Source organism: Mycobacterium sp. NPDC003323, assembly GCF_053589535.1.
Genome location: NZ_JBSFSB010000007.1, coordinates 110,449 through 168,119 on the forward strand (window position 1 = coordinate 110,449; position 57,671 = coordinate 168,119).

The following is a 57,671-nucleotide window of genomic DNA, read 5'->3' on the forward strand; positions in this document are numbered from 1 at the left end:
GCTCGCGGTCCAGGGTCCCGGTGTCGAACCAGGCGAAGGTCACGTCCACCGTCGCGTCGTCACGGGAGAGCACGTACTGACACACCGCGCCGCTGTAGGGGCGCACCACCTCGTCGGCGTCGAGCACGTCCTGCACGGAACCGTCGGTCAGCAACCCGCACCGGTTGTCGACGTAGCCGTAGCTGCGGTCATCGGCGGCGGTGACGGTGCGGGCCGGTTGCGCGGTGCCCGCGACCTGGTGCGCGCAGCCGGCAACCGCCACCGCGGCGATCGTCGACATCACCGCGCGCCCGAGCATGGACGTCCACGCTACCGACGACCGGCGGCGCAGGCGACCGGAACGGCTGCGGCGAAACCCCCGTACCCGGGGTCATCGCGGCCGTGGCAACCCCGGGTACGCGGGTTTCGCCGACCGGACGGGCCCGGCACCGTACGCTGTTGACCCATGGCGAGCCTCAGTGTCCTCAGCCGGTCCGCGACGGCGGGTGCCCTCGCCGCAGCCATGCTGCTGGCCGGAACCGCTCCCGCGCAGGCCAAGAACGGTGACACCCACGTCACCGGTCAGGGCATCGTGCAGACCATCGACTGCAACAACGCCACGCTGCTGGTCAACGGCACCGGCAACACCATCAACGCCAAGGGCACGTGCTGGGCGGTGACACTGCAGGGCTCGTCGAACATCGTCATCGCCGACAACGTCATCAACGACATCACCGTCTACGGCTACGACCAGACGGTGATCTATCACAACGGCGCCCCGGCCCTGATCGACCGCGGCCGGGAACTGGGCATGACCAACCGGATCAACTGGGCCCCCGCCTGACCTGTGCGCCGGCTAGTCACCCTGATCGCGCTTGTCTGCGGAATGAGCGGTGTCGCAATGACTCCCGGGGCCGGCGGTGAACCGGTAATCGCTCCGGTGTCGGCGGCGGCCCGGGCGGTCGGCTTCATCGACGTGCACGCCGCGGTGCCCGATGCGCTGATCGATCTGCGCTACGCCACCGCCGACAACTTCGTGGGCGTGCCGCTGTACCCGCCCGGCGCCCGCTGCCTGGTCCATCAATCGCTGGCCGAGGGCCTGGCGGTGGCCGCGGCCCGGCTACGCGCCCAGGGCCTGCGACTGGTGTTCTGGGACTGCTACCGACCCCATGACGTGCAGGTCCGGATGTTCGAGGTGGTGTCGAATCCGGCATGGGTGGCCCGCCCGGGCGACTACTCCAAGAGCCACGAGTCGGGCCGGTCGGTCGATGTCACCACCTACGGCGCGACAGGGATGACGGACATGGGCACCGATTTCGACTCGTTCACCGCCGATGCACTCGCCTATGCCACCGAGGGCGTCAGTCCGGCCGCCCAACGCAACCGCGCCGTGCTGCGCGAGGCGATGGCCGCCGGCGGGCTGTCGGTGTACGACGGCGAATGGTGGCATTTCGACGGGCCGGGGGCCGGTGAGCCGCGACCCATCATCAACGTGCCGCTCACCTAACCTGGAACGTCCAGCCAACGAAGCGAGGAAGCATGCGCACTCAGATCGTCGGAACAGCCGCCGCGGCACTGCTCGCACTCGGCCTGGCCGGCTGCGGCGCCGGCGGCGACGGTGACGCCCCGACCGTGACCGCGGGAACATCGGGCGCACAGGTCCAGATCGGCAACACCATCAACTACGGCTCGGTCGGCACCACCGCCGATATCGACTGCGCGCAGGGCAAGGCACTCAACATCGGCGGCTCGAACAACACGCTGACGGTCACGGGTTCGTGCTCGAGCGTGAACGTCGGCGGCGCGGACAACAAGATCACCCTGGACAACGTCGAGACCGAGATCAGCGTCGTCGGCCTGGACAACACCGTGGTCTACAAGGGCGGTGACCCGAAGGTCGAGGACCTCGGCAGCGGGAACCGGATCAGCAAGGGCTGACGTCGGTCGTTCAGGCCTGCGCGCCGTGCCTGCCGGCTCCGTCGGCGAATCGCTTCGCGCCGGCCGCCAGTTCGGCCGACGACTTCTGCAGGCTTCCGAATTCGAAGGCGATTGCTGCGTCTTCGGTTTCGCCCCACTGACGCAGCGCCGACATCCGGTCGGCACGCAGGCACCCCTGCGGTGACGCGGCCAACTGGGCGGCCAATTCCTCGGCGGCCGCGCGCGACCGGCCGGTCGGCACCACCCGGTTGGCCAGCCCGATGTGCAGCGCCTCCTGCGCATCGACCGCGCGCCCGGTCAGGATCAGGTCCATCGCCCGGCTGTGCCCGATCAGGCGCGGCAACCGCACCGTGCCGCCGTCGATCAGGGGCACACCCCAGCGGCGGCAGAACACCCCGAACACGGCGTCCTCCTCGACCACCCGCATGTCGCACCACACCGCCAACTCCAGCCCGCCGGCGACGGCATATCCGCTGACCGCGGCGATCACCGGCTTGGACAGCACCATCCGCGTCGGGCCCATCGGACCCGGCCCGTCGGGGCGCACCTGATTGCTCATCGCCTTGAGATCGGCCCCCGCGCAAAAGGTTCCGTTGTCGCCGTAGAGCACCGCGACCGCGGCACCGTCGTCCTTGTCGAACTCGTCGAAGGCCGCGTACAGCGCCTCAGCGGTCGGCCCGTCGACGGCATTGCGTGCCTGCGGCCGGTCCATGATCACCGTGGTGACGGGGCCGTTGCGTTCTACTCGGACACCATTCATATCGCCTCCACATGCTCGTCGCGCCGCGCCACCAGTTCAGCGGCGAATTCTCGATAGGCCGCACGCAGCGACTCCCCCGGCCAGCGCCGGGGAAGCAACTCGGCGGGTAGCACCGGATCGGTCAGCAGATGCCGCACGATCGCCGCGGCCACCACGAACCGCGCGGGAACATCGGCGGCCTCGGTCATTTCGCCCAGCAGCCGTTCCCCGTCGCGTGCCCAGACCGGCAGGTCCCACAGCTGCGCCGCCAGCCCGGCGGGATCGGCGTCGCGGCTGTGCAGTACCCGCATCCGGGACAGCACCTCATCGGCCAGCGCCACGTCCAGATTGTCCGGCCGTAGCCACACCCCGTCGCGAAGTTCGCCGAACCGGTTCTGCAGCAAGGTGTTCCGCAGGTCGGCTCGGGTGCGGGCGTCGGCGCCGACGCTGGTGATCAGCAAGGTCACCCACGAACCGTCCCAGCGGTGTTCCTGCGGTTCGATCGCGGCGTCCTGACGACGCTGCCGGGCCAGCAGCCGGTCCGAGAGCCGGTACCCGTCGGCCGAACGCACCAGGTCCCCGGCACTGACCATCCGGGTCAGCGCCACCCGCAGCGTCGACTCACGGATACCGAAATCGGCTGTCAGCGTGATTAATTCAGAGGCCGACGCCCAGGCCGGGTGCGCTCCCAGCAGCACGCTGAGCACCACCGAGCGCGCAGTCAGCCGCACCGCTACACCCCGGACGCGCGTCGGCCGTGGTCGCCGCGCGGCTCGTCGCGGTGCCGGACCGCCTCGCGGAAGCCGTGCTCGACGGCGTCGGCGACGAACGCGTGGCCTTCCGGGGTGTGCCGCGCGATACCGTCGAAGACGGTGCTGACCATGCGACTGGTCGCCACGCCCTGCTGCAACAGCGCGGTGTTGCAGGCCAGTTTGGCCATGATGAGCTGGTTGACCGGCATGGCCGCGATGCGCGCGACCAGACGTTCGGTGCGCTCGTCGAGATCCTGCGGTTCGGGCGCTTCCACGGCCAAACCCCATTCGGCGGCCTGTGCGCCGGTGATGCAATCACCGGTGAACAGCAGCCTTTTCGCGCGCTGATCACCGAGTCGGTGCGCCCACAGCCCGGCGGCCGGCACACCCCACACCCGCATCGGCGGATAGCCGATCTTGGCATCCGCGGCGGCGATCACCTGGTCGGCGTGCAGCGCGATATCGGTGCCGCCTGCCACGCAGTAGCCGTGGATCTTGACCACCGTCGGCTTGTCGCAGTGCATCAGGCTGGCGAAGCCACGGACGAACCGGCTCATCATCTGGTAGTCGATCATCGGGTCCCACGGCTGGTCGGGCCGGTGATTGCTGGCCTGGGTGCGGCCGTCGAGCACGGTGCCGCGCCGATCCGAGCCGGCCGATGAGGATCCGTCGGCGTAGGCGCCGAGATCGAACCCGGCGCAGAAACCTTCTCCGGCACCGGAAACCAGGATCACGTGCACGTTCGGATCGAGGTCGGCGCGCTCGACGCAGGCGGCCAACTCGACGGGCGTGTCGGCGATGATGGCGTTGCCCTTATCGGGCCGGTTGAAGGTGATCCGCGCGATGCGGTCGGTCACCTCATAGGTCATCGTCTTCATCTTCATCCCCGCGAACAGACGTAAAACTGACCTTTGGAGGGCGTTTTGAGGCAGGTTTGTGTCTGCTCGCCCGGGGAAGCCGTCACCCTTTCACCAGATTGCGCTCGATGATCGGCGCCAGGTCCAGGCCGGTCGGCAGGGTCCCGAACGCGCCACCCCACAGCCCGCCGAGTCGGCTGGCCAGGAAGGCCTCGGCGACGGCGGGGTGGCCGTGGCGCACCAGCAGCGCGCCCTGCAGTGCCAGCGCGATGTCCTCGGTGATCTTGCGGGCCCGGTACTGGATGTCGGCGATATCGCCCAGCGACGTCTTCAACTGCGCCACATGCGCGTTCAGCCGCGGCTCCGAGGCCAGCGCCAGCTCCTCGAACAGCACGTCGACGCACTCGGGCCGGGTGGCCATGGCGCGCAGCGTGTCCAGGGCGCTGACGTTGCCGGAGCCCTCCCAGATGCCCATCAGCGGCGCTTCACGGTAGAGCCGCGGCATCCCGGAATCCTCGACGTACCCGTTGCCGCCCAGGCATTCCATCGCCTCGGCGGCGTGCGGGGTGGCCCGCTTGCACACCCAGTACTTGGCGGCGGCCAGACCGATGCGGCGCAGCAGCGCCTCCCGTTCGTCGCCACGCGCCGCGGCGTCGGTGGCACCGGCCATCCGCATGGCCAGCATGGTGGCGGCCTCGGCCTCCACCGCCAGGTCGGCGAGCACGTTGCGCATCTGTGGCTGATCGATCAGATACGCGCCGAATGCCTTTCGGTACTGGGCATGGTGGACGGCGCGGGCCAGGCCGGCGCGCATGCTGGTGGCGCTGCCCAGCGTGCAGTCCAGCCGGGTCAGGTTGACCATCTCGATGATGGTCTTGACCCCGCGACCCTCCTCGCCGACCAACCAGGCCGTCGCGCCGTCGTACTCGACCTCACTGGAGGCGTTCGCGTGATTGCCCAGCTTGTCCTTGAGGCGTTGCAGGAACATCCGGTTGCGGCTGCCGTCGGGCAGCACGCGCGGCAGGAAGAAGCAGCTGACGCCATTCGACGTCTGGGCGAGGACGAGGAACACATCACTCATCGGCGCCGAGGTGAACCACTTGTGCCCGGTCAGGGTGTAGCTACCGTCGGCGTTGGGCACCGCCTGGGTGGTGCCGGCCCGCACATCGGAGCCGCCCTGCTTCTCGGTCATCGACATGCCCGCGGTGATACCGGCTTTGGTGGCGGGCACCTTGAGCTCGGGGTCATAGGCGCGGCTGGCCAGCAGCGGCTCGTAGACCGCCGCGAGTTCCGGGTTGAACCGCAGGGCCGGCACCACGGCGTAGGTCATCGAGATGGGACAGATGTGGCCGGGTTCGGGCGTCCACACCGAGGTCTTGGCCGCGCGCACCACGTGCGAGCCGGGACGGTCGTCGACCCACGGTGCCGCGTGCAGGCCGTGGCCGACCGCCACGGTCATCAGCTCGTGGTAGGCCGGGTCGTACTCCACCTCGTCGACGCGGTGCCCGTAGCGGTCGTGGGTGTGCAGTTCGGGACGGTGCCGGTCGGCGAGTTCGCCCCAGCGCTGCGCCCGGTCCGAGCCGCTGAGCGCGCCGAGTTCGGTGACCTCATCGACGCCCCAGCCGCCGCCCTCGCGGACCAACGCTTCCATCAGCACCGGGGAGGACGCGGGATTGTGGTCGCGCAGCGGCGGGACCTGGTTGGTGACGACATGTGTGGCCATGCACCCACTGTTACATTATCTCGACAACCGCACAAGATGTGTAACACGGTGCATACTCGTGCGGTGCAACCCAATACCGTCATCCGCGCCACCGACCTGGCCCTCGACCACGAACCGGTTCCGGCCGAGCAGTCCATCGCCGGGGATCCGAGCACCGCGGCTGCCACGCTGACCGAACTGGGTGGGCTGGAGATCGGGGTGTGGGAAATGTCGGTCGGCACCATGACCGATACCGAGGCCGATGAGGTATTCGTGGTGCTGTTCGGCGCGGCCACCGTCGAATTTGCCGATGGCACGCCCACTCTGGAGCTGCGGGCCGGCGATGTCGGGCGGCTCGCCGCGGGTGCGCAGACCACCTGGACCGTCACCGAGACGCTGCGCAAGATCTATCTGACCTGACGCGGTCCCGGTTCAGGCGGCACTGCGGCGCGCCTCGTGCACCCGCAGGCCGTAGAGCACCACCGCCGCCAGCGCCCAGCCGAGCAGGATGTCGACGACATAGTGCTCGGCGGTGTAGACCAGGGTGAACGCCATCACCAGCGGATAGGCCACCAGAGCCGGACGCCACCCGCGGTTGAGCCGGTTCCACAGGAACACCGCCAGCGCGGCGGACATGCCGGCATGCAGGGACGGAATGGCCGCGACCAGGTTGACGCTGGCCTGCCCCTGATCCAGCAAGGCGGTCGCGGTGTGCAGATCCAACGCCCGCCAACCGCGCCCGACGATCCGCTCGATCCAGTCGTTGGCACCCTCGATGCTGGTCTGCATGGCCCCGAGCACCCCACCGTCGGGCACGCCGCGCGCCGAGCGGAACATGCACGCCGGTCCCGATGGTCCGTCGGCGACATCGGCCGCGGTGCAGCGGGCCGCGGCCCACGGCGGGGCGGCCGGCACCAACGCGTAGATCACCAGACCGACGAAGTTCAGCCCGACGAACAGTTTGACGAAGCTCTTCCACTCCTCGCGGTTGCGCAGCCACAGCACACCGGCGATGACGTACGGGAGGATGAAGAACGACATGTAGACCGAGCTGATCACCACCTCCCACAGCGGCGGCTCGGGCAGTTTCAGCCGTTCCTGCAGCCACACCGTCGGCATGGTCCCGGCGAACAGCCAGCGGTCGGCGTCGGCCTGCCAATGCCACAGGGTGGGTCTGCCGACCAGGTCGGCCGCGCCGCGGCTCAGGTCGTAGGCGATGAGCAGCAACGCGAACGGCAACCAGTCGCGGATGACGTAGAGCATCCGACGGCCCTGACCGATGCTGGCCGCCATGAGCCCGGTGCTGATGTAGACCAGCAGCAGCTCGCGGTTGAACGCGAACCCGTCGGTGACCGTGCGATAGATGATGACGGCGGCCCAGACGGCGATGGCGGCGTAGCGCAGATAACGCAGGCGCTGGGCTCGCCGGTCCGGGGCGGCGGTCCGGGTGGCAACGACGATCGACTGTTCCTCGTCAATCGTGGCCACGATACGGCAGCCTAGTTCACCCGCCGGCCACCCGTCGTTTGCCCAAGGTTGCGGTGTGGTGTCAGATGTTGTCGCGCAGGAACGCGATGTCGTCCTTGCGGCCGTCCTCGGAGGTCTCGCAGATCACCGGAGCATCGGCGGCCTTGACGACAGCGACCAGCAGATCGGGGTCGATCTGGCCGGTGCCGAAGTTGGCGTGCCGGTCGGCGCCGGAGCCGGCCGCGTCGCGGGAGTCGTTGCAGTGCACCAGGTCGATGCGCCCGGTGATGGCCTTGATGCGGTCCACCGCGTCGATCAGCGCCTCGCCGGCCGCCCACGCGTGGCAGGTGTCCAGGCAGAAGCCGATCCCCTTGTCGCCGATGCGTTCCCACAGCCGACCGATGGTGTCGAAGTGACGCGCCATCGCATGGTCACCGCCCGCGGTGTTCTCCAAGTAGACCGGCACATCGGTCTCCAGGTAGTCCAGGGCCTTGGCCCAGCGCTCGAACCCGGCCTCCATGTCGTTGTCGTCGGCGTGCCCGCCGTGCACGATGACGGCGGTGGCGTTGATCTCGGCGGCGGCGTCGCAGGTGTCCTGCAGAATCTTGCGCGACGGGATGCGCACCCGGTTGTTCGCCGAGGCCACGTTGATCAGGTATGGGGCGTGCACATAGAGCGGGACGCTCGCCGCTTTGAGGGTGTCGGCGTCCTCGCGGGGTTTGGGCTTCTTCCAGCTCTGCGGGTTGCCGAGAAAGAACTGCACCACATCCGCGTTCTCCGCGGCGGCCGCGGCCAGCGGGTCGTCGGGGTTCACATGCGATCCGATGAGCACGCGGCCAGTCTAGGCGCGTGGGCTGACAGCTCAGCTCTGGGTGACGAGCGCGAACACCAGATAGCCGACGTACACCGCGACCATCGCCCCACCCTCGATGCGGCTGACCCGTCGCCCGGTGAGGAAGATGGGCACGCAGGCGAGCGCGACCGCCACCATGACCGGGATGTCGATGCGTACCAGGCCGGCCGGTACCGTCAGGCCGCCGGCGGCCACCACGCTCGTCACGCCGAGGATCAGCAGGACGTTGTAGATGCTGCTGCCCAGCAGGTTGCCGATGGCGATATCGCGGTCCCCGCGCAGGGTGGACACCACCGTCGTCACCAACTCCGGAGCCGAGGTGCCGATGGCGACCACCGTCAGCCCGATCAGGGCATCCGAGACCCCGAACCCGCGGGCCATGCCGACGGCCCCGTCGACCAGCCAATCGGCGCCGATCACCACGACGGCGATACCGCCGAGCATCAACGCCACGTACAGCGGCGTCGGCCGCGGTCCGGCGGGCTCGGGTTCGTAGGCCTGCGCGTACTCCCCCACCACCGCACGCGATTCGCGTCGCGTCATCCGGATCACTGCGACGGTGTAGACGACGGCGCAGGCCACCAGGATCACGCCATCGGTACGGGACAGCGTGCCGTCGAGCGTCAGCACCAGCATCAGCACGGCCGCGCCGGCCATCACCGGAAGTTCGAAGCGCAGCGTCCGGGTTGCCATCGCCAGCGGCACGATCAGCGCGCTGAGACCGAGGATGAGCAACAGGTTGACGACGTTGGTGCCGGTGATGTTGCCGACGGCCAGCGCGCCGCTGCCCTCCTGGGCCGCGACCACGCCGACGGCAAGTTCCGGCAGACTCGTGCCGATCGAGACGACGGTCAGGCCGATGACGATCGGGCTGATGCCCAGCCGGGCGGCGACCTCGGCGCCACCGCGGACCATCACCTCGGCCCCGAGGACCAGTGCCGCCAGGCCGAGGACGAACCAGCCCGCGTCGGTCCACATCGCGCAAAGCCTAATGGAGCTGCGTGGTTTCAGTCTGGTGTCGGAGGTGCGCACCACACTGCATTCCGGTAGGCCACGCGGGTGCGAATCCGTACGTGGTGTCAGCCTGGTCGGCCGCCGCCCCACCAGGCTGAAACTACGCAGGCGATGACATTGCAGACCGCTGCCGGTCTATCCGGCATGAACACCGTATGGCCGTTGGTCCACGCCGAGCGGCAGGCACTCATCGCCGACCTCCAGACGCTGCGGCCCGAACAGTGGAACACCGCATCGCTGTGCGACGGGTGGACGGTGCACGACGTAGTCGCCCACCTGATCGACGTCGCCGAGTCGACGCGCACCGGATTCGCCGTCGACATGGTGCGCGCCGGCTTCGACTTCGACCGGCAGAACGAGCGCGGTATCGCCCGCGCAAAGGCCGCCTGCACTGAAGACACCCTGGACAGACTCCGCCGGGCCGCCGGTCGGACCACGACCCCGATCGCACCGCTGGACACCCGCATCGTCGAGGAGGTGGTGCACGGTGAGGACATCCGGCGCGTTCTCGGCATCACCCGCGTCTACCCGCCCGAAGCCCTGGCCAGGTCGATCAGCCAGCAGGTCCGCACGTCGACGAGGTTCGGCGGGGCCAAGGAGCTGGTCGCCGGCACGCGTCTGCGCGCCACCGATATCGACTTCACCATCGGTGACGGCCGCGAGATCCGCGGCACCGCAATCGAACTGTTGATGGCCGTGTCCGGCCGTAACGACCTGCTCGGCTGACCCCGAGATTGACGAATCGGCGAGATCCACTCGCACTTTCCCGCCCGTTTGTTCGTTTGGGCGATAAGCACGAAGAAGCCCCCAGGGCGAACCTGGGGGCTTCTCCGTGACTGGTTACCGGTAGTCGCTGTATCCGTAATCGTCCAGCGGCACCGCGGCACCGGTGCTCTGACCGAAGTCCGGGCTGTAGTACTGATCCTCGTAGGACGGGATCGTGTACGCCGCAGCGCGGGCTTCCTCGGTCGGGTTCACCTGGATGTTGCGGTAGCGGTTGATACCGGTACCGGCCGGGATCAACTTACCGATGATCACGTTCTCCTTCAGACCCTGCAGCTTATCGCTGCGGCAGTTGATCGCCGCATCGGTCAGCACACGCGTGGTCTCCTGGAACGACGCCGCCGACAGCCACGAATCCGTGGCCAGCGACGCCTTGGTGATACCCATCAGCACCGGACGTCCGGCCGCGGGCTCGCCGCCCTCGGCCACGACGCGACGGTTCTCCGACTCGAACTCGGCACGCTCGGTCAGCGAGCCGGGCAGGAACTCCGTCGAGCCCGAATCGATGATCGTGACGCGACGCAGCATCTGCCGGACGATGACCTCGATGTGCTTGTCGTGGATCGACACGCCCTGCGCCCGATAGACCTCCTGGACCTCCTTGACCAGGTGGATCTGCACCTCGCGCGGACCCTGCACACGCAGCACCTCGTGCGGATCGGCAGCACCTTCCATGAGCTGCTGGCCGACCTCGACGTGGTCACCGTCAGACAGCAGACGCTCGGAGCCGTCGTCGTGCTTGAACACCTTCAGGCGCTGGCGACGGGTCAGCTTGTCGTAGACGACTTCCTCGCCACCATCGTCCGGGACGATGGTGATCTTGTAGAACTTGTCGGTCTCCTCCAGCTGCACCCGGCCGGTGACATCGGCGATCGGGGCCTTGTTCCGCGGAACGCGGGCCTCGAACAGCTCCTGCACACGCGGCAGACCACCGACGATGTCGGCGCCACCGGTGACACCACCCTGGTGGAAGGTACGCATGGTCAGCTGCGTGCCGGGCTCACCGATCGACTGCGCGGCGACGATACCGACGGCCTCGCCGATGTCGACGAGCTTGCCGGTGGCCATCGAGCGGCCGTAGCACATGGCGCAGACGCCGGTGCCGGTGGTGCAGGTCAGCACGGAGCGGACCTTCACCTCGGTGATGCCGGCGGCCAGCAGCGCGTCGATGGCCGGGTCGCCCAGGTCATGTCCACGCTCGATGACGACGTTGCCGTTCGCGTCCACCGCGTCGGTGGCCAACGTGCGGGCGTACGCCGACGTCTCGATGTGCTGATCGCGGACCAGCGTGCCGTCGTCCTGCTTCTCGGCGAGGGTGACGTTGATACCGCGCTCGGTCTGGCAATCGGTCTCGCGCACGATGACGTCCTGCGAGACGTCCACCAGACGACGGGTCAGGTAACCCGAGTCGGCGGTACGCAGCGCGGTGTCGGCCAGACCCTTACGGGCACCGTGGGTGTTGATGAAGTACTCCAGCACGGTCAGGCCCTCACGGAACGAGGACTTGATCGGACGCGGGATGTACTCACCCTTCGGGTTGGTCACCAGACCCTTCATGCCCGCGAGCGTGCGGGTCTGGGTGATGTTGCCCGTGGCGCCGGACTTCACGATCGTGATGATCGGGTTGTCCGCCGGGTAGTACTCCTCCAGCGCCTTACCCACCTCTTCGGTGGCCTGCTGCCAGATCTTCACCAGCTCGCCGTTGCGCTCGTCGTGGTTGAGCTTGCCGCGCTGGTACTGCTTCTCGATCGCGTCGGCTTCGCCCTCGTAGCGCTCCAGGATCTCCTGCTTCTGCGGCGGCACCAGCACGTCGGCCATCGACACGGTGACACCCGAGCGGGTGGCCCAGTAGAAGCCGGCGTCCTTGAGCTTGTCCACGGTCTGCGCGACGACGATCATCGGGTACCGCTCGGCGAGATCGTTGATGATCGACGCCTGCGCCTTCTTGAACATCTGCGCGTTGACGAAGGGGTAGCCCTTCGGCAGCAGCTCGTTGAACATGACCCGGCCCAGCGTGGTCGACGCGGTCCAGGCGTCCCCGGCCTTCCAGCCCTCCGGGAACAGCTCGGCCTCGATATCGGCCGGCGGACGCAGGTTGGTCAGCCGCACCTTGATCTTGGCGCGCACACTCAGCGCACCGCGGTCCATGGCCATGATGGCCTCGGCCGGGCTGCTGTACACACCGGTCTCCGGGGTGTCGGTGCCGGCCGCGGTGTATTCGCCCTTGTCACCGTCGATCTCGGTGGTCAGGTAGAACAGGCCGGTCACCATGTCCAGACGCGGCATGGCCAGCGGGCGGCCCGACGCGGGAGACAGGATGTTGTTGGACGACAGCATCAGGATGCGGGCCTCGGCCTGCGCCTCCGCGCTCAGCGGAAGGTGCACGGCCATCTGGTCACCGTCGAAGTCGGCGTTGAAGGCCTCACACACCAGCGGGTGCAGCTGGATGGCCTTGCCCTCGACCAGCTGCGGCTCGAAGGCCTGGATACCCAGACGGTGCAGCGTGGGTGCGCGGTTCAGCAGCACCGGATGCTCGCCGATGACCTCTTCGAGGACGTCCCACACCTGCGGACGCTGACGCTCGACCATGCGCTTGGCGCTCTTGATGTTCTGCGCGTGGTTCAGGTCGACCAGACGCTTCATCACGAACGGCTTGAACAGCTCCAGGGCCATCAGCTTGGGCAGACCGCACTGGTGCAGCTTGAGCTGCGGGCCGACCACGATGACCGAACGGCCCGAGTAGTCGACGCGCTTACCCAGCAGGTTCTGCCGGAAGCGGCCCTGCTTGCCCTTGAGCAGATCGGACAGCGACTTGAGCGGACGGTTGCCCGGCCCGGTGACGGGCCGGCCACGGCGGCCGTTGTCGAACAGCGCGTCCACCGACTCCTGAAGCATGCGCTTCTCGTTGTTGACGATGATCTCGGGCGCACCCAGATCGATCAGTCGCTTGAGCCGGTTGTTGCGGTTGATGACGCGGCGGTACAGGTCGTTCAGGTCGGAGGTGGCGAAGCGGCCACCGTCGAGCTGAACCATCGGGCGCAGCTCCGGCGGGATCACCGGAACGGCGTCGAGCACCATGCCCATCGGCGAGTTGCCGGACTGCTGGAACGCGGCGACGACCTTCAGTCGCTTCAGCGCACGCAGCTTCTTCTGGCCCTTGCCGTTCTTGATGGTGTCGCGCAGCGACTCGGCCTCGGCGTCGATGTCGAAGGTCTCGATGAGCTTCTTGATCGACTCGGCACCCATGGCACCGGTGAAGTACTCGCCGTAGCGGTCGACGAGCTCGCGGTAGAGCACCTCGTCGACGATGAGCTGCTTGACGGCCAGCTTGGTGAAGGTGGTCCAGATCTCGTCGAGCCGGTCCAGCTCACGCTGGGCCCGGTCGCGCAGCTGGCGCATCTCGCGCTCGCCACCGTCGCGCACCTTGCGGCGCACGTCGCTCTTGGCGCCTTCCTTCTCCAGCTCGGCCATGTCGGCTTCGAGCTTCTGGGCCCGGGCCTCCAGGTCGGCGTCGCGCTGATCCTCGACGGCCTTCTTCTCGACGACCATCTCGGCTTCGAGCGTGGACAGCTCGTTGTGCCGCATCTCGGTGTCGACGGCGACGATCACGTAGGCCGCGAAGTAGATGATCTTTTCCAGATCCTTCGGGGCCAGGTCCAGCAGGTAGCCCAGGCGCGACGGGACGCCCTTGAAGTACCAGATGTGGGTGACGGGTGCGGCCAGCTCGATGTGGCCCATCCGCTCACGGCGCACCTTGGCACGGGTCACCTCGACGCCGCAGCGCTCACAGATGATGCCCTTGAAGCGCACGCGCTTGTACTTGCCGCAGTAGCACTCCCAGTCGCGAGTCGGTCCGAAGATCTTCTCGCAGAACAGGCCGTCCTTTTCCGGCTTGAGCGTGCGGTAGTTGATGGTCTCCGGCTTCTTGACCTCGCCGTAGGACCAGTTGCGGATGTCGTCCGCGGTCGCCAGACCGATGCGGAGTTCATCGAAGAAGTTGACGTCTAGCACGTAACTCCCTTTCCCCTTGCGGGTTTAGTAACTATTAGGCCAAGTCCTCAACGGACGCAGATTCGTTGCGCGACAGGTTGATACCGAGGTTGGCAGCGGCACGCTCCAGGTCCTCGTCGTCACCGTCACGCATCTCGATCGCCGCGCCGTCAGAAGACAGCACCTCGACGTTCAGGCAGAGCGACTGCAGCTCCTTGAGAAGCACCTTGAACGACTCCGGGATACCCGGCTCGGGGATGTTCTCGCCCTTGACGATCGCCTCGTACACCTTGACGCGACCCACCGTGTCGTCGGACTTGATGGTGAGCAGCTCCTGCAGCGTGTACGCCGCGCCGTAGGCCTGCATGGCCCAACATTCCATCTCGCCGAAACGCTGACCACCGAACTGCGCCTTACCACCGAGCGGCTGCTGGGTGATCATCGAGTACGGACCGGTCGAACGGGCGTGGATCTTGTCGTCGACCAGGTGGTGCAGCTTCAGGATGTACATGTAGCCGACCGTCACCGGGTACGGGAACGGCTCACCGGACCGACCGTCGAACAGCTCGGCCTTACCGTCGGCGTTGACCATGACCTCGCCGTCGCGGTTGGGCAGCGTGGCGCCCAGCAGACCCTGCAGCTCGCCCTCCTGCGCACCGTCGAACACCGGGGTGGCCACGATGGAGTCGGCCGGGGCCGACTTCATGCCCTCGGGCAGGTTGGCCGCCCACTCCGGGTTGCCCTCGATGTTCCAGCCGGCCTTGGCCACCCACCCGAGGTGGGTTTCCAGGATCTGGCCGATGTTCATACGACGCGGCACACCGTGGGTGTTCAGGATGATGTCGACCGGGGTGCCGTCCGGCATGAACGGCATGTCCTCGACCGGCAGGATCTTGCCGATGACGCCCTTGTTGCCGTGGCGTCCGGCGAGCTTGTCGCCGTCGGAGATCTTGCGCTTCTGGGCCACGTAGACGCGGACCAGCTCGTTGACGCCGGCGGGCAGCTCGTCATCATCCTCGCGGGAGAACACGCGGATGCCGATGACCTTGCCGGACTCACCGTGGGGCACCTTCAGCGACGTGTCGCGGACCTCGCGGGCCTTCTCACCGAAGATGGCACGCAGCAGGCGCTCCTCGGGGGTCAGCTCGGTCTCACCCTTCGGGGTGACCTTGCCGACCAGGATGTCGCCGTCGCGGACCTCGGCGCCGATGCGGATGATGCCGCGCTCGTCGAGATCGGCCAGCACCTCATCGGAGACGTTCGGGATGTCCCGGGTGATCTCCTCGGCGCCCAGCTTGGTGTCGCGGGCATCGATCTCGTGCTCTTCGATGTGAATCGAGGTGAGCACGTCCTCTTCCACCAGACGGTTGGAGAGGATGATCGCGTCCTCGTAGTTGTGACCCTCCCACGGCATGACCGCGACCAGCAGGTTCTTGCCCAGGGCCATCTCACCGTTCTCGGTGCAGGGGCCGTCGGCGAGGACCTGGCCGGCCTCCACACGCTGTCCGGTGTCCACGATCGGGCGCTGGTTGGCGCAGGTGCCGTGGTTGGACCGGGCGAACTTGCGCATCCGGTAGGTCTGACGCGAGCCGTCGTCGGCCATCACGGTGATGTAGTCGGCCGAGACCTCTTCGATGACACCGGTCTTGTCGGCGACGACCACGTCACCGGCGTCGATCGCGGCGCGCAGCTCCATACCGGTGCCGACCAGCGGGGCCTCGCTGCGCACCAGCGGAACGGCCTGGCGCTGCATGTTGGCACCCATCAGGGCACGGTTGGCGTCGTCGTGCTCCAGGAACGGGATCATCGCGGTCGCGACCGACACCATCTGGCGCGGCGAGACGTCCATGTAATCCACGTCGTTGGCGGAGACGAACTCGACCTCGCCGCCCTTACGGCGGACCAGGATGCGGTCCTCGACGAAATGGCCGGAGCCGTCGACCGGCGAGTTGGCCTGCGCCACGATGTGGCGGTCCTCCTCGTCGGCGGTCAGGTAGTCGATCTGGTCGGTGACGACACCGTCGACGACCTTGCGGTACGGGGTCTCGATGAAGCCGAACGGGTTGACCCGGGCGTACACCGACAGCGAACCGATCAGACCGATGTTCGGACCCTCAGGGGTCTCGATCGGGCACATCCGGCCGTAGTGGCTGGCGTGCACGTCGCGGACCTCGAGGCCGGCGCGCTCACGGGACAGACCGCCGGGGCCCAGCGCCGACAGACGACGCTTGTGGGTCAGGCCCGACAGCGGGTTGTTCTGATCCATGAACTGCGACAGCTGGCTGGTGCCGAAGAACTCCTTGATCGCCGCCACGACGGGACGGATGTTGATCAGGGTCTGCGGGGTGATCGCCTCGACGTCCTGGGTGGTCATGCGCTCGCGCACGACACGCTCCATGCGGGACAGACCGACCCGGATCTGGTTCTGGATCAGCTCACCCACGGTGCGCAGACGACGGTTGCCGAAGTGGTCGATGTCGTCGACCTCGACGGGCACCTCGACGCCACCGGGCGCGGTCATCACCTTGTCGCCCTGGTGCAGACGCACCAGGTACTCGATGGTGGCGACGACGTCCTCTTCGGTCAGCGTCGAGTTGGTGATCGGCTCGCCGGCGTTGAGGCCGAGCTTCTTGTTCACCTTGTAGCGACCGACGCGGGCCAGGTCGTAGCGCTTGTCCTTGAAGAACAGGTTCTCCAGCAGGGTCTGCGCCGACTCCTTGGTCGGCGGCTCGCCCGGGCGCAGCTTGCGGTAGATGTCCAGCAGCGCCTCGTCGGTACCTGCGGTGTTGTCCTTCTCCAGCGTGCTCATCATGATCTCGGAGAAGCCGAAGCGCTCGGTGATCTGCTCGTTGGTCCAGCCGAGGGCCTTCAGCAGCACGGTGACCGGCTGACGGCGCTTGCGGTCGATGCGCACACCGACGGTGTCGCGCTTGTCGACGTCGAACTCCAGCCACGCACCGCGGCCCGGGATGACCTTGACGCTGTGCAGGTCCTTCTCGGTGGTCTTGTCGATCGACGAGTCGAAGTACACGCCCGGCGAGCGCACCAGCTGGCTCACCACGACACGCTCGGTGCCGTTGATGATGAAGGTGCCCTTCTCGGTCATCATCGGGAAGTCACCCATGAAGACCGTCTGGCTCTTGATCTCGCCGGTGTTGTTGTTGATGAACTCGGCCGTGACGAACAGCGGGGCCGCGTACGTCATGTCCTTGTCTTTGCACTCGTCGACCGGCGCCTTGACCTCGTCGAAGCGCGGGTCCGAGAAGCTCAGCGACATCGAGCCGGAGAAGTCCTCGATCGGGGACAGTTCGGCAAGAACCTCTTCCAGGCCGCCGACCGGGTTCACATCGCCGCGATCGACTGCCTTGCTGCGCCACTTGTCCGAACCGACCAGCCACTCGAACGAGTCGGTCTGAACGTCGAGCAGCCCCGGAACCTCGAGAGGCTCGCGGAGCTTGGCGAAGGAAATACGATTGGGCGCTCCCGGAACGGAGCTATTAGTGGAATCTGACTTGCTCTGGCTCGAGACTGCCAAGATGCACCCTTCCAGCTATATCTGCATCGGTACGGCTGGCTCTCAAGCCCGGATCCTCTCCGAGCCATGGCACGCGTCTAGATCGCTGAGCAGGGCTCAGGCTAGGTCACGAACTCAGGTGCAGTGAAGGGTGGGCAGGATGCAGCCAGCGCAACGTCCAACGATAGCGCAAGACGGCACATTCCTCAACCACCGTGTGTGGAGGGTCGATCGAGCGCTGGCTGGCGACCCGTCAGTTCTCAACCCATCACACATTGCTGCCCAACAGACTGGCCCGTTTGCCTCCCTTCGTCAAGAGATAAGGCCGTGTCGGCTGTGGAGTTTCTGATCTGCGGCGGTTCGGTGGCGCAGTTGCCGGTGAACTCGCCGAGGATCAGGGTCACCCGCATCAACCGCTGCATCAACCGGTCGAAAGTCCACGGACAATAGCTGTCCTCGATTGACGGCACACTCGCACCATGTCCGACACCACCGCCCGTGCTCTGGCTCTGCTCGACCTACTCCAGTCACACCGGCACTGGCCGGCATCCGAATTGGCAGATCGGTTGCACGTGACGGTGCGCACGGTCCGCCGCGACATCGAACGGTTGCGCGATCTCGGGTATCGCATCGAGTCGGCACCCGGAGTGCTCGGTGGATACCGGCTCGCGGCCGGAGGAACGCTGCCTCCCCTGGTACTCACGGACGACGACGCGATCGCGATGGCGGTGGGCCTTCGGCTCATCGCTACCGGTCAACCGACGCGCGCCTCCGAGACAGCCTTGTCCGCGCTTGCCAAACTCGAACAAGTTCTTCCTCCGGCCGTGGGTCAGCGTGTCAATGCCGTGGGCTCCTCCGTTCGGCACAGCGGTCTGCAGCGACGGGAGACGTCGATGGGGGTGCTCACGACCTGGCCCTGGCAAGCCGGGACCACGAGCGGGTGCGGTTCCGGTACCAGCCCGATTCCGGTTCGTCGGCAGCCCGTCATGCAGAACCGCACATCCTCGTGCCCGCCGGCAGCGCGTGGTACCTCATCTGCTGGGACATCCAGCGCGATGACTGGCGGACCTTCCGCGTCGACCGCCTCAGCGATGTGCAGCACACCAGCGTGCGCTTCACACCCCGGACGCTGACTGCGGAGCAGGTCGACGAGATGATCACCGTCGGACGTGCCTACAGCCCGGGAGCCGAGCAAGCCGAGGCGGTCATCGACCTGCCGGTCGATTCGTTTCGCGCCCGATTCGGTGCGTGGTCGCAGGGCGCACGCCCCGACGGGCATGGCCGCACCCGCTGGCCGGTCGGCGGCGCCGGCCTGCAGGACACGATCTACGGATTGTCCTGGCTACCTTCCGATGTCGCCTACACCGTGGACGTCGGCGACGACGATCGCGAGGCACTTGTCGGGCTGTTGCGCGCCATGCTCAACGCGCTTGAGCCCGTGCACTCAGCATGTCCATCGCCTGCATGAGTGTGCGGTGGATGTAGTCGAGTTCAGGCGTGCTGAACGCGTGCCAGTCGGCGTCCGCACCCCATGCCTCATCGGAGGCGGCGACGGGCTCAGAATCTGCGGGGATGTGCTCGTAGATCCACCAGAGGTTCCCGGCCGGATCGACGAACCGGGCCAAAACGTCGCCGAAGAATTCTGTGGGCCGGGTGACGATCACGCCCCCGTGCGCCTCTGCGCGTCGAATGGTCGCTTCCGCATCTGACACGTAGGCCCGGACGAAGGCCGGCGTGAACGGCCACCCGGGTTTGCGATCGGCGATGGTCACCAGCGAGTCACCGACGCGGAGCTCAGCGTGCAGAATGAGGCCGTCGTCGTCGAGGGTGCGAGCTTCCGGAACGTCGCGCGCGTCCAGCACCGCGATCAGGAAGTCGATCAGATCGATCGCCGACTCCGCAAAGATGAAGGGATTGACGGTGTTCGAGCCCGCAGGGACTGCGGCGCCACCGCGGGTGTCGGTCGAGTCAGACATCGGCCCGGCCTCCGATCCGCGGGTACGCACGATCGTCCAGCGGTTGCTCGGGCTCGTGGTTGGGAACGGGATCTTGGTACGGCATCTCGGGGTCGGGCCGATAGCGGGACGCCGCGTCGACGTAGACCGTCGCCAGCGACAGCCGCACATGATCGGTGAGGTTTGGTCCCGCGCCGTGCACCAGCCAGCAATGGTGGAATGTGCAATCGCCGGCTCGCAACGGAACGCTGACGCGGGGACGCCACCGCAGTTCAGGCCGCGCGTCCAGCAGATCGCCGTCGATCGGCGCACCATGTTCCTCGTGTGACGCGGTCAGGAATTGCAGGCATCCTTGCTCAGCCGGCACATCGGTGAGTGCGACCCATGCCGTCAGGGTCACCGGCGCGCCGTCCAGGGGGAAGGCGGCTGGTCGACGTCCAGCGGTGTTGCCGGGCCGCCGGCGATCTTGCGCAGCAGTTCCGTCTGAACATGCGCATGGGACGGCCGGCCAGCTGCTCGGCGATCGCGGTGACAGCGGGATGTAGGGCAAGTCGCCTCATGGCCGGATTCGATCGGTCGGCACCCGGCACCCAGTCCATCACCGCACCGGCGTCGCCCCACCAGGGGATGGTTTCGTGGTCATCGAGCATGCTTTCGGAGACCGCGCGGAACTCGTCGACTTCCGTTGCGGACAGCACACCTGGGACAGCGATGAAGCCATCCCGCCGGTAGCGCCGAACATCCGGTTCCGAAAGCAAGGGCGTGTGTGATCGGTTGGTCATGACGGCCAAGTTAGGAGCGAATGCGGTCGTTTGGTGTCCGCAATGTCGGGCTGTCAGCGCCGTTGTCGCCATATATGACACAGCGGCGCTGTCAGGCCGACATTGCGATCGAGCCACCCGTAGAAACAACAACGCGCGAGACCCGTATCGGGTCTCGCGCGTCGCCGGAGTTGTTCTGATTACTGGTTGGACACCGGGATCGACTGCGTGGGTGCGTCGTCCTCGTGGTGCTGGCGGGGCACATGGCCGGGCTCGTGCACGGCGTACTTGTGGGTGCCGTCGAGGTCGTCGCGGATGGCTTCCTGCGCGGCCGGGGGCAGCGTGTGCAGGATCTCGCGCACCCGCGCCTGCCGACGCGCCACACCCTGACGCTCGGGCATACCCGGAGTCGCCGTCAACTGCGGCGGCACACCCTCGATCTCCTCCACACCACCGTCATGCTGACCGGCATCCAACATCGCCTGCTCCGCCGCCGCGGTCGCCTCGTCCTTCTCCTCCGACATACCGATCGGACCGATACGACGACCGTTGAGGAACTGCTTGACCACCGGCTCCTCCGAGGTCAACAACACCTCACGCGGACCGAACATCACCAACTGCTTGCGGAACAGCATGCCGATGTTGTCCGGCACCGTCCGGGCGATGTTGATGTTGTGCGTCACGATCAGCACCGTCGCATCGATCTGGGCGTTGATGTCGATCAGCAACTGGCTGAGGTACGCGGTACGCACCGGGTCCAGACCGGAGTCCGGCTCGTCGCACAGGATGATCTGCGGGTCCAACACCAGCGCCCGCGCCAGGCCGGCACGCTTGCGCATACCGCCGGAGATCTCACCGGGGAACTTGTGCCCGTCATTGGGCATACCGACGAGCTCGAGCTTTTCCATCACGATGTTGCGGATCTCGGACTCGCTCTTCTTCGTGTGCTCACGCAACGGAAAGGCGGTGTTGTCATAGATGTTCATCGAGCCGAACAGCGCGCCGTCCTGGAACAGCACCCCGAACAGCGTGCGGATCTCGTAGAGCTCCTTGGCCGAGCACTCCAGGATGTTGGTGCCGTCGATCACGATCGAGCCACGCTCGGGGCGCAGCAACCCGATCAGCGACTTCAGGAACACCGACTTACCCGTACCCGAGGGGCCCAGCAGCACGCTGACCTCACCCGCGGGAATCGACATCGTGACGTCTTCCCAGATCTTCGACGACCCGAACGACTTACTCAGGTTGGACACGTCGATTTGGACGCCCATATGTGTTCCTTCCGCTTGCAGCCCCGCCCGTGCCACCTGCCAGGAGCGCCTGTGGCTTGAGTCACTGTAACCTACCGGGTTTTTCAGCAACGACGAACGGCAGCACTGCCGAACCCGGAAACGACTGCGGGCCGGGTCGAAGATCGACCCGGCCCGCAATGCGAGTGAACTACTTGACGGTGACCGTCGCGCCGGCGGCCTCGAGCTTGGCCTTGGCGTCGTCGGCGGCCTCCTTGTTGACCTTCTCCAGCAGCGGCTTGGGAGCGCCGTCGACCAGGTCCTTGGCTTCCTTCAGGCCCAGGCCGGAGACGATCTCGCGGACGACCTTGATGACGCCGATCTTCTTGTCGCCGGCACCCTCGAGGATGACGTCGAACTCGGACTGCTCTTCGGCAGCCTCGGCCGGCGCGCCACCGGCGGCCGGGCCCGCGGCCACGGCGACCGGGGCAGCGGCGGTGACGTCGAAGGTCTCCTCGAACTGCTTCACGAACTCAGAGAGCTCCAGCAGGGTCATTTCCTTGAACGCGTCGAGCAGTTCGTCGGTGGACAGCTTTGCCATGGTGATTCCTTATCTACTTCGGTGTGGTGGTGGTTTGTCAGGCGGCGGGTTCTTCGCCGGCCTTCTTCTCTTGCAGAGCTGCGGCCAGGCGGGCGACCTGGGACGCGGGCGCCACGAACAGCGCCGCGGCCTGGGACTGCTTCGCCTTCAGGGCACCGGCCAGCTTGGACAGCAGAACCTCGCGCGATTCCAGATCGGCGATGCGGTTGACCTCATCGACGGAAAGAGCCTTCCCGTCCATGTAGCCGCCCTTGACGACCAGGGCCTTGTTGTCCTTGGCGAATTTCTTGATCGCCTTTGCGGCGTCCACGGGCTCGCCGTTGATGAACGCGATGGCGGTCGGGCCGGCGAAGAGGTCGTCGAGACCCTCGATGCCGGCTTCGGTCGCCGCACGCTTCACCAGGGTGTTCTTGGCGACGGTGTAGGTCGTGCCCTCACCCAGTGACCTGCGCAGCTCGGCAAGGTTGGACACCGTCAGGCCGCGGTACTCGGTGACGACGGTGGCCGTCGCCTCCTTGAACTTCTCGGCGATGTCGGCGACCGCGGTGGCCTTGTCAGCTTTGGCCATGCTTGCCTCCTCGTAATGGTTGGGATGTCCACCAACATGAGGGGCCGGAAATGACGAGCGCCCCGACGCAGACAGGTCGGGGCGCGCAAGAATGCTTCTACCTCGTCCTCCTGCGTGGGCCGCCGGGACAATCCCGGACCTTCAACCGATTGCTCGGTGACCGACGGTCTTCGGTGGAACCCGGCAAGAATAGCCTGCCGACCACCGATCAGCCAAAACGAAGGCTGCGGCCGGCGGCCAGCACCCCCGCGCCGACCAACCCGGCATCCGACCCCAGCTCGGCCGGCAGCACCCGCAGGTCGCGGATGAAGGTCAGCCCGGCGAACTCGGCCAGCGCCGCCCGCAGCGGGTCGAACAGCACGGCACCGGCACGGGACACCCCGCCGCCGATCACCGCCAGGTCCAGGTCGCACACCGCGGCCGTCGACGCGATCATCGCGGCCACCGCCGTCGCGGCCCGCCGGAACGCCTCGACCGCCACCGGGTCGCCTACGGCTGCCGCCGCCGCGAGCTGTTTGGCATCGGTCCCGGTCCAGCCCTGGCCTTGCGCCCACCGCGTCATCGACGGGCCGGAGGCCACCGTCTCCACACAACCGCGGCCCCCGCACGGGCACTTCTGGCCGTCGAGTTCGACCACGGTGTGCCCGACGTGCCCGGCGTTGCCGGTGCGTCCGTCATAGGGGGCACCGTCGAGCACCAGTCCCCCACCGATACCGGTGGACACCACCATGCCGAGCACGAACTGCGCGCCGCGGCCGGCGCCGAACCGGTGTTCACCCAGGGCCATGCACAACCCGTCGCCGCCGAGGCGGACCGGCAGGCCGGTCAGCTCCGCGACCCGCTCGACGATCGGGAAGCCACGCCACACCGCGATGTTGACCGGACTGATGGCGCCGGCGGCCAGGTCCACCGGACCGGCCGAGGAGATGCCGACCGCCTCGACCTCGCCGCCGGACAGGGTGTCGGTGATCAGGCGCGCGGTCGCGGCCCAGGCGTCCTCGGCCGACGTCCGCGGTGTGGGTACCTCGGTGCGGTGCGTCAGCACCCCGTCGTCGACCAGCGCTGCGGCGATCTTGGTGCCGCCGATATCGACTGCCAGGACACTCATCAGTGCCTATGGGTGTTGTCGGGTTGGCGGGGGTCGCCGGGATGCTCGTAGCCGGGGGCCAGTTCGACGAGTTCGGCGCACCGGGCATCCAACCATTGCCGAAACACCCGCCGCTGCGCCGCCGACCGCAGATGCTCGGCGATCAACAGATACGCCTCGTCCAAAGGCAACACCATCGACCGGCGCGATGCGAACCGCCCCGGGTTGCGGCGGTGGTAGTCGGCGATCTCGATATCGGTGACGTCCACCCCAGCGGTGACGGCGGCGTAGGCCGCCCGGCCCGCGACGGTACCCAGCACGGCCGCGGCGATGCTGCCGATCTCCAGGCGTGCCGTCATATCAGGTAGCACCTCCTCGACGGCCGGGATATGTTGACCGTCAGCACTTTCCAGCGCGACGACGCGTTCGGCCACCAGCAACTGCGTCAACCAGCGGCGCAGCTGACGCCCCTCGCTGGTGCCCGGCCGGGGCAGCGCGGCCGCCGAACGACCCTCCCGCAACTGCCTTTCGCGTTCGTCGACCTCGGCGACGGTCACCGGCACACCGGCGACCAGGGCGGCGTTCACGTGACCACCACCGATACCGCCGGCGAGTAGACCAGCCGGCCGGCGCATGCCACCCGCACCAGCGCCCACCACCGGCCCGGCGTCACCCATTCCGGCGGCGCCACATCGAAGTCCAGCGTCACCATGCCCGCGGCGGGCAGTTCGGCGCCGATCACCGCAGGCCCCAACCATTCCCAGGTCCCCCACGGGCTGATCAGATGCGCCTCCACGGCCAGGTCGGCATGTGCATCGGTGCCGATCGTGACGTGCAGTCGGGTTCGGCCGCCACGACGCACCGCCACCTCGGACGGACCGGCGATCAGGCGCAGCAGTTCGGCCCCGGCGGGCTGGCCGACCTGCACGGTGCAGACGTCCTCGACGACCTGGCGCCAGCACGCCGGCAATCCGCGGCCGCCGGTGACGGCCAGTTCGGCGCGCACCGGGTACAGCCCCGGTACGGCGGCGGCGGGCACGTCGACGGCGATCTCGGCGTCCAGGTACTCCCCCGGCGGCAGCACGAACGTCATCTCGTCGGGCTCGGCGGACCACTGGGGCGGGCAGATCAGCCGGACCCGCCCCCGCACCGCCGCGTCGGTGCAGTCGCTGGCGCCGGTCAGCCGCAGCCGCACCGGTGTCCCGGGTTCGGCGCGCACCTGCTGCGGGTGCAGATGCGCGACGGCGGGCAACCCACCCAGCGGTGCCGGGCCACGGTTGTGCAGCCAGTAGCGGGCGTACACCGGTTGCGCCACTTCGGCTTCCGGGCCTATCGACTCGTTGTCGGCGTCGAGGATCTGCACGGCGTCCAGGTGTGCCAGCACGGTGGCGATCTGGTAGCCGTGCAGGGTGTCGGCCGCGGGGCCGGTGTCCTTCTCCAACAGGTCGGCCTGGCGTAGCCCGGACACCGCGCACAGGCCCGAGCGCACCACGAACGGAGTCTCGCGGCCGTGGGTCTCGACCAGTCGCAGCGCCACCGCCGACGGGGTCACGGCGGCCACGCTGCCGGCCGCGATGGGGTTACCCGCGGCCTTGAGCGCCCCGAGTTGGACACCGGCGGCGTCGACGTCGAGCAGGGCGCCGTGTCCGGGCAGGTCATCGCTGCCGCGCCGGGCGTTCAGGACCGCCACCAGTGGATGTCCGAATTCGCTGCTGCGACGCGGAAGTTCACAGTCACGCCAATCCCCCGGGCCGCCGGTCAGCGCGTAGTCGAAGGTGTGCGTCCAGTGCTGCAGGCCGAAGTTGGACCCGTCGGGCGCGGTGCGCCGCGGCGGATCGATCCAGGTGCCCGACGGCCATCCCGTGCACGAGCGCATCAGCGAGGTGTGCAGCGTGCCGTCGGGTTCGACCGCGAATCCGGGCACCCCGCGGTTGAGCAGCGCCACGGTGGTCGGCTCGAACGGTTCCAGCCCGGCCGGTGCCTGTTGCGCCACCGGGATCTCGGCGTCGGCGATATCGTCCACCAGCGCCTGCAGACCGCCCGCGACAATGAGTACCGGCAGCGTGCGCAGGCCCCGCAGATCAGCCCCGGGCACCCACTCCTGGCTCAGCGGTGCCGCGGCCGGCACCCAGACCCGGGCCGTACCGGTGGCCGCGAGTTGGCGGTCGAACTCGGCACGGTGCTCCGGCGATGACTCCAATACCGCAGCGGTGAAGGCGTTTTCGTCGGGGCCACCGACGGCGATGCGGGCGTCGGGCAGGTTGGAGTCCACCGACAGGTCACCGTAGCGAGCCCGCCCGGCGATCGTGCAGGTCGCGGTGACACCGGCCCGAACCAGAGCCACCATCACGTCGCGGGCGTCGAAATGCTCATCGGGACTGACCACCTCGGCCACCGCAACCGCGCGGGTACCCACCCCGATGCGCACCCGCAGCGTCGCCGACAGCCCGAACCAGCCGTAGGCGGGGTTGTCCAGGGTGTGGGGGTGCACCGCCGCGTCCACCGCGTCATCGCCGTCGTGGAACAGCCCGAAGCCGCGACCGATCACCGCGTCACCGACCTCACTGACCGGCATGGCGCCGGGCACCGGGCACGGCCAGCGCAGCCGCAGCAGCTTGTCGGCGCCGCTGAATTCGTCGATGAACGTGCGGCATTCGACGCGATCGACCCCGTGCCACACGGTGATGGTCTGGGTGTAACTCAGCACATCGTCGATACGCCCGGTCACCACGATGCGCTCGCCCAGCGCGCAGCGCCAGACTGCGACGTCCGCAGGGTGATCCGACGAGCAAACCACCGGTCCGCGCGGCAGCAGATGCCACGGACCCTCACCGGCTTCGGGATGGGCGCTGTACTCGTCGTAGACGGCGAGTTCGTTGCCGACCCGGCCGTCGGCGATGAGTTCGCGACCGTCGTCGATCAACGAGCACACCGCGCCGCCGCGGGCCGGGTCGACGGTCACCGTGTAGCGGTCGGTGCCGATGCTCGTCCCGTCGTGCGCTTCCCAGCGTGATCCGCGTTCGTCCTCGTCGAGCGAATAGCCCTGCCAACCCAGCGATCCGACGCCTTCGGCCAGCCAGGTCACGGTGTGATCCTCGATCAGCGTGGGCAGCGGCGTGCCGTCCAGATCGCACACCACGCCGGTGAAGCCGTGTTCCAGCTCGGCGGTGACGATATCGGTTCGGTTGTGCGCCAGCGGGTTCCATACCACCAACGGTGCGTCGACGGCGCCGCTGAGCAGCCGAAGCGCGTTGTCACGGGTCGCGCGGCCGATCTCCCAGGCATCGCGCCACCCGGTCAGCAGATCCAGGTACACCTGATCGGATTCCGACCCGGTGATCGCGTCGTGGTGCGCCCCGTAGGCCAGTTGCACCCAAGCCTTGGCCAGGGCGGCCTGCGGATAGGTTGCGCCGCCCAGGATTCCGGCGAATACCGCGAAGCGTTCGGCCTGCAGCACCGCGTTCTCGGCGGCCCGGTTGGCCTGTTTGGTGTCGATATAGGAGACATCCTTGCCGGTGTAGATCGGGTTCATGTCGCGGGTCTGCACCGACGCCCGGCGGCCCGTCGCGTCCAGTTCGGCGCGGACGGCGGCGAAGAATTCCTTCGGCAGCGCGCAGACGAACCGCGGCCAGGTGTAGCGGGCGTTCCAGTCGCGGTGGATCTCGGTGACCCACTTGTTCGGTGGGGTGTAGTCGGTGCCGACGGGCAGCAGCACGTTGCGGGTCAGGGCGACCTTCTTGAGGTCGGCGAACAGGGCGAAGGTCTGTGCCTGCGCGTCGGCCAACGTCGGCGCCGAGTCCATCCACCACCCGGCGGCGTAGTGGGCGGGCATGTAATGGGTCAGCAGTGCGCGCCCGGACGGGGCGGTCCAGTCGAATTCGCTGGCGAACTGCATGCGGGCCGGGTCACCCTTGTCGGCCATCGGGCCCCACTGATGGTGCGGGCCGCGCGCCCAGGAACTCGACGTCAGCCCGGCATCGGCGGCCATGCCGGGAAACTGCGGATCGTGGCCGAAGACGTCGAGCTGCCAGGCCGTCGAGGGCGCGCCGCCGAGCACGTCGCGCTGAAAACCGATGCCGTGCACAAAGTTCCGAATGGCCGTCTCGGGACTGGTCAGGTTGGTGTTGGGTTCGTTGTAGGTGCCGCCCATGATCTCGACGCGACCCTCGGCGATGAACCGGCGCAGGTCGTCGCGTTCCTCGGGATGGGTGTCCCAGAACGGTTTGAGGTAGTCGACCTCGGCGAGCACGAACTTGTATTCGGGAACCCGCCGCGCCATTTCCAGGTGTGCGGTGACGAGGTCGAATCCGTTGGTCTGCCGGCAGGCCCCGGGCGGGTCCTCGGTCCAGGCGCTGGTGTAGGCCGCCTGGGTGTTCCACCAGACCGGGTCGTAGTGGAAATGGCTGATCATGTACATGGTCCAGCCGGGTTCGGCGACGACGAACCAGAAGGTGGTGTCCCCGATGCGGGCGTCGCGGCGCTGCCCGGGGACGGGATCGTCGACGTAGACCGGCACCTCGACGACGGCGTCACCGGGTTGGGCGACGGCCTCGCCGTGGATGCCGTATCCGCTGACGCGGACCGGGGTGGGCACGGTGCACCCGGCGTAGTGGGCGCGGACCAACTGCAGCGGTGCATCCGGTGGTCCGACGAACAGTTCCGTCGACTCCGCAGCGGTCACACGCATGGAGGCACCCTACGTTCGCGGGCCCCCAATATCCGGCGAAACTCGCGTACCCGGGGTCCGCGGCGGCATTCCCACCCCCGGTACGGGGGTTTCGCCGGTCATCGGGCCGCCGCCCGCTGCAGCCGCTCGGCGGCGGTCCGCACCGCGTCGGCCACCTCCCGCGGTTCCAGCACCTCGAAGTCGCAGCCCGGCACCGCCAGGTACAGCGCCATCACCGCGGCGTCGTCGGCCCCGGTGGTCAGGATGCAGCTGTCCGGCCCCTCCTCCTCGATGTGCACCGAAGCAGACGAGAAGGTCTGCGCCACAGTCGCTTTGGCCGCGAAGTAGCGCACCCGGGCGATATAGCGGTACGGCGAGCTGCTGATGGCGCGCTGCACGTACTCCGCGGCGTCCGGGGCCGGGCGCGGCGTGAAGGTGCTGCCCTGGGCGCGGACGTCGTCCATCCGGTCCAGCCGCAGGCTGCGCCAGTCCTGTTTGTCGCGGTCGAAGCCGAGCAGGTACCAGCGCCGCCCGGTGGTGACCAGCTGATAGGGCTCCAGTCGGCGCTGGGTGGCGTTGCCGCGGATGTCGGTGTAGCCGCAGCTGACGTGCTCGTGGTCGCGGCAGGCCCGGGCCAGCGTCATCAGCACCTCGGGATCGACCGGCACGTCCCGGTTGGTCGGGGTGAGCGTCACGGTGGTGTCGTGCACGGCGGCCACCTGGGAGCGCAGCCGCGACGGCATGACCTGGTCGAGCTTGGACAGCGCGCGCAGCGCCGATTCGCCGACCCCGGCCACGCTGCCGCCGGCGGCCAGCCGCAGGCAGACGGCCATCGCGACGGCCTCGTCGGGATCCAGCAGCAGCGGCGGCAGCGCGGCGCCGGCGCCCAGTTGATAGCCGCCGCCGTGGCCCTTGCTGGCGTGCACGGGATAGCCCAGGTCGCGGAGGCGGTCGATATCGCGGCGCACGCTGCGCGTGGTGACCTCGAGTCGGTCGGCGAGTTCTTCGGAGGTCCAGACGCGGCGCGATTGCAGCAGGCCGAGCAGCTGCAGAACCCGGGCAGTACTCATGTCGATATCCTCGCGCACTCATAGGACCGAAACTGTCCTATATAGGTGACAATCTTGACCCATGCTCACCGAACTACTGGCCGACCAGCTGGACTTCCACTGGGACCACCTGCTGCGGCCGAGGCTCGAAGGCCTCACCGACGACGAGTACTTCTGGCAACCGGTGCCCGACTGCTGGACGGTGCACCCCGACGGCGGAGTGGACTTCGAATATCCGGAACCGCAGCCGGCGCCGTTCACGACGATCGCGTGGCGGATGGCCCACGTCATCATCGGCGTGCTGGCGATGCGCAGCCACTCCCATTTCGGCGGCCCGGAGGCCTCCTACGAGAACTGGCCCTACGCCACCGATGCCGCGACCGCGCTGCGCCAACTCGACGACGAGAAGGCGCGCTGGACCGCCGGTGTTCGCGGGTTGTCCGACGCGGATCTGCAGCGGCCGTGCGGACCCGCCGAGGGACCCTACGCCGACCATCCGATGGCGACATTGATATTGCACATCAACCGTGAGGTCATCCACCACGGCGCCGAAATCTGCCTCATCCGAGATCTTTACACCCACACCGAGAAGGAGAACTGACATGTCCGCAATGCCCCCGCCCATCGCCGACGAACGCGCCGGACTCAAGGAGTACGTCGCCGCCCAGCAATACGCCTTCAAGGCGATCGCCTTCGGGTTGACCGATGAGCAGGCGCGCAGTGCGCCGAGCGTCAGCTCGCTGTCGATCGGCGGCCTGATCAAGCACGTCACGCTCTGTCAGGCCGGCTGGATGGAGCGGGTGGCCGCGGCGCCGGATCTCACCGAGAGCGATAAGCGGCCGATGGAGGAGCAGGCCGCCGATTACGGCGACGAGTTCGTCATGGGCGAGGACGAGACGCTGGCCGAGATCCTGGCCAAGTTCGACGAGCAGAACGCCGAGACCATCCGACTCATCGAGGAGTCCGATCTCGGTGCGGCCGTGCCGGTTCCGCCGGGCGTGCCGTGGTTCCCGAAGGACATCGGGGCGTGGTCGGTGCGCTGGGTGATCTTCCACATGATCGAGGAGCTGGCCCGGCACGCCGGTCAGGGTGACATCATCCGCGAGAGCATCGACGGCGCGACGCTGTATGAACTGCTGGCCGGGCTGGAGGACTGGGAGCCCACGCCGTGGCTGACGCCGTGGGGCAAGGAGCCGGTGGCCTAGACCCTTGGCACGCCGTTGGCGAAACTCGCGTACCCGGGGTTCAGGAGCCCGCGCGAACCCCGGGTACGCGAGTTTCGCCGTTACGGACGGCCATTCCAGCCGCGGGACAGCAGCACCGCCCGGGCATGCGCGACGAGGTCGTCGCCGTCGTCCTCCCTGATGGCGCGGATCAGATGCCACCGCAGTCGCTGTAATTCGCGGCCGACCCACACATCGCGGGCGTACACGGTGCGGTCGTTCAGATGCTGTTCGCCGTCGTACTCGGCACCGACCTTGTATTCTTCCCAGACCATGTCCAGGCGCTTGATATAGCGCCCGTCGGCGGTGTACACCACGAATTGCGTTTTGGGCCTGGGTAATCCGGCGTCGACGAACAGCATGCGCAGCCAGGTCTCCTTCGGCGACTCGGCTCCCCCGTCCACGTGCGGCAGCACCTTGCGAAGGTCGACCAGCCCGCGCGCACCCCGGTGCACCTTGGTCAGCAGCATGACGTCCTCGATCGAGAACGGCGAGGCGTTCATCAAGGCGTCGATCCGCGCAATGGCGGCGTTCCGAGGGAGCCGCCGGCCCAGGTCGAAGGCCGTGCGCGCGGGCGTCGTCACCGGAATGCCGCGCACCGTCGTGATCTCGTCCGCGCGCAGCGTCTCCTCGCGCCCCTTGAGCCCTCGCTGTGGCCGGCACCGCCCGATCAGGTCGATGCGCACGTCATCGTCGACCCATTTCGCGCCGTGGAGCGCGGCGGCCGCGGATCCCGCGATAACGGCCTTCGGGACCACCAGTCGCGCCGCGGCGATCCTCTCGAACAACGTCGGCCGGTGATCCTTCGGCAGGTAGGCGCCCCGGAACACCGGCCGGTATCGATATCGCAGTTGCTCGCGGGTGAGCAGTCCACTGGCCACCGCATCGGCGCCGAGAAACGGAAGTGGCATATCGAATTGGACGTAGCAGCGCGCCGTTTGGATCCATCGAATTGGCGAAACCCGCGTACCCGGGGTGAATGAGCCCGCGCGAACCCCGGGTACGCGAGTTTCGCCGCATGTGGGGGCCGAGTGACCCGCACCACTTGTATGATATGTTGACGTAGTCGTCATACAACTACGTCAGGGGTTCCCATGTCCGATCGAATCCGACACCTCAAGCTGTCCCACGTCGTGCTGCCACTGGACAATCCGGTGAGCGACGCCAAGGTGCTCACCGGACGGCAGAAGCCGCTGACCGAGACCGTCCTGCTGTTCGCCGAGGTGACCACCGAAGACGGTTTCGAGGGAATGGGTTTCAGCTATTCCAAGCGGGCCGGCGGACGCGCCCAGTACGCGCATCTGTGCGAGGTCGCCGACACCGCGATCGGCGCCGACCCGTCCGATATCGACAAGATCTACCAGTCGCTGCTGTGGGCCGGCGCGTCGGTCGGCCGCTCGGGCACCGCCACGCAGGCCATCGCCGCGCTCGACGTCGCGCTGTGGGACCTCAAGGCCCGCCGCGCCAACCTGCCGCTGGCCAAACTGCTTGGCGCACATCGTGACTCCTGCCGGGTGTACAACACCTCGGGCGGCTTCCTGCAGGCCTCGGTCGAGGAGATCAAGGAGAAGGCCAGCGCCTCACTGGAGGCCGGCATCGGCGGTATCAAGATCAAGGTGGGTCAGCCGGATTGGCAGACCGACCTCGAACGCGTCGCGGCGCTGCGTGAACACCTCGGCGACAATCCGCTGATGGTCGACGCCAACCAGCAGTGGGACCGCGCCCGGGCCCGCCGGATGTGCCGCGAGCTGGAACAGTACGACCTGATCTGGATCGAGGAGCCGCTCGACGCGTGGGACGCCGTCGGGCATGCCGACCTCAGCCGGACCTTCGACACCCCGATCGCCACCGGCGAGATGCTGACCTCGGTGCCCGAGCACATGGCCCTCATCGACGCCGGCTACCGCGGCATCGTGCAACCCGACGCTCCGCGCATCGGTGGCATCACCCCGTTCCTGCGGTTCGCCACCCTGGCCTCGCACGCCGGCCTGGCGCTGGCGCCGCACTACGCCATGGAGATTCACCTGCATCTGGCCGCGGCGTACCCGACCGAGCCGTGGGTCGAGCACTTCGAATGGCTCAACCCGCTGTTCGACGAACGCATCGAAATCCGTGACGGCCGGATGTGGCTGCCCGAGCGCGGCGGCCTCGGCTTCACCCTCAGCGAGCGCATGCGCGCCCTCACGGTGGAAACCGCGGAGTTCGGTAAGCCATGATCTGAGCGTGGAGAAGTCGCTAGCGCAGCGGGTGGTCGCCGGACTGAAGGACAAGATCTTTGCCGGCGACCTTCCGCTTGGGCACAAACTTCCGTCCGAGGCGGAGCTCATCGAGGAGTTCGGCGTCTCGCGCACCGTGGTGCGTGAGGCCGTCACCCGCCTGCGCGCCGAGGGCCTGGTCGAAACATTCCAGGGCCGAGGCTCATTCGTGCTGAGCGTGCCGGCCCCCAGTTCGTTCACCGTGGAGGCGCAGGCCTTCCGCACCCAGCGCGACGTGCTCGACATGGTCGACTTCCGCCTGGGTGTGGAGAGTGAGACCGCCGCGCTGGCCGCCGCCCGCATCGACGACGCCGGGCGCCGCACCATCACCGCCGCGCTGGAAGATTTCGTCGCCGCAGCCCCGGCGGACGCCGTCGAGGCTGACTACCGCTTCCATCGCGCCATCGCCGAGGTCAGCGGCAACCGGTTCTGCCGCGAGCTGCTGGATTCGCTGGGCCCGATGATGATCATGCTGCCCCGCACCCGGCTGCGCGACGAGTACTCGATGACCGACGCCGCGCACGTCGCCCGGGTCCGACGCGAACACGACGATATCGCCGCCGCGGTGCTGGCCGGTGATGCCGAAACCGCGCGCGCCGCGATGCGTGTGCACCTGGGCAACACCCGCCGGCGGTTGGCCGCCGAGCACCCCTGACCTATGCGCGAAACCCGCGTACCCGTTGCGAAATGAGCCTCGAAAGCAACGGGTACGCGGGTTTCGCCGCAGGAAAATCAGGCGTCCACGCGCTCCTTGACCTCCTCGGTCTTGGCCGACCGGCGCGACACGATCAGGTGCCGCACCAGCGGCAGCAGGATCAGCGCCAGGAAGACCGCCAGGATCGTGCCCGAGATGGGCCGGGTCACGAATCCGGTGGGGTCGCCGCCGAAGATCAACAACGACCGCCGGGTGCTCGCCTCGATGATCGAGCCCAGCACGAACGCCAGCACCATCGGGCCGGGGTCGAATCCGGCCTTCTTCATCAGGTAGCCGATGATGCCGAAGCCGATCATCAGGAAGATGTCGAACGTCGAGTTGTTGATGGTGTACACGCCGAGGATCGTGATCAGCGCGGTGATCGGCGCCAGGATGGCCGGGCGCACCCGCAAGATCTTGACGAACAACCCGACCAGCGGGATGGACAGGATCAGCAGCATCAGGTTGCCGATGTACATCGAGTTGATGACGCCCCAGAACACGTCCGGCCGCTCGTCGACGAGTTGCGGGCCGGGCGAGACGCCCAGGATCAGCAGCGCGCCGAACAGCATGGCCATCGACGCGTTGGCCGGCAGGCCGATCGTCAGCAGCGGGATGAACGACGACGTCGCCGCGGCGTTGTTCGCGGTCTCCGGGGCGGCGACGCCCTCGACGGCTCCGCGCCCGAACCGCGACGGGTCCTTGGCCCGGCGCTTCTCGGTGGCGTAGGCGACGATCGAGGACAGCACCGCGCCGCCGCCGGGCAGCACGCCCAGGATGAACCCGATGATCGAACCGCGGCCGATGGCACCCGAGGACTGCTTGAGGTCCTTGCGCGACGGCCACACGTTGCCGACCTTGGCCGGCGGCTGCACCTTGCGGTGGCGCTGTTCGAGGTTGTAGAGGATCTCCCCGACACCGAACAGGCCCATGGCGACGACGACGAAGTCGATGCCGTCGGCGAGGTTGAGGCTGTCGAAGGTGAATCGTTCGGCGCCGGTGAAGCTGTCGCGTCCGACGGTGGCCAGCAGCAGACCCACCGCGCCGGCGATCAGCGCCTTGAGTTTGTTACCGCTGCCGATCGTCGCGACCAACAGGACACCGAGCAGCGCCAGGGCGGCGTACTCCGGCGGGCCGAAGTCCAGTGCGACACTGGCCACCACCGGGGCCAGCAGCGTCAGGCCGATGATCGAAATCGTCGCGCCGACAAAGGATCCGATGGCCGCGATACCGAGCGCGGTACCCGCCTTGCCCTGTTTGGCCAGGGCGAATCCGTCGAACACGGTGACCACCGACGACGCCTCGCCCGGCAGCCGCAACAACACCGAGGTGATGGTGCCGCCGTATTGGGCGCCGTAGTAGATGCCGGCGAGCATGATGATCGCCGAGACCGGATCGATGGTGTAGGTGATCGGCAGCAGGATGGCGATGGTGGCGGCCGGCCCGAGTCCGGGCAGGACGCCGATGACCATACCGATCAGGACACCGGCCAGGCAGTAGGCCAGGTTGTGCGGCTCGATGACGAGCGCAAACCCATCGAGGAATGCGTTGAGGTCCATGGTTTTTGAAGTCGCTTCTCAGAAGGAGATCAGGTGCGGCAACGGGATTCGCAACCCGTAGAGGAACAGGAGATAGAAGACCGCGACGGTCATCACGCTGGTGATGATCGTGCTGCGCCAGGTCTCCTTGCCCAGGAAGCGCAGCCAGATGACGCTCAGCGCCAGGGCCGGGATCTCGAAACCGATTGTCGGCATGAGGAATCCGAAGGCAATGAACGTGATCGCGCCGACCACCGGCAGCCAGCTGCTGCGGGTGAAGGCCTCGGCGTCGGTCAGGACCCGGCCGGCCACCAGCAGACCGGCCGACATCAGCAGGATCGCGATGCTGACGATGAAGGGCCACAGGCCCGGGCCGGGCTCGCTGAGCGAGCCCAGTCCGTAGCCCCAGGAGAAGATGGCGCCCGCGATACCGATCGCGATACCGACCAGGGCGCCGGCCAGCTGGTAGAGCGGACCGCCCTCGGGCGGGCGGTCCTCCTCCATCTCGTGTGCGATCTCCTCCTCGATCTCGTGGAGGATGTCGCGGGTGTGCTCGTGGGGCTCAGCCGGCTTGATGTCGGCCATGATCAGCCCTCGTCGCGGAGATTGATGCCGTACTGCTGAACCAGGTCGGCGTAGCGCTGCTTGTCCGAGGCCAGCTGCTCGACGACCTCGTCACCGGGGATCTCCATGGGAGTCAAGCTGTTCTGCTTGTTGAACTCCTTGTACTCCTCGGTCTCGAAGGTGGCCTTCATGCCCTCGACGAGCCGGTCCTTGACCTCCTGCGGGGTGCCCTTGGGAACGGTCATGAACCGGTACTGGGTCACCTCGACGTCCAGGCCCTGCTCCTTGGCGGTCGGCACGTCGGGCAGGTACTCGATGCGCTCGGGTCCGAAGACCGCCAGCGGGATCAGCTTGTTGGACTGGATGTTCTCGATGGCCTCGCCGACCTGGATGCTGGCCACGTCGACCTGGTTGCCGAGCACGGCGGCCAGCGCGGGTGCGCCACCGTCGAACGGGACGGCCTGGGAGTTGACGTTGCCGGTCTTGAACAGCAGCGCGGCCGACAGCTGTGCGCCGGTGCCGACGCCGGTGGTGCCGTAGCGGACCACGTTCGGGGAGGCCTGCATGTCGGCCAGTGACCGGAAGCCGCTGCCCGGGCTGGCCACCAGCACGTAGTCGTCGCGCGAGACGCCGTACACCACGTCGAACTGGTCGATGTTGGTGACCTCGTCGGGCGAGACGGCCATCGGGGTGATGGTGAACAGCGAGGCGTTCTGGATGCCGATCTTCGCGCCGTCCGGTGCGGCGTTGGCGATCTCGGCCGCGGCCAGGGCCCCGTTGGCGCCCTCGCGGTTGATCACCGGGAACGACGCGCCCAGGTTGTCGGACAGTCCCTTGGAGACCGCCCGGCTGATCAGGTCGCTGGATCCGCCGGCCGATGCGCCGACGTACATCTCGACGGTGCCGGAGGGGTACTCGGCATCACCGGATCCGCCGCCGGTCGTGTTCTGGACACCTCCGCAGGCGGACAGGGTCAGGGTGGCAGCCGTCGCCGCGGCCATTCCCGCGACGAGTCGCGTACGTAGCGCTGGCCTCATGTTGGTCTCCTCGTTGTGTGACGTGCGCTTCACTGCGCGTGTCGTATGACACAAGTCATTACCGAATCACCGTAGGAAGCCGCGGCGATACCTGTCCAAGCCTTTATTGGCATCGCTTGATACCTTCAGGGAATGACGATCACGTTGGATCAGGTCCGCTGCTTCGTCGCCGTGGCCGAGGAATTGCACTTCGGCCGCGCGGCCGACCGGCTGGCCATGACCCAACCACCGCTGAGCCGCCAGATACAGCGTCTCGAGAAAGCGGTGGGCGCCGGATTGCTCGACCGCGACAACCGCCGGGTGCTGCTGACCCCGGCCGGGATCGCCTTCCTGGAGGACTGCTACCGCGTGCTGAGCACGCTCGACGAGGCGACGTCGCACGCCCAGCGGGTCGAGCGCGGATCGGCCGGCACCCTGCGCCTGGGCTTCACCGCGGTGTCGGCCATCAGCCTGCTCGGTCCGCTGCTGGGCTTGCTGGGCCGCGAGTTGCCCGACGTCGAGGTGGTGCTGCAGGAGGGCGTCACCGGAACCCAGGTGGACGGCATCCGGCGCGGCGAACTCGATCTCGGCCTGGCGCGACCGCCCTTCGACACCGCGCTGCTGTCCTCGGAGGTGGTGGTCCGCGAACCGTTGCGTGCGGTGGTCCCGGTCGACCATCCCCTGGCCGACGCGCCGGAGCCACTGAGCCCCGAGGCCTTCGACGGGCTGCCGGTCATCAGTTATCACCCCGACCGGGCGCGCTACTTCCACGAGTTGACGGTGCGGTTCCTGTTCAACGGGCATCCGCGGATCACCCAGCGGGTGCAGCAGATCCTGACCGCGGTGCTGCTGGTCGCGGCCGGCCAGGGCGTGGCGCTGGTACCGGCCAGCGCGACCGCGTTGCACGTCGACGGCGTCGTCTACAAGCCGCTGACCGATGTCGGCGGCGGCCACCCCGAGAGTGATCCGGCCCGGCCGGTGGAACTGCACGCCATCTGGGCTCGCGACGGCCAGAATCCGCTGCTGGACGAGGTGTTGCCGCTCATCCGGCGGGCCGGGCGGCACCTGGGCTGACCGCGCGCACCGACCCGCCGGCGAAACTCGCGTACCCGGGGTCAAAATGCCCGCGCGAACCCCGGGTACGCGGGTTTCGCCACCGCAGGAACTAGAAGAACCGCACCGCGTAGTCCACCACGGCATCCAGGTCCGACCCCAGCGCGCCGCTCAACCACTGCTGGGCCAACTCGGCCATCGCGCCGGTGTACATGGCCGCGCCCACCCGCGTCGCGACCGGGTCCGAGCCCGGGTGCAACCGCGACCCCTCGGCCAGCACCGCGGCCAACAACTGGTCCTGCATCGCCGCGCGGCGTTCGGCCAGCACCGGGTTGGCCCGGGCGTCGGTGAACAGCACCCGGCCGCGCCGCGGGTCGGCCGAGCTGAAGCCGAGCACCGCCGCGATACCGGCCCGGGTGCGCGCGCTCACCGACTCCCCCGCTCCGGCCATCGCCGCGTCCACCGCGGCGGCGAGCTCAAGGGCAACCTTGTCGAACAGCGCGCCCAGCAGCTCGTCGGTGCTCGGGAAGCTCTCGTAGAAGTAGCGAGTGTTCAGCCCGCACTCGCGGCACACCGACCGGACCGTCAGCGAGGCCTCACCGCCGGCCCCGAACAACGCGAACGCGGCGTCGACCAACAGCGCCCGACGCTCGGCGCGCCGGTCGGTCAACGCGACGCCAGCCCATCGGGTCATCGGCTCAGAATAAGTCTGGTCACGCCCGTATCCAAACAGTATTCTGGTCACAACCGTGACCAGAAAGGGGCGCCCGCGTGGACATGCCGCACCAGATGCTCGAAGGAATGCTGCAGCGCAAGTTCGACAAGGACATCCGCAAGCACTATTTCAAGGGGCTGGAATTCGCCGGCCCGGCCGGCGATCCGGGCTGGTTCGGCCCGGGCAGCGCGGTCTGGCACGTGCACTCGCACACCGAGGCGCTGATCTTCGGGCTGCAGTGCGCGGCCTATATGGAACGCCTCGACCCGTCCATCTACTGGATGGGCATGCACCACTCGCGCCTGGTCCAGCGCGATGACCAGGGCAACGCCGTCCCCGTCATCGACCCGGCCGGCGCCGCGGTGCGGTTGGGGCATTCGATCGCGTTCTTCATCGGCACGGCCTACGGCAATACCGAGACCGCCGAACGGGTGTCGCGCACGGTGCGGGCCATGCACCACACCATCAAGGGCACCCGCCCCGACGGCGCGAAGTATGACGCCGACGATCCCGACTGGCTGCGCTGGAACTACGCCACCGTGGTGTGGGGGCTGGCCACCGCCCATGAGCTCTACCATCCGAATCCGTTGCGCGGCAAGAAACTCGACCGTTACTACGGTGAGTTCATCCGCGTCGGGCACGCCCTGGGCGGCACCGACCTGCCGGCCACCAAGGCCGAGACGCTGGAGTGCCTGCACTCGTATCTGCCCAGACTCGCGCTCACCCACGGCGCGGCCATGGCGACCGGGCCGAATCTGCCGATGCCGCAGAGCGCGGTGGACTGGGCCATCCGCGACACCATGCCGAAGTGGGCCAAGCAGCTCATCGGGCACACCGACCCGAATCCGATCGAGCGGGCCGGGCGTCGGGCCATCGTGTGGTCGATCATCAACGGTCTGCACACCGCCTCGGGCGGCTCCCCGGAGTTCCGGCAGGCGCAGCGACGCGTCGCCCACGGCACCACCGTGGCGCACACCGAGCCGCAGTACGTGCTGGGCAGCGATCCCGAACTCAGCCGGGACGAGATCGAGCACGCCTTCGTGTGACCCAGCGCACCCTTGTTTTTGGCGGTACCGCGGGTTTTGAGACACTGACCTGATGAGCACGCAACACCGAGAGGGAGCCCGGCTGGACCGGGTGCCGTTGCCGGTGGAGGCCGCCCGCGTCGGCGCGACGGGTTGGCAGGTCACCCGCACCGGCGCCCGCGTCGCGGGCAACCTGCTACGCAAGGGATCCCTGCAGCAGAAGGTCATCAAGCAGATCCCGCAGACGTTCGCCGACCTGGGCCCCACCTATGTGAAGTTCGGGCAGATCATCGCGTCCAGCCCCGGCGCCTTCGGCGAGCAGCTGAGCCGCGAGTTCCGCGGCCTGCTGGACCGCGTTCCGCCCGCGGATTCCAAGGCGGTGCACGCCCTGTTCCGGGAGGAACTCGGCGACGAGCCGCAGAACCTGTTCAAGTCCTTCGACGAGAAGCCGTTCGCGTCGGCCTCGATCGCCCAGGTGCACTACGCGACGCTGCACAGCGGTGAAGAGGTCGTCGTCAAGATCCAGCGCCCGGGCATCCGCCGCCGGGTCGCCGCGGATCTGCAGATCCTCAAGCGCGGCGCCAAGCTCGTCGAGTTCGCCAAGCTCGGCCAGCGGCTGAGCGCGCAGGACGTGGTCGCCGACTTCGCCGACAACCTCGCCGAGGAACTCGACTTCCGCCTGGAGGCGCAGTCGATGGACGCCTGGGTGGCGCACATGCACGCCTCCCCGCTGGGTGAGAACATCCGCGTCGCGCAGGTGTACTGGGACCTGACCAGTGAGCGGGTGCTCACCATGGAGCGCATCCAGGGCACCCGCATCGACGACGTCGCCGCCATCCGCAAGCAGGGATTCGACGGTGAGCAACTGGTCAAGGCGCTGTTGTTCAGCGTCTTCGAGGGCGGGCTGCGGCACGGCCTGTTCCACGGCGACCTGCACGCCGGCAACCTCTATGTCGACGACGCCGGCAAGATCGTGTTCTTCGACTTCGGCATCATGGGCCGCATCGATCCGCGCACCCGCTGGCTGCTGCGTGAGCTGGTATACGCGCTGCTGGTCAAGAAGGACCACGCCGCCGCCGGCAAGATCGTCGTGCTGATGGGCGCGGTGGGCACCGTCAAACCCGAGGCGCAGGCTGCCAAGGATCTGGAGCGCTTCGCCACTCCGCTGACCATGTCCTCGCTGGGCGATATGAGCTATGCCGAGATCGGTAAGCAGCTCTCGACGCTGGCCGACGCCTATGACGTGAAACTGCCGCGTGAGCTGGTGCTCATCGGTAAGCAGTTCCTCTACGTCGAGCGGTACATGAAGCTGCTGGCGCCCAAGTGGCAGATGATGAGCGATCCGCAGCTGACGGGATATTTCGCCAACTTCATGGTCGAGGTCAGCCGCGAGCATTCCGACGAGCTGGACAGCTGAACCGCCACCGCGGCAACGGAATTGGAGAACGACATGGAGATCCGGACCGGATCGGCACGCTCGGGCGAGCTGGACATCGTCTATGAGGACATGGGCAATCCCGGGGATCCGGCCGTCCTGCTGATCATGGGCCTGGGTGCGCAACTCCTGCTGTGGCGCAAGGGTTTCTGCGAGAAGCTGGTCGACCAGGGGCTGCGCGTCATCCGGTATGACAACCGCGATGTCGGACTGTCCTCGAAGCTGCCGCACACCCGCAGCGGCGCCCCGCTGGTCGGGCGGATGGCGCGCTCGTTCGTCGGCGCCAAGAGCCCGGCGGGTTACACGCTGGAGGACATGGCCGATGACGCCGCGGCGCTGCTGGATCACCTCGGTGTCGAGCAGGCCCATGTCGTCGGCGGCTCGATGGGCGGGATGATCGCCCAGGTGTTCGCCGCCCGGCACGCCGCGCGCACCCGGTCGCTGGGCGTCATCTTCTCCAGTAACAACCAGGCGTTTCTGCCTCCGCCCGCGCCGCGCCAGCTGCTGGCGCTGTTGGCCAAGCCGGCCGACGCCACCCGCGAGGGCATCATCGCCAACAGCGTGCGGGTATCCAAGATCATCGGCAGTCCCGGCTTCCCGGTGGCTGAAGAAAAGGTGCGCGCCGACGCGCTGGAAAGCTACGAGCGGTCCTACTACCCGGCCGGTGTCGGCCGACAGTTCGCGGCCATCCTCGGCAGCGGCAGCCTGGTGGCCTATGACCGGCAGATCACCGCGCCGACGGTGGTCATCCACGGCAAGGCCGACAAGCTGATGCGGCCCTCGGGTGGGCGTGCCATTGCCCGCGCGATCCCGGGAGCAAGGCTGGTGCTGTTCGACGGTATGGGCCATGAGCTGCCCGAACCGCTGTGGGATGACATCGTCGGCGAACTCAAGGCCAACTTCGCTGCCTGATTCGGTCATCCTCAGTATCGGGGCGTAGAGTCGCCGCACAAGCCGGGTAACGACTGAAACCCGGAGATGTACCGGTCGCCGTGGGGGCATGCATGACCACACGTAAGAAGCTCGAACCACACTTCGACGACGTACAGGCACATTACGACCTGTCCGATGAGTTCTTTGCGCTGTTCTTGGATCCGTCCAGGACCTACAGCTGCGCGTACTTCGAGCGCGACGACATGACGTTGCACGAGGCGCAGATCGCCAAGATCGACCTGTCCCTGGGCAAGCTGGGACTGCAGCCCGGCATGACGCTGCTCGATGTCGGCTGCGGCTGGGGCGCGACGATGATGCGCGCCATCGAGCTCTACGACGTCAACGTCATCGGGCTGACGCTCAGCGAGAATCAGAAGAACCATGTGGAGGCCGAGTTCGCCCGCTCGGATTCCCCGCGCGACAAGCAGATTTACCTCAAGGGGTGGGAGGAGTTCGACGAGCCCGTCGACCGGATCGTGTCGATCGGCGCGTTCGAACACTTCGGCTTCGAACGCTATGACGCATTCTTCGAGATGGCCTACAACGTGCTGCCGGATGACGGAATCATGTTGCTGCACACCATCTGTGGCAAGCCGTTCAAGCAGATGATCGACGAGGGCGTGCCGCTGACGTTCGACGCCGCGCGATTCGTGAAGTTCATTCTCACCGAGATCTTCCCCGGTGGACGGCTGCCGTCCATCGAGAAGGTCGACGAGCACGCCACCCCGGCCGGTTTCACCATCACCCGCCGGCAGTCGCTGCGGTGGCACTACGCGCGCACCCTCGACGAGTGGGCGGCCGCGCTGGAGTCCCACCACGAGGAGGCTGTCGCGGTGCAGTCCGAAGAGGTGTACCAGCGCTATATGAAGTACCTGACCGGCTGCGCGAACGCGTTCCGCGACGGCTACATCGACGTCAACCAGTTCACGATGGAAAAACAGCCCACGGCTTGACAGGCGGTCGACACCACCTGCGACCTATCAAGATCAAAGTGCTGCAGGCAAACTCACCCGCGTTGCACCCCTTGACGGCGTTATCCCAGTTGAGCGGCATCCGAACTACGCACCAAAGCAGCCAGATCCCCCTATCTGGCTCGGTGCCGGAACAGCGGACGATAGAGTCAGGGACCAGACGGTTCGTCACAGCAACGGCGCTGGGCGTTCCAGACCGTATTGGAGACACGATTCGGGGATCCCGGACCACCGGATTCCCGGCGAGTAGGGTGCCACGACAAGTGGGCACCCATGACGTGGTGGACGGCGTAGTCGAAACCCACCGAGAAGGGCAGGCCACCTATGTCTGACAACTCAACGACCACGGAGATGCGGCCGCATTTCGAGGACATCCAGGCGCACTACGACCTGTCCGACGACTTCTTCGGCGTCTTCCAGGATCCGACCCGCAAGTACAGCTGCGCCTACTTCACCGGCCCCAAGGTCACGCTGTCCGAGGCGCAGATCGCCAACGTCGACCAGCACCTGGACCGGCTGAACCTGCAGCCCGGACAGACGGTGCTGGAGGTCGGGTGCGGCTGGGGCCTGACCCTGCAGCGCGCCATGGAGAAGTACGACGTCAACGTCATCGGGTTGACCCTGAGCAAGAACCAGCAGGCCTACTGCAACCAGCTGCTCGGCGCCATCGACACCGAGCGCACGTTCGACGTTCGCCTCGAGGGCTGGGAGCAGTTCTCGGGCAAGGTCGACGCCATCGTCTCCATCGAGGCCTTCGAGCACTTCGGCTTCGAGCGCTACGACGCGTTCTTCAAGACCTGCTTCGACAGCCTGCCCTCCGGCGGCCGGATGACCATCCAGAGCAGCTGCGGCTACCACCCCGATGACCTGACGGCGCGCGGTAAGAAGCTGACGTTCGAACTGGCGCGGTTCGCCAAGTTCATCCACGAGGTGATCTTCCCCGGCGGTCGCATCCCGACCACCGAGATGATGGTCGAGCGCGGCGAGAAGGCCGGCTTCACCGTGCCGGAGACGCTGTCGCTGCGTAACCACTACATCAAGACCCTCGGCATCTGGGCCGCCCGCTTGGAGCACAACAAGGAGCAGGCCGTCGCCGCTGCCGGTGAGCAGAGCTACGACGACTACATGCGGTACCTGACCGGCTGCCAGTACTACTTCGTCGACGAGTCGCTCGACGTCAGCCTGGTCACCTACGAAAAGCCTTAACCTTCTGCGCGGCAACGTGACTCACGGCTGCCGGTAGCGTCCCCACGTGCTCGTCACGCTCGGCCTGTCGGCGCTGGTGGTTGCGTCGGCCGCGCTGGTGGTCCGTTTCCTGCCCGCGGCCAATCGCTGGCTGCTGGGGATTGCGGCCTTGTCGCCGTATCTGATGCTCGGCGCCCCGATGGCGGTGGTCCTGTTCGCGCTGTCGCGGCAGTGGACGCTGGCGTGGGTGGCCGCCGTGCCGGCGTTGGCGGTGTTGGCCATCCGGCTTCGGCTGTGTATCGCTGCCCGGGCACCCGAGGGTGTGCCGCTGCGGTTCGTGTCGGCGAATCTCCTACTGGGCAGGGCCGATCCGGCCGCGGTGGCGGCGCTGGCCCATCAGCGCGCCGACGTGCTGGCCGTGCAGGAGCTGACGCCCGAGCTGGCCGAGACGCTGTCGGCCGCGCTGGCCGACGCCTTCCCCCATCGGGTGCTGCGGCCCCGCGACCGTGCGGCCGGCGTGGGGCTGTGGAGCCGGCACCCGATCATTGCGTCCGGCGTCGACGAAACCTTCAGTCGCGGTCTGGTGTGGGCGCGGCTGCGGCTGCCGCACGCCGGCGCCGAGTCGACGGTCATCTGCACCCACATGCCGCCGCCGCGTTCGGCGTTCGGGTCCTGGCGGGCCGAGATCGCCCGGCTGCGCCCTGCGCTGCAACAGCTTCCGGCCCCGGGCTCGGTCGTCGTGTGCGGTGACTTCAACGCGACGCTCGACGTCTATGAGTACCGGCGGCTGTTGCGCGGCGGGTACCGCGACGGGGCCGCCCAGGCCGGTGCGGGCATGACGCGGACGCATCCGAGCCATCTGCCGATCCCGCCGCTGCTGGCGGTCGATCGCATCCTGACACGTCAATCAACAGCAACGTCAATAACGCCGGTCGCGCTGGCCGGGTCCGACCACTTGGCGCTGCTGGCCACGGTGGTTCTCGGGTAGGCGGCGGCGTTCCTCGCGGACATGGGGCCTGTGATGGCGCTGGGCCTTAGCTGGGAAAAATCTACGAACGCGATAATTCAGCAAACTCACAGGCCTCCCCGCCGAGTCACCACCCGCCTCCAGCGAACTCGGTACGAGAAACGCAAACGCAGCTAACAATGGCCAGTTCCAGCGAATTCCCGCGCTCATTGGGTGCGAATCGCCGTCAACTTTCTGGCCCGTAAACGTGAAGTCGCCACAAACATAAATATGGTCTTACCTGCACAAACCGGTTGACAGTGCGGTGCCCGTCTGCGACGCTGCTCTCATAATTCAGCGCAATAGGGGGACGAATGTCAGCCATCGCTCGAAAGATCAGCACCGGCACCGCAGCTTGTGCAATCGCCGCCGCAGCAACCTTGTCATCGACGGCCGTCGCACAAGCCGACATCGCTCCCGCACCGCTGGCCGCGCTGGGGTCGCAGATCGGTGAGGCGCAGTGCGACCCAACGACGACGGACACCTGCGATCCCGTGGGCCTGCCCTCGGCATCGGCCGTGGCAGCAGCCGCCGCTGATCCGGGCTTCCCCGACAACCTGATCCAGAACGAGTTCTGGTGGCTCGGCCGCGCGAACCCCAACGCGCCGCCACGCGAGACCATCCTGGAGTTCCAGCCGATGAGCCTGGTGCCCGGGTTCCTCAAGCCGCTCTACGGGTGGTTCACCGGTAAGTGGGATGTGGAGATTTGCTTCCTGGGCCTGACAGGAACCCTCGGGCCCTACGGCACGGCCACGCTTTCGATTGGCCGCGGCTGTAACTAGTCCCCCGAATACCGAAAACCGGATATCGCCCACGGCGGTATCCGGTTTTTGGGTTCTGCAAGGGCCCCGTACCGCACAAGCGATGCGAACCGCCGCACCGCACCCTCTCGCCCAGGTTGGAGCGCAGGCATCTTCGTGACGCCGCGCGATCATCCGTCTCTCGTCGGTGCTCTTCGCGGCCTTCCGACCGGACAATCCATTAAGCGTCGCCAGCGGTACACCACGCGCCGACATTGATAGCTATCCTCCGTTTACACCAGAGCCGTTGCAGCGCAGGCAGACACGCCCAAGCCGACGCAGCCGGCGCGGACCATGCGCTAACCCCTGTTTGCCAGAACAGCCCGCCCCTTTCCGGAAGTGATTTACAGCAACGTCAATAATCGACGTACTTAACATACGCATGCGATTGACGCGAACTTCAACGCCCGCCGCGACCGCGTCCACAGCTTGCCGCCTCATGCCGACGACCTCGCCGAATACGGCCGACGTCGAATCCAGCTCCACGCGATGAGACGACTTCAGCTACGAGCGATCCCCCAGCAGCGGCACAGCCCACAGCAAACTCGTAGACAGATTTTGAAATGAGTCGGCGATCGATGAATTCGCAACCATTTCGGCCATCCGAAAAGGCGGTAAACAAGGATCGGAGCCCACGGATCACCGAGTTGTGATATCGCGATCATTCCGGCAAAACATGCACCACTAGCTGGGGTTATAGGTTGACAGTCAGTTCCCAGTCTGGGATGCTTTTGCCAACTTTCAGGCCCACACAAGGGGGACAAATGTCAGCGCTAACACGCAAGATCAATTTGGGTGTGGCCTCGTGCGCGCTCGCCGCCGCAGCAACTCTTTCACCGGCCACAATCGCACAGGCGCAGCCCGCCCCGGCGCCGCTGAGCTCGATCGGTGGGCAGATCGGTCAGTTGGATGAATCCGACTGTGTCACCGTCACCGGCGCAGAGTGCGCCGGCGCGGCGGCCAAGTCCGTGTCGGCTGCGGCCAGCGCCACGCCGGGCGGCATTGTCCGCAGCATCTTCCAGAACGATCTGTGGTGGATCGGTCAGGCGAATCCGAACCCGCCGGACCGGTCGACCGTGCTGGAGTTCGTGCCGATGAGCCTGGTGCCCGGTTTCTTGAAGCCCGTGTACGGGTGGTTTACCCAAAACCTGAACTTTGAGGTCTGCCTGTTGGGCGGTTCGGTCAAGATCGGTCCGTACGGCACCACGACGGTCTCGGTCGGCCGAGGCTGCGACTAGTTTTGCGCGCACCACAAAGCGTAGAGGTCCCGGCGTGGGCATTCACTTCGCGTCCATGCCGGGAACGGGAAGCCTGCTGAGTGCGGACGGGCAACCCTGACGGTGAGAACCGCATGGACTCACCAGATGAACACGATGGACGATTCTCAATCCTGAAACGCCGGCGACGAGAGCTCCTGTTGGGCGGCGCTGTGCTGGTGATTGGCGTTGGGGCTTTTGGCGGCTGGCTCGCAGTCGAAGGCTCCAATGCCAAATCGGCCCTGGAGCAGGCGCGCACCAGTGCGCAGCAGGCCAAAGCTGCTCTCCAACAAGGCGATTCCGAAGGTGCGGTCCGACTGGCCGACGAGGCACAGGTTCATGCCCAGCAGGCGCGCAAAGCAACGCACTCGCTGCCGTGGGACATTGCGTCGGCGGTGCCGTGGTTGGGTAGCCCCTTCGAGACGGGCCAACAGATCTCCGACGTGGTGTTGGGACTGGCTGACGATGTTCTCAAGCCTGCCGCGGCTGCCGGAACAGCGCTTGCCCCCGACCGGTTACTGCAAGGCAGCAGAGTCGATGTCGAGGTGCTGCGCAGCGAGCAGCCAACGCTCGACGAACTAACTCAGGCGGCGGGCCGGCTCAATGTGAAGGCTCAAGGTATCGGCGACCCCACTTTTGTCTCGGTACTCAAGGACGCACGGGCACAGCTGCAGCACCAGACCTCCGATATCGCCGACCTTTTGCAGAACACATCTCTTGCCGCGCGCCTCGCGCCGATGATGATGGGTGCCGACGGTCCACGCTCATACTTCATGGGCTTCCAAACCAATGCCGAGGCGCGTGGAACAGGCGGATTGCTAGGTGGTTTCGGCGTGCTGCGCTTCGACAACGGCCAGGGCACCGTCGATACATTGGGTGCCAACACCGAGCTTGACATGGCATTCCGTCCTGTCGATCTGGGCGCGGAGTTCCAAGAAACCTACGGTTACACCAATCCGTTCGGTGACTTCCGCAACAGCAACCTGAGCTCGCACTTTCCGTACGCAGCTCAAATCTGGAAGTCTATGTGGGATCAACAGACCGGCAGCAACGTCGATGGAGTCATCGCGATCGACCCGTTCGCACTGAGCTACATCTTGGGAGCCGTCGGTCCGGTGACCATGCCGGGCGGGGAGAAGGTGACCAAGGACAACGTTGTCGAGCTGACCGAGTCGACGGCGTATGCGCGGTTTCCGACCGATCAAGTGGCGCGAAAGCAATACCTCCAGGACATAGCCAGCGCGGTCGTCCAGAGGATGACGGCATCGGTGGGATCACCGCGAGCGCTGCTCGACGCGCTCGGCAAATCAGTTGGTGAAGGCCGCATTTCGATCTGGAGTTCAGATCTCGAAACGCAGGAACTCCTTGAGCAGACACCCCTGGCGCACATCGTTCCCGACGATCCAGCACCGTACGCCGAAGTGGTCATCAACAATCTCGGTGGCAACAAGATGGATTACTACCTCAATCGGGAAATCGAGTATGTGGCCGATGGGTGCGGTGGCGACACCAGGAACTCAACGGTCACCGTGCGATTAAAGAACACCGCCGAAGCGTCTCAGTTGCCGGACTACGTAGCCGGCACCGGCGGCCTGAATCCGGAGGTACCGATCGACCTCCCGAAGGGGACGATGCTGACCTCGGTTCGGTTGCTCGGCACGACCGGCGCCAAGCTGGAAAGCGCCCTGTCGAACGGCGAGAAGATTCCGGTGTTCACGGGGCAAGAGCGCAATCACCCCACCTTCGAAGTTCAGGTGGCGATTCCGCCTGGCAAGTCCGGTGAGCTGACGTTTCGACTATCGGAACCCACACATCCCGGAACGGCCCGAGTTCCCGTTCAGCCATTGGTGGACGACGTAACTCCCGTAGTATCAGTGCCCGAATGCACGCCGTAGTGATGCAGCGAGCAACGACGGCAGCGATAGCGGCTGACCATAAACGGGGATCAGGTCAACCAGCAGTGAAGGGGCGGCTTTGAATCTTCTGGACTACATCAAGATTCTGCGCAATCGGTGGGTAACGGTTTGCGTGTCGATACTTGTGGCCGTCCTGGGGGCCGTGATGATCACCCTGCTGACGACCCCGCTCTATCAAGCTTCCACCCGCCTGTTCGTTTCGACTACAGCGGGTTCGTCACTGGCTGAGACGTATCAGGGCAACCGCTTCTCTCAAGAGCGCGTGGTGTCCTACGCAGAACTGTTGACCGGTCAGACGTTGGCACAGCGGACCATCGACAAGCTTGGACTTGACATGACTGCAGCGGACCTGCAGGAGAACGTCACTGCGAATGCCAAGCTCGACACCGTCCTCATCACGGTCCAAGTGCTTGATCAATCGCCTGTTGCCGCTCGGGACATCGCGAACACGCTGTCCGATGAGTTCGTGGCGTTGGTGCGTGAGCTGGAAACCCCTGAAGATGGGTCGATACCCGATTCCCGGGTCGTCGTCGAGCAGCGCGCCTCCATTCCAGAATCGCCAGTTGTGCCGAACACACTGCGTAATCTGGCCGTAGGCCTCGCACTGGGACTACTTGCAGGAGTCGGACTGGCAATACTTCGAGATACGTTGGACAACACCGTAAAAGATCGAGAAACGGTGGAAGAGATCACCGGCACCGGACTTGTCGGTGGCATTCCGCTGGACAAGGAACGCCGCAAGCAGGCGGCAATCGCGTTTGACAACGACAACTCACCCATCGCCGAGGCGTTCCGAAAGCTCCGCACGAATCTCCAGTTCCTGGCCGTCGACAACCCTCCGCGTGTCATCGTCCTGACTAGTTCGGTCCCCAGCGAGGGCAAATCCACGACTGCAATCAACATTGCGCTTGCCTTGGCCGAAGCAGAGCACAGCGTCGTGCTCGTTGATGGTGATCTTCGCCGTCCCACGTTGCATAAGTACTTGAATCTGGTCGGCACCGTCGGCTTCAGTACTGTCCTCAGTGGCGGAGCATCGTTGTCCGAAGCGCTGCAGAAAACCCGTTTCCCGGGGTTGAGCGTGCTCACCTCAGGTGCGATCCCTCCGAATCCTAGCGAGCTGTTGGGATCACAGACCGCGCAGAAGATGCTCGCCGAGTTGGCCGGCCAATTCGACTACGTCATCGTGGATTCGACACCACTCCTGGCAGTCACTGACGCTGCCATCCTGGCTGCGGGTTCCGATGGCGTTCTCATAATGGCTCGATACGGCCAAACCAAGCGCGACCAATTCAGCCACGCTGTCGGTAATCTCGAAGACGTAGGCGCGCGATTGCTCGGTGCCGTCTTTACCATGATGCCGACTAAGAATGGCTCCGCGTACAGCTACAACTACCGGTACTACGGCAGCGAAGAACCTTCACGGAGCCCGCGGCATGTGAAGCAACCTGATGAGCCGGAGCCGCAAAACCCACCGATGATCGAGAAGCCCTCTCGGACCGCTGAGACCGGGGCCGTGCGACTGCCTCAGACCGGGGGGCTCGAGTGACTTGGGGCGACTACGATGCCGATAGCGGATGGCGTTTGCACCCAGACACTCCAGGATTCGCCTAGGTGTGTGCTATGGACGAGAATCAGCTGAAGCGTCGCTTCTATCCCGAAGCAAACATCAGCGGGCTGAGCCACGTCGATGGAACCGTTACCTTCTATAGCCATCTAGCCGCCATCGTTAGGCCTGAAGATGTCATTCTGGACTTCGGAGCCGGTCGTGGGGAACCACTCGTCGATGATGACATCGCTTATCGTCGGGACATCGGAAACTTCAAAGGCCGCTGCGCGCATCTCGATGGATGCGATGTCGATCCAGTAGTTTTGGAGAATCCGTTCCTCGATCAAGCCACCGTGATACGTGAAGGCGAACGACTCCCGTACGAAGACAACCGGTTCGACATTGTCTTCGCGCGGTCGGTGTTCGAGCACATCATCGACCCTGACTTCGTTGCGCGGGAACTGCTGCGAATCGTCAAGCCTCACGGCATCATTGCGGCCACAACACCCAACAAGTGGGGATACATCGCTGTCAGTGCACGCATGGTGCCTAACAAGTTTCACGTGAAGGTCCTGTCGCGCAGTCAACCGGACCGCAAGCCCGAAGACGTGTTTCCCACCCAATACAAGATGAACACGCGGCGCGACTTGCAACGCGTCTTCCGCGACGGAGACCGTGCCGATGTCTTCGTCACCAGAAAAGCGCCAGAACCGGCGTACCATTTCGGCCGACCATGGCTCTATCGGTTCTTCAAGTTCATGAATAAACACTCGCCCGACAACGTGCAGCCGATACTTGATGTGTACGTACGGAAACGTTGAGCAGACAATAGTTGCCTCGTAGCTCCATCCGTCACGGAACGAATTCGAAAGTCACCATGACCAAACGTGCACTCATCACCGGTATCACCGGTCAGGACGGCTCCTACTTGGCTGAGCTCTTGTTGAGCAAGGGTTACGAGGTGCACGGGCTGATCCGTCGTGCCTCCACTTTCAATACATCGCGGATCGATCACCTCTACGTCGACCCACACTCACCTGACGCCCGACTGTTCCTGCACTACGGCGACCTCAGCGACGGTGCTCGCCTTGTCACGCTGCTCGCTGGCATCGACCCCGATGAGGTCTACAACCTGGCCGCGCAATCTCATGTGCGCGTGTCCTTCGAGGAACCCGAACATACGGCCGACACCACAGGGACCGGCACTATTCGGATGTTGGAGGCCGTACGGCTCTCAGGTATCAAAACTCGCTTCTATCAGGCATCCTCGTCAGAGCTGTACGGTGCCACCCCTCCTCCCCAGAACGAGGAGACACCCTTCTATCCACGCTCGCCATACGCTGCTGCCAAGCTATATAGCTACTGGATCACCAAAAATTATCGCGAGGCGTACGGACTCTTCGCAGTCAACGGCATCCTCTTCAATCATGAATCGCCGCGCCGTGGCGAGACTTTCGTGACTCGCAAGATCACCCGTGCGGTCGCAGCCATCAAGGCGGGACAACAACAGTTCCTCTATATGGGCAACCTGGATGCCGTCAGAGACTGGGGCTACGCACCGGAGTACGTCGACGGAATGTGGCGGATGCTTCAGGCCGACGAGCCGGAAGACTTCGTGCTGGCGACCGGCGTGGGAATCACTGTGCGGCAGTTTCTAGAAATTGCCTTCGAGCATGCTGGGCTCGACTGGGAAGACCATGTCCGGTTTGACCAGCGCTATCTGCGTCCGACAGAAGTGGATGCGTTGATTGGCGACCCTTCATATGCTGCGAAGAAACTGGATTGGGTACCGACCGTGGACGGATACGATTTGGCACGCCTGATGGTGGACGCCGATATCGAGGCGCTGTCTCATGCAGGAACGCCTTGGATAGATACCGTCCAACTGGATTCTTGGGTGACGCCGATCCCGGAGAGGGCACCATCGCCGTGACGAAGGCGCACAGCTACTCCCCGGCCGAACTGAGTCGGTCTGCAACCTTCTATGTCGCGGGACACCGCGGACTAGTTGGCTCGGCGATCGTGCGGCGACTGGAGCGCGCTGGTTTCGAGAACATCATCGCCAAGACATCCGCCGAGGTGGATCTGCGCGACCGCAAGTCTGTATTCGACTTGTTCCGGCAGACACGGCCTCAGTACGTCGTGCTGGCTGCGGCCAAAGTCGGCGGCATCTTGGCCAATAGCACTTCACCGGTGGACTTCATCAGCGACAACATCCGAATCCAGGTCAACGTGCTCGACGCGGCGCGAGAAGCACAGGTCGAGCGGCTCCTTTTCCTCGGATCTTCTTGCATATATCCAAAGTTCGCTCCGCAGCCAATCGCCGAGGAGTCACTGCTCACCGGTCATCTCGAGCCAACCAACGACGCGTATGCCATTGCAAAGATCGCGGGCATCCTGCACGTTCAAGCGGTACGCCGCCAAGACGGGTTACCTTGGATTTCCGCGATGCCGACCAATCTGTACGGGCCCAATGACAACTTTTCTCCCACGGGCTCGCACGTCATACCGGCGCTGATTCGCCGCTATCACGAAGCTGTGAGCGCGGGGGCGGCGTCCGTGACGAACTGGGGAACGGGCACCCCTCGGCGCGAGTTCCTGCATGCCGACGACATGGCAGACGCTTGCTTGCACCTGCTTGAACATTACGACGGACCGGAACAAGTGAACGTAGGCAGCGGGACTGACACAACAATCCGTGAGATCGCCGAGACAATCGCATCAGTTGTGGGCTACAACGGCAAGACTTGTTGGGACGCAACAAAGCCAGACGGCACACCGCAGAAGCTCCTCGATGTAACGAAGCTCGCGCGCGCGGGCTGGAAGGCGCGGATTGGTCTGCACGAGGGGTTGGACCGCACCGTGAGTTGGTACCGGTCGAACGCAGCGTTTCTACGCACTTAGTGGGCCGGCCTCATCGTGCCTGATCTGCGATTCGGCGCATGATTAGAACGCCCGAGCACAGCGATCGCGAAGAAGAGCATCAACGTCCAGACCAGTGGACGCACGGGGAAATCGAGAGAATAACGCGGTATCTCGGCGACGAACGCCAGAGTGAGCATGTACATCACAGTGCGCCAGGGAGAATCCGGCATCCGCATCATCGCGCGTTGTACAACAGCGACGAACGCACCAAGACCAAAGAGCAGCGTCGGAACAGCGATGACACCAAAGTCGACGTATGCATCCACTACCACATTCGACCCGACACCCCAGCGTGCCTGCGGACCCAGCATGATGTCACCCAACACATCGGCACTTTGCAAATGAGGTAGATCGGATGGCAATACGAGCCCGCGGATGAACGGAATTACGCCAGCTACACCGACAAGCTTATAGAGGCCGTATCCGAAGTCAATCGCTTCTGGTACGCGCGCCAGCGCCGCACGGACGCCGATAGTCGTGATATTGAAACTTGTATCGCCACCGTAGGAGGCGGCCGCTGCGCCCTCGGCGGAGAAGAAATCGAAGACCGATCTGATCCTTCCGGACCTCAGGGCCTCAATCGCGTTGTACATCGGAATCGCGACAATTCCGAGAACTACCAATAGCCATCTTCCGACACGCACTCGAAAGCTCACCAGGCCACCGACCCCGACAATTGCTATCAGCAGGAAGACATTCCGATCTCCACTGAGCAAAAGCCGCGTTGACCAGAAAACAGCTGTCAAAACTGCGAGTGTGAGAAAAATTGAGCTTCGGTCGCCAGTCGACGCCGGATGAACTCGAAGTGCAACAGCGATCATTGAAAGAACGATGATCGCTAGGTAAACCCCTTCAACAACAGGGCTGGTCGTTACTTCACCGCTATACCTGCCTTCTCCGGCCGCTCGCCATCCGAACGCCTCGTACGCGACGATGAAAAGTGCTTGTAACGCAAACACGGGGACCGCCAACGCCCCCACCGAGACACGGTCGAGAAGCCCCACACGGGCACCATCGCCGAGACTTTCATTCCGAACCGCCATGGCTCTGATGCCTGCGCTGAACGACAGAGTGCCTATCAGCGAAAGAATGATCGCCCGGTTCGATTGATCAACGAAAGTATTCTGGAAGAACACGCTCTGCGACACATCGTAAATGCCAAGTACGTGGAGCTGGTACGGATAAAAGAAAATAAGGTACGAGAAAAACTGGAAAAGGAACTCGGTCGTTACGAAGGTGGGAATCCCTGGGTACACGGTGATCGGACGAAAAATCGCTGCCACCACGACGGCGTACTGGCCGAACAAGCAAATCCACAGTATCAGCGAGTTCGCGCCATCCGGCGCCACAGAATAAGCAATCAGCAGAGCAAGTACAGCTAGCGCCAGCGCGACAGGGATGCGAAACCGCCGGTCATGGAGGTTAGCTTCCCGGGAAACTTTGACCATTAGACCCTCAACATGTCTGACTCGCACACAACAGCGCGCGAGCGCCGTAACTCGCTGACTCCCCGCACGAATGAATCACCACTGGCTGAGTAGCGCGCAGCCGAAAACCCGCTAGCGCACATTAGCGCGGCTCTCTTTGGGTTCATGCGACAGGATTCGGCGCGCCCAGCTTGAACACGTTAGCCGACCTAGTTTTGATGACGTTGCGGGTGTCGACAATCAACGATGCCGTCGATACCAGCTCAGCGTAGTCGAAATCGGAATGGTCGGTAAGAATGACCACGCAGTCTGCCGACGATACTGCTTCAGGCGTATATGCGGAAGAATCCAAGTGCAGCCCGCTTTTCCAGTGCCCGCCCTCGATATGAGGCACATACGGGTCGTGGTACGTGATCTGGGCGCCCTTATTCAATAGCAGGGCCATCACATCCAGCGCCGGGGACTCGCGCACATCGTTGATGTCTCGTTTATACGCGACACCCATTACGAAGATGCTGCTCCCCTTGATCGATTTCCCATGTTCGTTGAGCCCATCAGCAATCTTGTCCACCACGTGCCGGGGCATCGCCCCGTTGACTTGACCCGCGAGCTCAATGAAGCGAGCTTCGAAGCCCACTTCCTTCACCTTCCACGAAAGGTAGAACGGGTCAATCGGGATGCAGTGGCCACCCAAGCCGGGACCTGGATAGAACGGCATAAACCCGAACGGCTTGGTCGCGGCAGCGTCTATGACCTCCCAAGCATCGATCCCGATGCGCTCACACATCATGGCGAGTTCATTGACGAGCCCGATGTTGATCGCCCTATAGGTGTTCTCCAAAAGTTTCACCATCTCGGCAGCACGGGGCGAGCCGACTTGGACCACCTTCTCGATTGATGCTCCATACAAAGCGGCCGCGAGCTCCGAGCAGTCCGAGGTGAGACCACCCACTACCTTCGGTACGTTTCTGGTGTTCCAGGTCTTGTTGCCCGGATCGACTCGTTCCGGCGAGAACGCGAGAAAAAAGTCTACGCCGGCAGTGAGGCCGGTCTCTTCGAGAATGCCCAGCACTACCTCTTCGGTAGTACCGGGATACGTTGTGGACTCAAGGATTACTAGCATGCCAGGCCGAAGGACCTGCTTTACCAAATGCGCGGCCGACACGACATAGGAAAGGTCGGGATCCTTCGTTTTGCGAAGGGGCGTCGGCACGCAGATATTGATCGTGTCCAGGGGACCCGCTGCGCTGATATCCGAGACCGCTGCCAGCTTGTCGGCTCCGACCAATCCCGAAACCGTTGAAGACGGGACATCTTGGACGTAAGATTCACCACGATTGATCGCATCGCACTTGCGCTCATCGACGTCGATGCCGATAACCGTGAAGCCGGCATGTCCGAACTCTGCCGCGAGCGGCAAACCAACGTAACCGAGGCCAATCACCGCCGTCCTGGCGGTGCGAGCAGTTAGTTTCTTGTGAAGATCCGCAGCTTCGCGGCTATGAAATGCGGGTGAGTTCAACATATAAGTTAGTTCCTAATCGATAAGGGGAGCCGCAAATTGGAAACGTACTTGATCACTGGCGGCGCTGGGTTCATCGGCTCGCACCTGGCTGAGGCGGCGCTCGCCCGCGGACATGCGGTTCGGGTGATGGACAACTTGTCCACGGGCCTCGAAGAGAACATCCCCCAGGGCGCCGAGTTCATTCAGGGCGATATCACGAATGCTGCCGAGATTGCCGCCGCGATTCGTGGTTGCCACGTTGTGCTCCATCAAGCGGCGATCCCTTCTGTACCAAGGTCAATTGCCACTCCACGACCTTCTCATGCGGCCAACATCGACGGCACTTTCAACGTGTTGCTAGCTGCGCGGGATGAGGGGGTACGTCGCGTCGTGTACGCGGCATCCTCCTCCGCATACGGAGACACCTTAGTTCTCCCCAAAGTTGAGAGCATGCCTGCGAGCCCCCGTTCTCCATACGCGCTACAGAAGCAGGTAGGCGAAACATACTGCCAGCTGTTCACAAGATTATACGGCCTCGAGACGGTTTCCATTCGGTACTTCAACGTTTTTGGGCCTCGCCAACACCCTTCATCGCCATACTCGGGCGTCCTTTCGCTCTTCATACGTGCCGCGCTCACCGACGCAGCTCCAACGATCTACGGTGATGGGACACAAACTCGGGACTTCACCTTTGTCGACAATGTCGTGGATGGAGTCCTCAGGGCTGTCAATGCGCCCGAAGTTGCCGGCGAGATCATCAATGTGGCAGCAGGCGGCCGCGTATCGCTCAACGATGCTTGGGCCGTTCTAGATTCGAAGCTCGGTCCACTGCCAGCTCCGATCTACGGCCCACCGCGCGAGGGCGATGTGCGCGACTCGCAAGCGGACATCTTGAAGGCCGAACGGCTGCTTGACTACCGACCTTTCGTAAGTTTCGAGGACGGGCTCACCCGCACAGTCGAGTGGGCGAAGAACCGCTCGTAGTAGCAACATTCGCACGCATGCCTGTCGGCAAGATCGTGAGTCAATGCCATAGTCGCTAGCTTCGCGGCCTTAGTGTCCTCGTCGGAGGACGGAAATGAACTCCTCTACGCTCAGGTTGGCTTCCGCCAAAGCGCGGGTGTAGCACTCACGAGATTCCATGGAAGACTTTGACGAAGCCGCCATCTTGCTGATCACT

The 57,671-nt window shown here is 65.8% G+C and carries 53 protein-coding genes and 1 pseudogene (2 of these 54 only partly in view); 26 read left to right on the plus strand and 28 right to left on the minus strand.

From position 1 onward, the window contains the following. A protein-coding gene (locus ACWDUN_RS17785; protein WP_449930883.1) for a DUF3558 domain-containing protein crosses the window boundary here: on the minus strand, nt 1-298 show its 5' portion. The gene continues 224 nt to the left of window position 1, outside the view; only the first 298 of its 522 coding nucleotides appear in the window; its start codon is at nt 296-298; the stop codon falls past the left edge of the window. A gap of 147 nt (nt 299-445) precedes the next feature. Here ACWDUN_RS17785 and ACWDUN_RS17790 point away from each other — a divergent pair, with 147 nt between their 5' ends. Genes ACWDUN_RS17790 through ACWDUN_RS17800 form a run of 3 tightly spaced genes read left to right on the plus strand, consistent with a single transcriptional unit; the run spans nt 446 to nt 1,917 of the window. Further along, nucleotides 446-823, plus strand: a complete 378-nt coding sequence (locus tag ACWDUN_RS17790) for a DUF3060 domain-containing protein (protein WP_449930885.1) — start codon at nt 446-448, stop codon at nt 821-823. Between the two features lie 57 nt (nt 824-880). Further along, nucleotides 881-1,486: a M15 family metallopeptidase gene (locus ACWDUN_RS17795; RefSeq protein ID WP_449930887.1), complete on the plus strand. Its 606-nt coding sequence runs from the start codon at nt 881-883 to the stop codon at nt 1,484-1,486. A 32-nt stretch (nt 1,487-1,518) separates the two neighbouring features. After that, nucleotides 1,519-1,917 carry a DUF3060 domain-containing protein gene (locus ACWDUN_RS17800; RefSeq protein ID WP_449930889.1) on the plus strand — a complete coding sequence of 133 codons (399 nt, stop codon included), beginning with the start codon at nt 1,519-1,521 and terminating at the stop codon, nt 1,915-1,917. A 10-nt stretch (nt 1,918-1,927) separates the two neighbouring features. Here the strand turns inward: ACWDUN_RS17800 and ACWDUN_RS17805 are convergent, their stop codons facing one another. The 4 genes from ACWDUN_RS17805 to ACWDUN_RS17820 form a co-directional block, all read right to left on the minus strand. Then, nucleotides 1,928-2,677, minus strand: coding sequence for a crotonase/enoyl-CoA hydratase family protein (locus ACWDUN_RS17805; protein WP_449930891.1), 750 nt, complete (start codon nt 2,675-2,677; stop codon nt 1,928-1,930). Further along, on the minus strand, nt 2,674-3,387 hold the full coding sequence (locus ACWDUN_RS17810; protein ID WP_449930893.1) for a PaaX family transcriptional regulator C-terminal domain-containing protein: 714 nt from the start codon (nt 3,385-3,387) through the stop codon (nt 2,674-2,676). Before ACWDUN_RS17810 ends, ACWDUN_RS17805 begins: the two co-directional genes overlap by 4 nt. 2 nt (nt 3,388-3,389) lie before the next feature. Next, a complete protein-coding gene (locus tag ACWDUN_RS17815; RefSeq protein ID WP_449930895.1) occupies nt 3,390-4,292 on the minus strand; it encodes a crotonase/enoyl-CoA hydratase family protein in 903 nt (300 codons plus the stop codon). Nucleotides 4,293-4,368: 76 nt separating this feature from the next. After that, nucleotides 4,369-5,988, minus strand: coding sequence for an acyl-CoA dehydrogenase family protein (locus ACWDUN_RS17820; protein ID WP_449930897.1), 1,620 nt, complete (start codon nt 5,986-5,988; stop codon nt 4,369-4,371). Between the two features lie 63 nt (nt 5,989-6,051). On the opposite strand from ACWDUN_RS17820, the gene ACWDUN_RS17825 reads away from it, so the two are divergent. Next, nucleotides 6,052-6,387, plus strand: a complete 336-nt coding sequence (locus tag ACWDUN_RS17825) for a cupin domain-containing protein (RefSeq protein ID WP_449930899.1) — start codon at nt 6,052-6,054, stop codon at nt 6,385-6,387. A gap of 12 nt (nt 6,388-6,399) precedes the next feature. Here ACWDUN_RS17825 and ACWDUN_RS17830 read toward each other — a convergent pair whose 3' ends face one another. The 3 genes from ACWDUN_RS17830 to ACWDUN_RS17840 all read right to left on the minus strand — a co-directional run bounded on the left by ACWDUN_RS17830 (nt 6,400) and on the right by ACWDUN_RS17840 (nt 9,265). Further along, complete coding sequence (locus tag ACWDUN_RS17830) at nt 6,400-7,455, minus strand: phosphatase PAP2 family protein (RefSeq protein ID WP_449930900.1); 1,056 nt, start codon at nt 7,453-7,455, stop codon at nt 6,400-6,402. A gap of 61 nt (nt 7,456-7,516) precedes the next feature. Beyond that, on the minus strand, nt 7,517-8,266 hold the full coding sequence (locus tag ACWDUN_RS17835; RefSeq protein WP_449930902.1) for a deoxyribonuclease IV: 750 nt from the start codon (nt 8,264-8,266) through the stop codon (nt 7,517-7,519). A 30-nt stretch (nt 8,267-8,296) separates the two neighbouring features. Then, nucleotides 8,297-9,265 carry a calcium/sodium antiporter gene (locus tag ACWDUN_RS17840; RefSeq protein ID WP_449930904.1) on the minus strand — a complete coding sequence of 323 codons (969 nt, stop codon included), beginning with the start codon at nt 9,263-9,265 and terminating at the stop codon, nt 8,297-8,299. A 180-nt stretch (nt 9,266-9,445) separates the two neighbouring features. Between ACWDUN_RS17840 and ACWDUN_RS17845 the strand changes: the two genes are divergently transcribed. Then, complete coding sequence (locus ACWDUN_RS17845) at nt 9,446-10,027, plus strand: maleylpyruvate isomerase family mycothiol-dependent enzyme (protein WP_449930905.1); 582 nt, start codon at nt 9,446-9,448, stop codon at nt 10,025-10,027. Nucleotides 10,028-10,141: 114 nt separating this feature from the next. Here ACWDUN_RS17845 and ACWDUN_RS17850 read toward each other — a convergent pair whose 3' ends face one another. The 3 genes from ACWDUN_RS17850 to ACWDUN_RS17860 form a co-directional block, all read right to left on the minus strand. Continuing rightward, entirely contained in the window at nt 10,142-14,095 is a 3,954-nt protein-coding gene (locus ACWDUN_RS17850) for a DNA-directed RNA polymerase subunit beta' (RefSeq protein WP_449930907.1), read from the minus strand. A gap of 34 nt (nt 14,096-14,129) precedes the next feature. Beyond that, the gene (rpoB, locus tag ACWDUN_RS17855; RefSeq protein ID WP_449931153.1) at nt 14,130-17,624 is read right to left on the minus strand and encodes a DNA-directed RNA polymerase subunit beta; all 3,495 of its coding nucleotides are present in this window, start codon (nt 17,622-17,624) and stop codon (nt 14,130-14,132) included. Between the two features lie 224 nt (nt 17,625-17,848). Continuing rightward, complete coding sequence (locus ACWDUN_RS17860; protein WP_449930909.1) at nt 17,849-18,058, minus strand: hypothetical protein; 210 nt, start codon at nt 18,056-18,058, stop codon at nt 17,849-17,851. Nucleotides 18,059-18,067: 9 nt separating this feature from the next. Between ACWDUN_RS17860 and ACWDUN_RS17865 the strand changes: the two are divergent. Continuing rightward, nucleotides 18,068-18,241, plus strand: a pseudogene (locus tag ACWDUN_RS17865) (helix-turn-helix domain-containing protein); the annotation flags it as partial. Between the two features lie 263 nt (nt 18,242-18,504). Beyond that, nucleotides 18,505-19,056: a helix-turn-helix transcriptional regulator gene (locus ACWDUN_RS17870; RefSeq protein WP_449931155.1), complete on the plus strand. Its 552-nt coding sequence runs from the start codon at nt 18,505-18,507 to the stop codon at nt 19,054-19,056. On the opposite strand, the gene ACWDUN_RS17875 is transcribed toward ACWDUN_RS17870, so the two are convergent. The 9 genes from ACWDUN_RS17875 to ACWDUN_RS17915 form a co-directional block, all read right to left on the minus strand. Continuing rightward, nucleotides 19,010-19,564, minus strand: a complete 555-nt coding sequence (locus ACWDUN_RS17875; protein WP_449930911.1) for a VOC family protein — start codon at nt 19,562-19,564, stop codon at nt 19,010-19,012. The genes ACWDUN_RS17870 and ACWDUN_RS17875 overlap by 47 nt on opposite strands. After that, the gene (locus tag ACWDUN_RS17880) at nt 19,557-19,943 is read right to left on the minus strand and encodes a phytanoyl-CoA dioxygenase family protein (RefSeq protein ID WP_449930913.1); all 387 of its coding nucleotides are present in this window, start codon (nt 19,941-19,943) and stop codon (nt 19,557-19,559) included. Before ACWDUN_RS17880 ends, ACWDUN_RS17875 begins: the two co-directional genes overlap by 8 nt. A 561-nt stretch (nt 19,944-20,504) precedes the next feature. Further along, complete coding sequence (locus ACWDUN_RS17885) at nt 20,505-21,575, minus strand: ABC transporter ATP-binding protein (RefSeq protein ID WP_449930915.1); 1,071 nt, start codon at nt 21,573-21,575, stop codon at nt 20,505-20,507. Between the two features lie 169 nt (nt 21,576-21,744). Continuing rightward, nucleotides 21,745-22,134, minus strand: coding sequence for a 50S ribosomal protein L7/L12 (gene rplL, locus ACWDUN_RS17890; RefSeq protein WP_449930917.1), 390 nt, complete (start codon nt 22,132-22,134; stop codon nt 21,745-21,747). A gap of 37 nt (nt 22,135-22,171) precedes the next feature. Continuing rightward, nucleotides 22,172-22,702: a 50S ribosomal protein L10 gene (gene rplJ, locus ACWDUN_RS17895; RefSeq protein ID WP_449930919.1), complete on the minus strand. Its 531-nt coding sequence runs from the start codon at nt 22,700-22,702 to the stop codon at nt 22,172-22,174. 208 nt (nt 22,703-22,910) lie between these two features. Continuing rightward, a complete protein-coding gene (locus ACWDUN_RS17900; RefSeq protein WP_449930921.1) occupies nt 22,911-23,810 on the minus strand; it encodes an ROK family protein in 900 nt (299 codons plus the stop codon). Beyond that, the gene (locus ACWDUN_RS17905) at nt 23,810-24,424 is read right to left on the minus strand and encodes a DUF7158 domain-containing protein (protein WP_449930923.1); all 615 of its coding nucleotides are present in this window, start codon (nt 24,422-24,424) and stop codon (nt 23,810-23,812) included. Before ACWDUN_RS17905 ends, ACWDUN_RS17900 begins: the two co-directional genes overlap by 1 nt. Continuing rightward, entirely contained in the window at nt 24,373-28,476 is a 4,104-nt protein-coding gene (locus ACWDUN_RS17910; RefSeq protein WP_449930925.1) for a glycoside hydrolase family 38 N-terminal domain-containing protein, read from the minus strand. Before ACWDUN_RS17910 ends, ACWDUN_RS17905 begins: the two co-directional genes overlap by 52 nt. A gap of 98 nt (nt 28,477-28,574) precedes the next feature. Further along, a complete protein-coding gene (locus ACWDUN_RS17915; RefSeq protein ID WP_449930927.1) occupies nt 28,575-29,525 on the minus strand; it encodes a helix-turn-helix transcriptional regulator in 951 nt (316 codons plus the stop codon). Between the two features lie 61 nt (nt 29,526-29,586). Between ACWDUN_RS17915 and ACWDUN_RS17920 the strand changes: the two genes are divergently transcribed. Then, nucleotides 29,587-30,105 (plus strand): DinB family protein, encoded by a 519-nt coding sequence (locus tag ACWDUN_RS17920; RefSeq protein WP_449930929.1) that lies wholly within the window; start codon nt 29,587-29,589, stop codon nt 30,103-30,105. A 1-nt stretch (nt 30,106) separates the two neighbouring features. Next, nucleotides 30,107-30,709 carry a DinB family protein gene (locus tag ACWDUN_RS17925; RefSeq protein ID WP_449930931.1) on the plus strand — a complete coding sequence of 201 codons (603 nt, stop codon included), beginning with the start codon at nt 30,107-30,109 and terminating at the stop codon, nt 30,707-30,709. Nucleotides 30,710-30,789: 80 nt separating this feature from the next. Here the strand turns inward: ACWDUN_RS17925 and ACWDUN_RS17930 are convergent, their stop codons facing one another. After that, complete coding sequence (locus ACWDUN_RS17930; RefSeq protein WP_449930933.1) at nt 30,790-31,638, minus strand: hypothetical protein; 849 nt, start codon at nt 31,636-31,638, stop codon at nt 30,790-30,792. Nucleotides 31,639-31,821: 183 nt separating this feature from the next. Between ACWDUN_RS17930 and ACWDUN_RS17935 the strand changes: the two genes are divergently transcribed. After that, a complete protein-coding gene (locus tag ACWDUN_RS17935; RefSeq protein ID WP_449930935.1) occupies nt 31,822-32,943 on the plus strand; it encodes an L-talarate/galactarate dehydratase in 1,122 nt (373 codons plus the stop codon). A 7-nt stretch (nt 32,944-32,950) separates the two neighbouring features. Further along, on the plus strand, nt 32,951-33,637 hold the full coding sequence (locus ACWDUN_RS17940; RefSeq protein WP_449930937.1) for a FadR/GntR family transcriptional regulator: 687 nt from the start codon (nt 32,951-32,953) through the stop codon (nt 33,635-33,637). A 77-nt stretch (nt 33,638-33,714) separates the two neighbouring features. Here ACWDUN_RS17940 and ACWDUN_RS17945 read toward each other — a convergent pair whose 3' ends face one another. Genes ACWDUN_RS17945 through ACWDUN_RS17955 form a run of 3 tightly spaced genes read right to left on the minus strand, consistent with a single transcriptional unit; the run spans nt 33,715 to nt 36,815 of the window. Then, on the minus strand, nt 33,715-35,235 hold the full coding sequence (locus ACWDUN_RS17945; RefSeq protein ID WP_449930939.1) for a tripartite tricarboxylate transporter permease: 1,521 nt from the start codon (nt 35,233-35,235) through the stop codon (nt 33,715-33,717). Nucleotides 35,236-35,253: 18 nt separating this feature from the next. Next, nucleotides 35,254-35,799, minus strand: a complete 546-nt coding sequence (locus tag ACWDUN_RS17950) for a tripartite tricarboxylate transporter TctB family protein (RefSeq protein ID WP_449930941.1) — start codon at nt 35,797-35,799, stop codon at nt 35,254-35,256. 2 nt (nt 35,800-35,801) lie between these two features. Further along, on the minus strand, nt 35,802-36,815 hold the full coding sequence (locus ACWDUN_RS17955; RefSeq protein WP_449930943.1) for a tripartite tricarboxylate transporter substrate binding protein: 1,014 nt from the start codon (nt 36,813-36,815) through the stop codon (nt 35,802-35,804). Between the two features lie 132 nt (nt 36,816-36,947). Between ACWDUN_RS17955 and ACWDUN_RS17960 the strand changes: the two genes are divergently transcribed. Then, the gene (locus tag ACWDUN_RS17960; protein ID WP_449930945.1) at nt 36,948-37,868 is read left to right on the plus strand and encodes a LysR family transcriptional regulator; all 921 of its coding nucleotides are present in this window, start codon (nt 36,948-36,950) and stop codon (nt 37,866-37,868) included. Between the two features lie 91 nt (nt 37,869-37,959). On the opposite strand, the gene ACWDUN_RS17965 is transcribed toward ACWDUN_RS17960, so the two are convergent. Beyond that, nucleotides 37,960-38,541, minus strand: coding sequence for a TetR/AcrR family transcriptional regulator (locus ACWDUN_RS17965; protein ID WP_449930947.1), 582 nt, complete (start codon nt 38,539-38,541; stop codon nt 37,960-37,962). A 77-nt stretch (nt 38,542-38,618) separates the two neighbouring features. On the opposite strand from ACWDUN_RS17965, the gene ACWDUN_RS17970 reads away from it, so the two are divergent. The 13 genes from ACWDUN_RS17970 (at nt 38,619) to ACWDUN_RS18030 (ending at nt 53,539) form a co-directional block, all read left to right on the plus strand. Continuing rightward, nucleotides 38,619-39,608: an oxygenase MpaB family protein gene (locus tag ACWDUN_RS17970; RefSeq protein ID WP_449930949.1), complete on the plus strand. Its 990-nt coding sequence runs from the start codon at nt 38,619-38,621 to the stop codon at nt 39,606-39,608. Between the two features lie 52 nt (nt 39,609-39,660). Continuing rightward, nucleotides 39,661-41,004, plus strand: a complete 1,344-nt coding sequence (locus ACWDUN_RS17975; protein ID WP_449930951.1) for an ABC1 kinase family protein — start codon at nt 39,661-39,663, stop codon at nt 41,002-41,004. 33 nt (nt 41,005-41,037) lie between these two features. Further along, the gene (locus tag ACWDUN_RS17980; protein ID WP_449930953.1) at nt 41,038-41,934 is read left to right on the plus strand and encodes an alpha/beta fold hydrolase; all 897 of its coding nucleotides are present in this window, start codon (nt 41,038-41,040) and stop codon (nt 41,932-41,934) included. A gap of 92 nt (nt 41,935-42,026) precedes the next feature. Then, nucleotides 42,027-42,908 (plus strand): cyclopropane mycolic acid synthase family methyltransferase, encoded by an 882-nt coding sequence (locus ACWDUN_RS17985; RefSeq protein WP_449930955.1) that lies wholly within the window; start codon nt 42,027-42,029, stop codon nt 42,906-42,908. Nucleotides 42,909-43,250: 342 nt separating this feature from the next. Then, entirely contained in the window at nt 43,251-44,132 is an 882-nt protein-coding gene (locus ACWDUN_RS17990; RefSeq protein ID WP_449930957.1) for a cyclopropane mycolic acid synthase family methyltransferase, read from the plus strand. 46 nt (nt 44,133-44,178) lie between these two features. Continuing rightward, nucleotides 44,179-45,099, plus strand: a complete 921-nt coding sequence (locus tag ACWDUN_RS17995) for an endonuclease/exonuclease/phosphatase family protein (RefSeq protein ID WP_449930959.1) — start codon at nt 44,179-44,181, stop codon at nt 45,097-45,099. 332 nt (nt 45,100-45,431) lie between these two features. Beyond that, entirely contained in the window at nt 45,432-45,899 is a 468-nt protein-coding gene (locus ACWDUN_RS18000) for a hypothetical protein (RefSeq protein ID WP_449930961.1), read from the plus strand. A gap of 815 nt (nt 45,900-46,714) precedes the next feature. Then, nucleotides 46,715-47,155, plus strand: coding sequence for a hypothetical protein (locus ACWDUN_RS18005; protein WP_449930963.1), 441 nt, complete (start codon nt 46,715-46,717; stop codon nt 47,153-47,155). 113 nt (nt 47,156-47,268) lie between these two features. Beyond that, nucleotides 47,269-49,068, plus strand: coding sequence for a DUF4012 domain-containing protein (locus tag ACWDUN_RS18010; protein ID WP_449930965.1), 1,800 nt, complete (start codon nt 47,269-47,271; stop codon nt 49,066-49,068). Nucleotides 49,069-49,147: 79 nt separating this feature from the next. Next, nucleotides 49,148-50,635: a polysaccharide biosynthesis tyrosine autokinase gene (locus ACWDUN_RS18015; RefSeq protein WP_449930967.1), complete on the plus strand. Its 1,488-nt coding sequence runs from the start codon at nt 49,148-49,150 to the stop codon at nt 50,633-50,635. A 74-nt stretch (nt 50,636-50,709) separates the two neighbouring features. Beyond that, the gene (locus ACWDUN_RS18020; RefSeq protein WP_449930969.1) at nt 50,710-51,456 is read left to right on the plus strand and encodes a class I SAM-dependent methyltransferase; all 747 of its coding nucleotides are present in this window, start codon (nt 50,710-50,712) and stop codon (nt 51,454-51,456) included. A gap of 56 nt (nt 51,457-51,512) precedes the next feature. Continuing rightward, nucleotides 51,513-52,568, plus strand: coding sequence for a GDP-mannose 4,6-dehydratase (gene gmd / locus ACWDUN_RS18025; protein ID WP_449930971.1), 1,056 nt, complete (start codon nt 51,513-51,515; stop codon nt 52,566-52,568). After that, nucleotides 52,529-53,539: a GDP-L-fucose synthase family protein gene (locus tag ACWDUN_RS18030; protein WP_449930973.1), complete on the plus strand. Its 1,011-nt coding sequence runs from the start codon at nt 52,529-52,531 to the stop codon at nt 53,537-53,539. Before gmd ends, ACWDUN_RS18030 begins: the two co-directional genes overlap by 40 nt. Here ACWDUN_RS18030 and ACWDUN_RS18035 read toward each other — a convergent pair. Together ACWDUN_RS18035 and ACWDUN_RS18040 are read right to left on the minus strand one after the other, a co-directional pair. After that, complete coding sequence (locus ACWDUN_RS18035) at nt 53,536-55,008, minus strand: oligosaccharide repeat unit polymerase (RefSeq protein ID WP_449930975.1); 1,473 nt, start codon at nt 55,006-55,008, stop codon at nt 53,536-53,538. The two genes, ACWDUN_RS18030 and ACWDUN_RS18035, sit on opposite strands and share 4 nt — an antisense overlap. Before the next feature lie 142 nt (nt 55,009-55,150). After that, entirely contained in the window at nt 55,151-56,512 is a 1,362-nt protein-coding gene (locus ACWDUN_RS18040) for a nucleotide sugar dehydrogenase (RefSeq protein ID WP_449930977.1), read from the minus strand. A 36-nt stretch (nt 56,513-56,548) separates the two neighbouring features. Here ACWDUN_RS18040 and ACWDUN_RS18045 point away from each other — a divergent pair, with 36 nt between their 5' ends. Then, nucleotides 56,549-57,475 (plus strand): SDR family oxidoreductase, encoded by a 927-nt coding sequence (locus tag ACWDUN_RS18045; protein WP_449930978.1) that lies wholly within the window; start codon nt 56,549-56,551, stop codon nt 57,473-57,475. Nucleotides 57,476-57,544: 69 nt separating this feature from the next. Here the strand turns inward: ACWDUN_RS18045 and ACWDUN_RS18050 are convergent, their stop codons facing one another. After that, on the minus strand, nt 57,545-57,671 hold the final stretch of the coding sequence (locus ACWDUN_RS18050; RefSeq protein ID WP_449930980.1) for a glycosyltransferase family 4 protein. 590 nt of this gene lie beyond the right edge of the window; only the last 127 of its 717 coding nucleotides appear in the window; its start codon lies beyond the right edge, outside the window; it ends in the stop codon at nt 57,545-57,547.

Excerpts from the sequence above, each read along its gene's own strand:
- ACWDUN_RS18020 (WP_449930969.1), top strand. The coding sequence starts at position 50,710 with ATGGACGAGAATCAGCTGAAGCGTCGCTTCTATCCCGAAGCAAACATC.
- ACWDUN_RS17845 (WP_449930905.1), top strand. The coding sequence starts at position 9,446 with ATGAACACCGTATGGCCGTTGGTCCACGCCGAGCGGCAGGCACTCATC.
- gmd (WP_449930971.1), top strand. The coding sequence starts at position 51,513 with ATGACCAAACGTGCACTCATCACCGGTATCACCGGTCAGGACGGCTCC.
- ACWDUN_RS17915 (WP_449930927.1), bottom strand. The coding sequence starts at position 29,525 with ATGAGTACTGCCCGGGTTCTGCAGCTGCTCGGCCTGCTGCAATCGCGC.
- ACWDUN_RS17980 (WP_449930953.1), top strand. The coding sequence starts at position 41,038 with ATGGAGATCCGGACCGGATCGGCACGCTCGGGCGAGCTGGACATCGTC.
- ACWDUN_RS17820 (WP_449930897.1), bottom strand. The coding sequence starts at position 5,988 with ATGGCCACACATGTCGTCACCAACCAGGTCCCGCCGCTGCGCGACCAC.
- ACWDUN_RS18000 (WP_449930961.1), top strand. The coding sequence starts at position 45,432 with ATGTCAGCCATCGCTCGAAAGATCAGCACCGGCACCGCAGCTTGTGCA.
- ACWDUN_RS17985 (WP_449930955.1), top strand. The coding sequence starts at position 42,027 with ATGACCACACGTAAGAAGCTCGAACCACACTTCGACGACGTACAGGCA.
- ACWDUN_RS17805 (WP_449930891.1), bottom strand. The coding sequence starts at position 2,677 with ATGAATGGTGTCCGAGTAGAACGCAACGGCCCCGTCACCACGGTGATC.
- ACWDUN_RS17840 (WP_449930904.1), bottom strand. The coding sequence starts at position 9,265 with ATGTGGACCGACGCGGGCTGGTTCGTCCTCGGCCTGGCGGCACTGGTC.
- ACWDUN_RS17960 (WP_449930945.1), top strand. The coding sequence starts at position 36,948 with ATGACGATCACGTTGGATCAGGTCCGCTGCTTCGTCGCCGTGGCCGAG.
- ACWDUN_RS17905 (WP_449930923.1), bottom strand. The coding sequence starts at position 24,424 with ATGCGCCGGCCGGCTGGTCTACTCGCCGGCGGTATCGGTGGTGGTCAC.
- ACWDUN_RS17910 (WP_449930925.1), bottom strand. The coding sequence starts at position 28,476 with ATGCGTGTGACCGCTGCGGAGTCGACGGAACTGTTCGTCGGACCACCG.
- ACWDUN_RS17920 (WP_449930929.1), top strand. The coding sequence starts at position 29,587 with ATGCTCACCGAACTACTGGCCGACCAGCTGGACTTCCACTGGGACCAC.
- ACWDUN_RS17790 (WP_449930885.1), top strand. The coding sequence starts at position 446 with ATGGCGAGCCTCAGTGTCCTCAGCCGGTCCGCGACGGCGGGTGCCCTC.
- ACWDUN_RS17925 (WP_449930931.1), top strand. The coding sequence starts at position 30,107 with ATGTCCGCAATGCCCCCGCCCATCGCCGACGAACGCGCCGGACTCAAG.
- ACWDUN_RS17950 (WP_449930941.1), bottom strand. The coding sequence starts at position 35,799 with ATGGCCGACATCAAGCCGGCTGAGCCCCACGAGCACACCCGCGACATC.
- ACWDUN_RS17935 (WP_449930935.1), top strand. The coding sequence starts at position 31,822 with ATGTCCGATCGAATCCGACACCTCAAGCTGTCCCACGTCGTGCTGCCA.
- ACWDUN_RS17795 (WP_449930887.1), top strand. The coding sequence starts at position 881 with ATGACTCCCGGGGCCGGCGGTGAACCGGTAATCGCTCCGGTGTCGGCG.
- ACWDUN_RS17945 (WP_449930939.1), bottom strand. The coding sequence starts at position 35,235 with ATGGACCTCAACGCATTCCTCGATGGGTTTGCGCTCGTCATCGAGCCG.
- ACWDUN_RS17965 (WP_449930947.1), bottom strand. The coding sequence starts at position 38,541 with ATGACCCGATGGGCTGGCGTCGCGTTGACCGACCGGCGCGCCGAGCGT.
- ACWDUN_RS18035 (WP_449930975.1), bottom strand. The coding sequence starts at position 55,008 with ATGGTCAAAGTTTCCCGGGAAGCTAACCTCCATGACCGGCGGTTTCGC.
- ACWDUN_RS17815 (WP_449930895.1), bottom strand. The coding sequence starts at position 4,292 with ATGAAGATGAAGACGATGACCTATGAGGTGACCGACCGCATCGCGCGG.
- ACWDUN_RS17885 (WP_449930915.1), bottom strand. The coding sequence starts at position 21,575 with ATGGGCGTCCAAATCGACGTGTCCAACCTGAGTAAGTCGTTCGGGTCG.
- rplL (WP_449930917.1), bottom strand. The coding sequence starts at position 22,134 with ATGGCAAAGCTGTCCACCGACGAACTGCTCGACGCGTTCAAGGAAATG.
- ACWDUN_RS18040 (WP_449930977.1), bottom strand. The coding sequence starts at position 56,512 with ATGTTGAACTCACCCGCATTTCATAGCCGCGAAGCTGCGGATCTTCAC.
- ACWDUN_RS17800 (WP_449930889.1), top strand. The coding sequence starts at position 1,519 with ATGCGCACTCAGATCGTCGGAACAGCCGCCGCGGCACTGCTCGCACTC.
- ACWDUN_RS17930 (WP_449930933.1), bottom strand. The coding sequence starts at position 31,638 with ATGCCACTTCCGTTTCTCGGCGCCGATGCGGTGGCCAGTGGACTGCTC.
- ACWDUN_RS17975 (WP_449930951.1), top strand. The coding sequence starts at position 39,661 with ATGAGCACGCAACACCGAGAGGGAGCCCGGCTGGACCGGGTGCCGTTG.
- ACWDUN_RS17955 (WP_449930943.1), bottom strand. The coding sequence starts at position 36,815 with ATGAGGCCAGCGCTACGTACGCGACTCGTCGCGGGAATGGCCGCGGCG.
- ACWDUN_RS17900 (WP_449930921.1), bottom strand. The coding sequence starts at position 23,810 with ATGAGTGTCCTGGCAGTCGATATCGGCGGCACCAAGATCGCCGCAGCG.
- ACWDUN_RS17990 (WP_449930957.1), top strand. The coding sequence starts at position 43,251 with ATGTCTGACAACTCAACGACCACGGAGATGCGGCCGCATTTCGAGGAC.
- rplJ (WP_449930919.1), bottom strand. The coding sequence starts at position 22,702 with ATGGCCAAAGCTGACAAGGCCACCGCGGTCGCCGACATCGCCGAGAAG.
- ACWDUN_RS17875 (WP_449930911.1), bottom strand. The coding sequence starts at position 19,564 with ATGTCTGACTCGACCGACACCCGCGGTGGCGCCGCAGTCCCTGCGGGC.
- ACWDUN_RS18010 (WP_449930965.1), top strand. The coding sequence starts at position 47,269 with ATGGACTCACCAGATGAACACGATGGACGATTCTCAATCCTGAAACGC.